This is a genomic window from Exiguobacterium sp. s78 (assembly GCF_018618985.1).
Lineage (GTDB): Bacteria > Bacillota > Bacilli > Exiguobacteriales > Exiguobacteriaceae > Exiguobacterium_A > Exiguobacterium_A abrahamii.
The window spans coordinates 1-50,776 of the sequence record NZ_JACSNB010000007.1; the positions used below are offsets into that span (position 1 = coordinate 1).

57 protein-coding genes are annotated in these 50,776 nt (G+C 42.1%); 24 read left to right on the forward strand and 33 right to left on the reverse strand.

Annotated features, from left to right (window positions below):
- Positions 1–535 precede the first annotated feature (535 nt).
- From KNQ18_RS16490 to KNQ18_RS16500, 3 genes are read right to left on the reverse strand one after another with little or no spacing between them, the layout of a single operon-like run.
- Positions 536–973 carry a hypothetical protein gene (locus tag KNQ18_RS16490; RefSeq protein WP_050678838.1) on the reverse strand — a complete coding sequence of 146 codons (438 nt, stop codon included), beginning with the start codon at positions 971–973 and terminating at the stop codon, positions 536–538.
- Between the two features lie 48 nt (positions 974–1,021).
- Positions 1,022–1,642: a hypothetical protein gene (locus KNQ18_RS16495; RefSeq protein WP_050678837.1), complete on the reverse strand. Its 621-nt coding sequence runs from the start codon at positions 1,640–1,642 to the stop codon at positions 1,022–1,024.
- 12 nt (positions 1,643–1,654) lie between these two features.
- Positions 1,655–2,149 carry a zinc metalloprotease gene (locus KNQ18_RS16500; RefSeq protein ID WP_050678836.1) on the reverse strand — a complete coding sequence of 165 codons (495 nt, stop codon included), beginning with the start codon at positions 2,147–2,149 and terminating at the stop codon, positions 1,655–1,657.
- Positions 2,150–2,254: 105 nt separating this feature from the next.
- On the opposite strand from KNQ18_RS16500, the gene KNQ18_RS16505 reads away from it, so the two are divergent.
- From KNQ18_RS16505 to KNQ18_RS16530, 6 genes are all read left to right on the forward strand, one after another.
- Entirely contained in the window at positions 2,255–2,686 is a 432-nt protein-coding gene (locus KNQ18_RS16505) for a hypothetical protein (protein WP_050678835.1), read from the forward strand.
- A 542-nt stretch (positions 2,687–3,228) separates the two neighbouring features.
- Positions 3,229–3,432, forward strand: a complete 204-nt coding sequence (locus KNQ18_RS16510; RefSeq protein WP_119924064.1) for a hypothetical protein — start codon at positions 3,229–3,231, stop codon at positions 3,430–3,432.
- A gap of 211 nt (positions 3,433–3,643) precedes the next feature.
- Positions 3,644–3,838: a hypothetical protein gene (locus KNQ18_RS16515; RefSeq protein ID WP_050678833.1), complete on the forward strand. Its 195-nt coding sequence runs from the start codon at positions 3,644–3,646 to the stop codon at positions 3,836–3,838.
- A gap of 137 nt (positions 3,839–3,975) precedes the next feature.
- Positions 3,976–4,821 carry a ComEC/Rec2 family competence protein gene (locus KNQ18_RS16520; RefSeq protein WP_215085620.1) on the forward strand — a complete coding sequence of 282 codons (846 nt, stop codon included), beginning with the start codon at positions 3,976–3,978 and terminating at the stop codon, positions 4,819–4,821.
- The gene (locus KNQ18_RS16525) at positions 4,818–5,042 is read left to right on the forward strand and encodes a DUF3006 domain-containing protein (RefSeq protein WP_215085622.1); all 225 of its coding nucleotides are present in this window, start codon (positions 4,818–4,820) and stop codon (positions 5,040–5,042) included. The genes KNQ18_RS16520 and KNQ18_RS16525 overlap by 4 nt, the downstream gene beginning before the upstream one ends.
- A 27-nt stretch (positions 5,043–5,069) precedes the next feature.
- Entirely contained in the window at positions 5,070–5,879 is an 810-nt protein-coding gene (locus tag KNQ18_RS16530; protein WP_215085624.1) for a hypothetical protein, read from the forward strand.
- 136 nt (positions 5,880–6,015) lie between these two features.
- On the opposite strand, the gene KNQ18_RS16535 is transcribed toward KNQ18_RS16530, so the two are convergent.
- Genes KNQ18_RS16535 through KNQ18_RS16555 form a run of 5 tightly spaced genes read right to left on the reverse strand, consistent with a single transcriptional unit; the run spans position 6,016 to position 9,631 of the window.
- A complete protein-coding gene (locus KNQ18_RS16535; RefSeq protein WP_215085626.1) occupies positions 6,016–7,479 on the reverse strand; it encodes an ArdC-like ssDNA-binding domain-containing protein in 1,464 nt (487 codons plus the stop codon).
- A 5-nt stretch (positions 7,480–7,484) separates the two neighbouring features.
- Positions 7,485–7,763 (reverse strand): hypothetical protein, encoded by a 279-nt coding sequence (locus KNQ18_RS16540; protein ID WP_215085628.1) that lies wholly within the window; start codon positions 7,761–7,763, stop codon positions 7,485–7,487.
- Positions 7,760–8,215: a hypothetical protein gene (locus KNQ18_RS16545; protein WP_215085629.1), complete on the reverse strand. Its 456-nt coding sequence runs from the start codon at positions 8,213–8,215 to the stop codon at positions 7,760–7,762. Before KNQ18_RS16545 ends, KNQ18_RS16540 begins: the two co-directional genes overlap by 4 nt.
- A gap of 11 nt (positions 8,216–8,226) precedes the next feature.
- Positions 8,227–9,387, reverse strand: coding sequence for a MobP2 family relaxase (mobP2, locus tag KNQ18_RS16550; protein WP_215085631.1), 1,161 nt, complete (start codon positions 9,385–9,387; stop codon positions 8,227–8,229).
- Positions 9,380–9,631: a hypothetical protein gene (locus KNQ18_RS16555; RefSeq protein WP_215085633.1), complete on the reverse strand. Its 252-nt coding sequence runs from the start codon at positions 9,629–9,631 to the stop codon at positions 9,380–9,382. The genes mobP2 and KNQ18_RS16555 overlap by 8 nt, the downstream gene beginning before the upstream one ends.
- 137 nt (positions 9,632–9,768) lie before the next feature.
- Here KNQ18_RS16555 and KNQ18_RS16560 point away from each other — a divergent pair, with 137 nt between their 5' ends.
- Positions 9,769–9,936 carry a hypothetical protein gene (locus tag KNQ18_RS16560; RefSeq protein WP_215085635.1) on the forward strand — a complete coding sequence of 56 codons (168 nt, stop codon included), beginning with the start codon at positions 9,769–9,771 and terminating at the stop codon, positions 9,934–9,936.
- Positions 9,937–10,358: 422 nt separating this feature from the next.
- On the opposite strand, the gene KNQ18_RS16565 is transcribed toward KNQ18_RS16560, so the two are convergent.
- The 14 genes from KNQ18_RS16565 to KNQ18_RS16630 form a co-directional block, all read right to left on the reverse strand.
- Positions 10,359–11,198, reverse strand: a complete 840-nt coding sequence (locus KNQ18_RS16565; RefSeq protein WP_215085637.1) for a hypothetical protein — start codon at positions 11,196–11,198, stop codon at positions 10,359–10,361.
- A complete protein-coding gene (locus KNQ18_RS16570; protein ID WP_215085639.1) occupies positions 11,199–11,756 on the reverse strand; it encodes a hypothetical protein in 558 nt (185 codons plus the stop codon).
- Between the two features lie 13 nt (positions 11,757–11,769).
- Positions 11,770–12,876: a lysozyme family protein gene (locus KNQ18_RS16575; protein WP_051656372.1), complete on the reverse strand. Its 1,107-nt coding sequence runs from the start codon at positions 12,874–12,876 to the stop codon at positions 11,770–11,772.
- Positions 12,876–14,819, reverse strand: coding sequence for a VirB4 family type IV secretion system protein (locus KNQ18_RS16580; RefSeq protein WP_215085641.1), 1,944 nt, complete (start codon positions 14,817–14,819; stop codon positions 12,876–12,878). The genes KNQ18_RS16575 and KNQ18_RS16580 overlap by 1 nt, the downstream gene beginning before the upstream one ends.
- 7 nt (positions 14,820–14,826) lie before the next feature.
- Positions 14,827–15,462 carry a hypothetical protein gene (locus tag KNQ18_RS16585; RefSeq protein ID WP_215085643.1) on the reverse strand — a complete coding sequence of 212 codons (636 nt, stop codon included), beginning with the start codon at positions 15,460–15,462 and terminating at the stop codon, positions 14,827–14,829.
- Positions 15,463–15,466: 4 nt separating this feature from the next.
- On the reverse strand, positions 15,467–15,778 hold the full coding sequence (locus tag KNQ18_RS16590; protein WP_029343412.1) for a DUF5592 family protein: 312 nt from the start codon (positions 15,776–15,778) through the stop codon (positions 15,467–15,469).
- 4 nt (positions 15,779–15,782) lie between these two features.
- Positions 15,783–17,717, reverse strand: a complete 1,935-nt coding sequence (locus KNQ18_RS16595) for a pLS20_p028 family conjugation system transmembrane protein (protein ID WP_119924057.1) — start codon at positions 17,715–17,717, stop codon at positions 15,783–15,785.
- Positions 17,718–17,732: 15 nt separating this feature from the next.
- Complete coding sequence (locus KNQ18_RS16600; protein WP_119924056.1) at positions 17,733–18,161, reverse strand: hypothetical protein; 429 nt, start codon at positions 18,159–18,161, stop codon at positions 17,733–17,735.
- 16 nt (positions 18,162–18,177) lie between these two features.
- Entirely contained in the window at positions 18,178–18,432 is a 255-nt protein-coding gene (locus KNQ18_RS16605) for a hypothetical protein (RefSeq protein ID WP_133208770.1), read from the reverse strand.
- Between the two features lie 12 nt (positions 18,433–18,444).
- Entirely contained in the window at positions 18,445–20,814 is a 2,370-nt protein-coding gene (locus tag KNQ18_RS16610) for a VirD4-like conjugal transfer protein, CD1115 family (RefSeq protein ID WP_215085645.1), read from the reverse strand.
- A 22-nt stretch (positions 20,815–20,836) separates the two neighbouring features.
- A complete protein-coding gene (locus tag KNQ18_RS16615; protein WP_215085647.1) occupies positions 20,837–21,928 on the reverse strand; it encodes a hypothetical protein in 1,092 nt (363 codons plus the stop codon).
- Between the two features lie 92 nt (positions 21,929–22,020).
- The gene (locus KNQ18_RS16620; RefSeq protein WP_050678812.1) at positions 22,021–22,245 is read right to left on the reverse strand and encodes a hypothetical protein; all 225 of its coding nucleotides are present in this window, start codon (positions 22,243–22,245) and stop codon (positions 22,021–22,023) included.
- Positions 22,246–22,259: 14 nt separating this feature from the next.
- A complete protein-coding gene (locus KNQ18_RS16625; RefSeq protein WP_215085649.1) occupies positions 22,260–22,448 on the reverse strand; it encodes a hypothetical protein in 189 nt (62 codons plus the stop codon).
- 351 nt (positions 22,449–22,799) lie between these two features.
- Positions 22,800–23,288, reverse strand: coding sequence for a helix-turn-helix domain-containing protein (locus tag KNQ18_RS16630; protein WP_215085651.1), 489 nt, complete (start codon positions 23,286–23,288; stop codon positions 22,800–22,802).
- Positions 23,289–23,678: 390 nt separating this feature from the next.
- Between KNQ18_RS16630 and KNQ18_RS16635 the strand changes: the two genes are divergently transcribed.
- Positions 23,679–24,005 carry a type II toxin-antitoxin system HicB family antitoxin gene (locus KNQ18_RS16635; RefSeq protein WP_215085653.1) on the forward strand — a complete coding sequence of 109 codons (327 nt, stop codon included), beginning with the start codon at positions 23,679–23,681 and terminating at the stop codon, positions 24,003–24,005.
- 263 nt (positions 24,006–24,268) lie between these two features.
- On the opposite strand, the gene KNQ18_RS16640 is transcribed toward KNQ18_RS16635, so the two are convergent.
- A complete protein-coding gene (locus KNQ18_RS16640) occupies positions 24,269–24,838 on the reverse strand; it encodes a hypothetical protein (RefSeq protein ID WP_215085655.1) in 570 nt (189 codons plus the stop codon).
- Positions 24,839–25,123: 285 nt separating this feature from the next.
- Here KNQ18_RS16640 and KNQ18_RS16645 point away from each other — a divergent pair, with 285 nt between their 5' ends.
- The 5 genes from KNQ18_RS16645 (at position 25,124) to KNQ18_RS16665 (ending at position 31,196) form a co-directional block, all read left to right on the forward strand.
- Complete coding sequence (locus tag KNQ18_RS16645) at positions 25,124–25,978, forward strand: ParA family protein (protein ID WP_119924048.1); 855 nt, start codon at positions 25,124–25,126, stop codon at positions 25,976–25,978.
- Between the two features lie 3 nt (positions 25,979–25,981).
- Complete coding sequence (locus tag KNQ18_RS16650; protein ID WP_035399453.1) at positions 25,982–26,353, forward strand: DUF5388 domain-containing protein; 372 nt, start codon at positions 25,982–25,984, stop codon at positions 26,351–26,353.
- Positions 26,354–27,060: 707 nt separating this feature from the next.
- Positions 27,061–28,416 (forward strand): primase C-terminal domain-containing protein, encoded by a 1,356-nt coding sequence (locus tag KNQ18_RS16655; protein WP_215085657.1) that lies wholly within the window; start codon positions 27,061–27,063, stop codon positions 28,414–28,416.
- Complete coding sequence (locus KNQ18_RS16660; protein WP_215085659.1) at positions 28,400–30,082, forward strand: AAA family ATPase; 1,683 nt, start codon at positions 28,400–28,402, stop codon at positions 30,080–30,082. Before KNQ18_RS16655 ends, KNQ18_RS16660 begins: the two co-directional genes overlap by 17 nt.
- Positions 30,066–31,196 (forward strand): hypothetical protein, encoded by a 1,131-nt coding sequence (locus tag KNQ18_RS16665; RefSeq protein WP_215085661.1) that lies wholly within the window; start codon positions 30,066–30,068, stop codon positions 31,194–31,196. The genes KNQ18_RS16660 and KNQ18_RS16665 overlap by 17 nt, the downstream gene beginning before the upstream one ends.
- 15 nt (positions 31,197–31,211) lie before the next feature.
- Here KNQ18_RS16665 and KNQ18_RS16670 read toward each other — a convergent pair whose 3' ends face one another.
- From KNQ18_RS16670 to KNQ18_RS16685, 4 genes are all read right to left on the reverse strand, one after another.
- Positions 31,212–31,766, reverse strand: a complete 555-nt coding sequence (locus KNQ18_RS16670; RefSeq protein WP_215085663.1) for a recombinase family protein — start codon at positions 31,764–31,766, stop codon at positions 31,212–31,214.
- Between the two features lie 215 nt (positions 31,767–31,981).
- Entirely contained in the window at positions 31,982–32,251 is a 270-nt protein-coding gene (locus tag KNQ18_RS16675) for a type II toxin-antitoxin system RelE family toxin (protein ID WP_215085665.1), read from the reverse strand.
- Complete coding sequence (relB, locus tag KNQ18_RS16680) at positions 32,248–32,472, reverse strand: type II toxin-antitoxin system RelB family antitoxin (RefSeq protein WP_026829710.1); 225 nt, start codon at positions 32,470–32,472, stop codon at positions 32,248–32,250. The genes KNQ18_RS16675 and relB overlap by 4 nt, the downstream gene beginning before the upstream one ends.
- Before the next feature lie 197 nt (positions 32,473–32,669).
- The gene (locus tag KNQ18_RS16685; protein ID WP_215085667.1) at positions 32,670–33,812 is read right to left on the reverse strand and encodes a copper resistance D family protein; all 1,143 of its coding nucleotides are present in this window, start codon (positions 33,810–33,812) and stop codon (positions 32,670–32,672) included.
- Between the two features lie 14 nt (positions 33,813–33,826).
- Here KNQ18_RS16685 and KNQ18_RS16690 point away from each other — a divergent pair, with 14 nt between their 5' ends.
- The gene (locus tag KNQ18_RS16690; protein ID WP_215085669.1) at positions 33,827–34,207 is read left to right on the forward strand and encodes a cation transporter; all 381 of its coding nucleotides are present in this window, start codon (positions 33,827–33,829) and stop codon (positions 34,205–34,207) included.
- A gap of 8 nt (positions 34,208–34,215) precedes the next feature.
- Positions 34,216–34,812 (forward strand): HAD-IC family P-type ATPase, encoded by a 597-nt coding sequence (locus KNQ18_RS16695; RefSeq protein WP_052019224.1) that lies wholly within the window; start codon positions 34,216–34,218, stop codon positions 34,810–34,812.
- A gap of 200 nt (positions 34,813–35,012) precedes the next feature.
- On the opposite strand, the gene KNQ18_RS16700 is transcribed toward KNQ18_RS16695, so the two are convergent.
- The 4 genes from KNQ18_RS16700 to KNQ18_RS16715 form a co-directional block, all read right to left on the reverse strand.
- Positions 35,013–37,142, reverse strand: a complete 2,130-nt coding sequence (locus KNQ18_RS16700; RefSeq protein WP_215085671.1) for a heavy metal translocating P-type ATPase — start codon at positions 37,140–37,142, stop codon at positions 35,013–35,015.
- Positions 37,135–37,503, reverse strand: coding sequence for an ArsR/SmtB family transcription factor (locus KNQ18_RS16705; RefSeq protein WP_053451892.1), 369 nt, complete (start codon positions 37,501–37,503; stop codon positions 37,135–37,137). The genes KNQ18_RS16700 and KNQ18_RS16705 overlap by 8 nt, the downstream gene beginning before the upstream one ends.
- A 200-nt stretch (positions 37,504–37,703) precedes the next feature.
- Positions 37,704–38,279 carry a recombinase family protein gene (locus KNQ18_RS16710; protein ID WP_053451893.1) on the reverse strand — a complete coding sequence of 192 codons (576 nt, stop codon included), beginning with the start codon at positions 38,277–38,279 and terminating at the stop codon, positions 37,704–37,706.
- Between the two features lie 183 nt (positions 38,280–38,462).
- A complete protein-coding gene (locus tag KNQ18_RS16715; RefSeq protein WP_029343438.1) occupies positions 38,463–39,182 on the reverse strand; it encodes a peptidoglycan DD-metalloendopeptidase family protein in 720 nt (239 codons plus the stop codon).
- A 230-nt stretch (positions 39,183–39,412) separates the two neighbouring features.
- Here KNQ18_RS16715 and KNQ18_RS16720 point away from each other — a divergent pair, with 230 nt between their 5' ends.
- Genes KNQ18_RS16720 through KNQ18_RS16735 form a run of 4 tightly spaced genes read left to right on the forward strand, consistent with a single transcriptional unit; the run spans position 39,413 to position 42,992 of the window.
- Positions 39,413–40,111 carry a cytochrome c biogenesis CcdA family protein gene (locus tag KNQ18_RS16720; RefSeq protein ID WP_034786404.1) on the forward strand — a complete coding sequence of 233 codons (699 nt, stop codon included), beginning with the start codon at positions 39,413–39,415 and terminating at the stop codon, positions 40,109–40,111.
- 37 nt (positions 40,112–40,148) lie between these two features.
- Positions 40,149–40,955 (forward strand): hypothetical protein, encoded by an 807-nt coding sequence (locus KNQ18_RS16725; RefSeq protein ID WP_050678844.1) that lies wholly within the window; start codon positions 40,149–40,151, stop codon positions 40,953–40,955.
- Positions 40,956–41,007: 52 nt separating this feature from the next.
- Complete coding sequence (locus KNQ18_RS16730; protein ID WP_050678843.1) at positions 41,008–42,324, forward strand: sensor histidine kinase; 1,317 nt, start codon at positions 41,008–41,010, stop codon at positions 42,322–42,324.
- Positions 42,321–42,992 (forward strand): response regulator transcription factor, encoded by a 672-nt coding sequence (locus KNQ18_RS16735; protein WP_029343435.1) that lies wholly within the window; start codon positions 42,321–42,323, stop codon positions 42,990–42,992. Before KNQ18_RS16730 ends, KNQ18_RS16735 begins: the two co-directional genes overlap by 4 nt.
- 60 nt (positions 42,993–43,052) lie before the next feature.
- Here KNQ18_RS16735 and KNQ18_RS16740 read toward each other — a convergent pair whose 3' ends face one another.
- Positions 43,053–43,625: a YdhK family protein gene (locus KNQ18_RS16740; protein ID WP_029343434.1), complete on the reverse strand. Its 573-nt coding sequence runs from the start codon at positions 43,623–43,625 to the stop codon at positions 43,053–43,055.
- 187 nt (positions 43,626–43,812) lie between these two features.
- Here KNQ18_RS16740 and KNQ18_RS16745 point away from each other — a divergent pair, with 187 nt between their 5' ends.
- From KNQ18_RS16745 to KNQ18_RS16755, 3 genes are all read left to right on the forward strand, one after another.
- Positions 43,813–45,327 carry a multicopper oxidase family protein gene (locus KNQ18_RS16745; protein WP_082202603.1) on the forward strand — a complete coding sequence of 505 codons (1,515 nt, stop codon included), beginning with the start codon at positions 43,813–43,815 and terminating at the stop codon, positions 45,325–45,327.
- 91 nt (positions 45,328–45,418) lie between these two features.
- Positions 45,419–45,745 carry a four-helix bundle copper-binding protein gene (locus tag KNQ18_RS16750; protein ID WP_071908772.1) on the forward strand — a complete coding sequence of 109 codons (327 nt, stop codon included), beginning with the start codon at positions 45,419–45,421 and terminating at the stop codon, positions 45,743–45,745.
- A 322-nt stretch (positions 45,746–46,067) separates the two neighbouring features.
- A complete protein-coding gene (locus KNQ18_RS16755; protein WP_050678842.1) occupies positions 46,068–46,748 on the forward strand; it encodes a response regulator transcription factor in 681 nt (226 codons plus the stop codon).
- 37 nt (positions 46,749–46,785) lie between these two features.
- Here KNQ18_RS16755 and KNQ18_RS16760 read toward each other — a convergent pair whose 3' ends face one another.
- Positions 46,786–47,289, reverse strand: coding sequence for a PCYCGC motif-containing (lipo)protein (locus KNQ18_RS16760; RefSeq protein WP_050678841.1), 504 nt, complete (start codon positions 47,287–47,289; stop codon positions 46,786–46,788).
- Positions 47,290–47,721: 432 nt separating this feature from the next.
- On the opposite strand from KNQ18_RS16760, the gene KNQ18_RS16765 reads away from it, so the two are divergent.
- Positions 47,722–49,728 (forward strand): heavy metal translocating P-type ATPase, encoded by a 2,007-nt coding sequence (locus tag KNQ18_RS16765; protein ID WP_050678840.1) that lies wholly within the window; start codon positions 47,722–47,724, stop codon positions 49,726–49,728.
- A gap of 422 nt (positions 49,729–50,150) precedes the next feature.
- On the forward strand, positions 50,151–50,603 hold the full coding sequence (locus tag KNQ18_RS16770) for a JAB domain-containing protein (RefSeq protein WP_215085673.1): 453 nt from the start codon (positions 50,151–50,153) through the stop codon (positions 50,601–50,603).
- The last annotated feature ends 173 nt before the right edge of the window (positions 50,604–50,776 follow it).

Genomic DNA, 50,776 nt, shown 5'->3' on the forward strand with positions numbered 1-50,776 from the left:
TTTTGAGAGAGCGCAAGCGAGTAAGGAATGGATTCGTCCCGAATCCAAGGGCAATGAGAGACCCGCAGTGGACGGATGATCCACTGCGGGTGAGAACGTACATCTGGTCTGTTCTATGTAGAAGGGTGTTATGGAGGATGCAGTAGTGAGACAGTAGTGGAGTGCATGAAGGTTCGAGGAGAGATAGCTGATTGAAGTGAATCGTTCCTCCTGTATATAGGTAGTGATGCTCTTTCTACTGGATGTACAACACAAGAAGAATTTTCGGGCTCATGCGTGAGGCTGTAGGCTGCACGCAGCAACATCCTCATCGCACCGCTGCCCTCCTGCCGGACCGATAACGAGAGCTGCGACTCGCCTGCGCGAGGCATCTCTACGTTCCTGTTCCTTGCGACGGAAGGCACGGAGCGTTCAAAGAATAAAAATAATTAATTTAAACAACTATAGATCTTATCACAAATACTTGGTTATTAATAAAAAAACCAACAGTCAAATGACTGTTGGTAGAAGAGGAAGTATGGGGAAAGGGAGGGGGTTAGTCTACTTTAACCAAAAAAGCGAATTGTCCGTCACCGTTGGACCACTTTGCTTTGATTTCATAGGCATACGTTCCTTTTTCTTTCGGGGCAGTAACGGCATCGCCAGTTAAAGTAACTTTTTCAGAATCTTGCTTATCTTTCCAACGAACGATCTCCATAGATTCTGGTTCGTCTTTAAAAGAAATATCGATTTTTTTATTTGAGGATACTACAGTTGGTTTGCTTTTTTTCGTCATATCGAGTCCGTCGACATACTTTTTATCAACACATTGGTTGCGCAATAGACCATCCCAACAAAATGATCCTTGGACCGTTGGAATATCTTTTCCTTGTGCTTCTACTTTGGGGTTTGGTGGTTCCCCGCGAAAAGGATCAAACACAAAAAATAGAACAACCAATACTACTAAAACACCAATCCATTTAAATTTACCCATAAAGCACCCTCCCTTGATAAGGATAATTTAAATAAAGTTTAAGTGTTCTTATTGAGCGGCTTCTTCCTCAACAAATCCTTCTTCTAATTCGAGTTCATCGTGTCTCTCCATGATAGGTGAGATCGTTTGATTCTCAAATGCAGTTTCATACGTATCAGCTACTGTTTGAATATCCGCGCCATCTTCAATAAGAACTTCTCCATAAGCAGGAACTGGGTTGTGCCAGTCCGTTTTCTCATCATGGATTGTTGCAAATAAATATGTTTTGCCAGGTACGAGCATTTCTTGATCTTCGTACGTTAATAATACTTTTTCGCCATTATCATCAAAAATTCCTGCATTTTGATTTACGACCTGATCTTCGCTTAATTCACCTTTAACATTTTTGACTATTTTTACTTGAAACTGTGTGCTTGGTAATGTTTCATCATGACTAATTTCCTTCTCTACTTTAGCAATGAAAACGTTCTCAGAATTTCCGACGACAGAAGTAGTTTTTGTAACGTCCATAGCAAAGTCACCTGTCATAGTAACTTTCTTTAAATCTGCTTTTTGAATAGAAGAGACTTGTTTTCCTGAAACACTTTCGTTTTGATCAACGAGGTAAAATGTTCCTAATCCTAGAATTCCAGCTAAACCAACGACAGCGGTAATTTTCTTTGCTTTCATTTTTTTTCCTCCTCAGTAATGACTGTAGTAGTCACTTTTAATGTGCGAATCTAAAGTTGTCATACTAAATAGCCCTTGTTTCATAATTCCTGAATCGTGGTGGTTAAAGCCTAAGGCATGTCCCATTTCATGTAAGGCAGTTTTTTTCTGTTCCCCTGATGTCATATCAGTGAAGTTATACGTATTGTATTCAATAACGTCAGCACCTGACATTGGCGTATATCGACCTAATAATGAGGTAGCTACATAAATATCTCTGAACGATAAATCTTCTACTACGTCTGCATTGTCACCGGCGATATTGATTGAACCCATGTTGTCCCAAACTGTAATGGAATGGTTTCTTGCTGTAGTGTAGGCAGTTTTTCCGCGAGCAGTACCCCAGCGAATTTCTTTCCCGTCCACTGCACCATCACCTGTCCAGTGTGTACCTGCACTAACAGGAATTGAAGACCCTAAAGTAATGAAAGCACTAGCTAAAAGCAATGTAGTGATTTTTTTATGCATGATATTTTCTCCTTTAATTTCATTTTATTACCTTTTTATGATATAGTATATTTATGTAAATTACAATTATTTATAGTTGTAATTTGGAAAAAGGGGGAATTTTTAATGGGTTTGAAGAAGTTTGCGTTATTAGCTTGTATGATCCCAGCTGTTTCTTTAGTCAGTGCGCCATCAGCATCAGCTAAAACTGTAGTTACATATGCAGCGGGGTCGTGGGATAAAGTTGGCTATACTGAATCGATTTATTTGCACAATCAGCAAATTGAAAGTACACAGACGATTTCTTCAGGTGGTGGTAACGTTCAAATTAGACCTTCTGGAATTAGTGGTACTAACACTTATGTTGTATGGCTTTACGAATTGGATGGCGATAAGATCAATAAGCAGTTGATTGGTAAAAAATATGGCTATGGAAATGATCCATTGACTTGGGATGTATCTAATTTTGTTGATGGAACAAATAAAAAAGCAGAAATCTTTGCGCATATCGGATATGCGAAAGTCGAACAAAGTGGTTATTTCACTTTTTATGATTGAACCGAATATCGCTAAGCTAAAGTAAAACGTCCCCTCAAAAGGACGTTTTTTTATTTAAAAAATGGATTTGTCTCAAATTCAATAGCAGTTAGAAACCTGAAGTAGTCGGATTCATTGCGGAAAAGAGTATTTATATCGTCTCTTCTAGAGAGAGTTTCTTTCGCAATGTATGGATGAATGAAGAAGTGATTAAATAGATGGAGTTCTATGGGTAGAGGATTGATCTAGGTCGATTGATTATGAAATAATCTCGTTTTATAGTAACGCAGATGATTAAAGAACATTCGGCTTCATCGCACCACTGGAACCGATAACGAGAGTTGCGCCTCGCTTGTGAGAGGCACCTCTATGTTCCTGTTCTTCGTGACTAAAGGCACAGACCGTTCTATAGAATTTTAAAAACAAAAATGAAGGGTTAGGATTTAGTGGAAGGAATGGCATACTAAAGGAAAGATTCTTATCCACGTGTTAGATCGTCATTAGCGCTTCGATAGTAAATGAAGTATCTCATGCGAGGATGTCTAAAAAAGGAGAAATTACATATGAACTATGATGGATTGACCAATGTATTAGGTGCAGCACTTACAAATGTCCCTCTACTCTACCTTGTACCGATTGCATTCGGACTTTTCTTATTGATCGATTTCTTGTTTACAAAAGAAAAGAAGAGCTTTTTGAGCCGAACAGGTAAAATGATTTTGGTTCCGTTCATTCTGATCGTAGGTGTACTTATTTATCTCTATTGATTCGATATGCGTAATAGGAATGATCATTTTTATGACAGAAACGATTTTAAAAAGGTCGTTTCTTTTTTTATGCGTGAAAAATCAATCGTGCATTGTTTCGTAACGACTCAGTTATCTTACATATCACTTCGCTTATCTTATCTAAGGTAGTTCGTACAGACGCTTAAATCATTCTATGCTGTGCTTAACAAATCGGTTAGGGGTGGAGTACATGAATATAGTAGAGATGTTTGAGGTCATGGAGCAAGCGAAGGGGAAACAGATACCAGATAAGGTAACATTGATCGATGCCCAGCTTCGATTCGTGCGAGAAGTAGAAGGATCGATTGAGCATGTGACATGGTTCATCGATGTCGATCGATTGACAGACTTCATGCAGACACACTTTAACAAGCAGACCCGTTAAGGTCTGTTTTTTTGTATGGACTTACATATAAACTAACCTATCAATAAAAATAGGTGGGTGGGAAATATAACCAACTTTCTCCTGGTATTCACTGTATACTGAAGATAACTTACAAATCAGGAATGGAGCGATGAAAGATGAAACGAAAATGGATGGGTGCCAGCTTAGCGCTCGCAAGTATTGGATTACTCGTCGGACCACTGCAAGGTGCAGAGGCAGCGACATCAAAAATCAAGGTTCACTATATCGATGTTGGTCAGGGCGATGCGATCTACATCAAGATGCCGAGTGGTGAGGACATCGTCATCGATGGCGGCAACAAGGGGAAGGGCGATGAACTCGTTGCCTATCTGAAGAAGCAGAAGGTCGGTGACATCGAAATGTTGATCTCGACGCATCCGGATGCCGATCATATCGGGGGGCTTGATGAAGTCCTCGACTCATTTAAGGTCAAGAGCGTCTATGCACCGAAGGTCAAGCACACGACGCAAGCCTACAAGGATTTCTTGTTGGCGGTTAAGCGCGAGAAGCTGACGATCAAGACGGCAAAGGCTGGCGTCTCGCTTCCGGTCAAAGGGGTGAAGGCGCAGTTCGTCGGACCGGTCAAAGACTATGCGAAGAGTGATCTGAACAACTGGAGCGCGGTCTTACACGTCGCCTACAAGAAGAACACGTTTCTGTTCACGGGAGACGCGGAATTGAAGTCGGAGCAAGACATGATCGCGAAGAAGAAGACGCTGCGTGCGGACGTCCTCAAGGTCGGGCATCATGGGGCGAAGACATCAACAAGCGCGACGTTCCTCAAGTACGTCAAACCGAAATACGCTGTTATCAGTGTTGGGAAGAATGCCTATGGACATCCGACGAAGGAAGTCGTGACAAACCTGAAGCGTGTGAAGGCGACGATGCTGCGGACCGATAAGAGTGGCACGATTGTCTTCGAAGGGAACGGGTCGTCCTACACGATCAAGAAGTCGAAATGACGAAGCGAAAGGGAATCATTGATCGGATTGAGGAGAAATGGGTCGTTGTCGAGTTCGTTGACGGGATGCGTGACATCTTGATTTCTCGTTTCCCGATGACCGTCGAGTCAGGCGATGTTATTTGGATGGATGAATACGGTCATATCGAGAAGGATAACCAAGAACGACAGCGACTGTCAGATGAAATCGATGAGTTGATGGAAGATCTATGGGAAGATTAAATAATATCAATAGAACGGGAGATTTTTATGCCAAAAGAATATTCAATAAAGGAATTAAAACGAGCATATCGCGATTTAACTGAAGTATCAAAAAGGTTGATTAATTCAAATTCCGCTAATGTACAATCCAATATTCATAGTTTTTTTAGCTTAATTGAAAGTAATTCTGTAATTTTTGATTTGGTTAGCCCTCTATTAAAAGCAGACTTAAACTGGCATGAAATAGAAGAGAGTCATCCAAGACTGATTCAGATTCCCAATGAAAAAATTTATCGCAATGCTTATTTTATTCAAGTTTTAGAAAAAGTAAAAAATAAGCAAAGGAGCATCGAATCAACTGCAATGTATTTTGGAACACGAGAAACGAATATTAATCGATTGATTTCTTATTTTATGACCACCTTAGCTGTATCGTCATTGAACGATATAATTAATTCATTAGGAGATATTATAGAAGATCTTGATGACAGAGAAGAAGTGAGTCAAGAACAAATTGCACTCATATATACTGAAATTCACGCCAATCCTGGAACTGCGATATCGATTGGTGGAGATATTACTCAAATTATTAATTATTACGATGTGAAAACTATACAAGAGATAAAGTCTAATATTGATAATGAACAAAGATTAACTGAAGTCATAAAAAACGAACTTAAGGACATCGCTGAACAGCTTAGCCAACTTAACGAACAAAAAGATGTAAATCAAGAAGAAAAGCTAAAACTTACTAAGCGTATAAAAGATATTAGTGGTCAAGTAGGGTTGGGGATTTTTACAAATCAAATTAGTGATCCTGAGTTTTTAAGAAGTGTCATTTCATTGTTTGTGAGTTGAGTAAATATAATTGATTACCGATTAAGAAAGTTTAATGAAAATAAAATCATTTTTTAGAGAAGGATAGATAAACTTATGTTTGGGTAAGTTATCTATCCTTTATTAAAAACTTAATTTAAATATTAAAAGTTGAGTTCTAACGACTACGCAAATCTTGTTCCGGTACATTGAAGTGACGCGTCACGATTTGCCGGACCTTTTCTAGATCACGATCTTCTGTCGAAATCATCTCGTCGTACCATGCCTTTTCGAGGACTTGTTCAGTCTCCTTACTGACTACTTCTGTGTTCAGGATGTGATGGTACGGTCCCATCGCATCATCGAGGACGCGGAAGTGTTGGCTGATCGGTTCTTCGCCCGGGATGACGAGTGTATAGGCGACGGTCTCATGTTCGTCGAAGTCCCGATCGTTGGCTTTTGCGAACGGCTCGAAAAAATCTGTCGCTCCATGAACCAGCATCATCGGTTCGTCAAAAGACGATAGATCTTGCTGCGTGTCCTGCTTAGCGATGTTCGTCAGGTAAGCACCGACGTCCTCCGATGAATGTTGCATGATTTGCTCCAATCGTTCGGTTAACGGTAATCCGTGCTCGGTGATCTGTGCTTTCTGTTCGATGTACTCAATCATTTTAATCGGTGATGCTTCGCGTTCCAAGATTTGCTCCTGCTCGAGCGCAGTATGGATCTCACGGATGAAATGACCGGATGTCTGATGGACTTCGTGCAACAGGTCTTCTTTCTCGCGCAAGTCTCTCCCTTGCGTCCAGTTGGCGAGATACGACAATGAAAACTCGTCCGTCGGAAAACCAAAGTGTGCCGCGACCGTGTAAGCGACCATCTCCGCTTGGAATTCCTTCTCATGTGGTTTTAACTCGATTCCGCGTTCTTCATTCCGTTCCATGTTGTGCAGATTGGCATGCGCGAGTTCATGAATCAGGATGGTCACGTTCTCAATATCCGAGTTCCGCGGATTGAGGGCGATCGCGTTCAGTTCCGGATAGAAGCATCCTTTCGCCGTACCAAGCTCGCTTAACGGCTGGTCGAGTATTTTTACGTCTTGTGTCTCGGCAATCCCGTTCAACGCGCGGCGAAACGATTCTGCTTCACGGATTGATCCGTTTCGATGATAGGAAGCAAACAGCTCAGAGACTTCGAGTCCTTTCTCTCGGGCATCGGTCTGCGTGTACTCGAAGACGTGACCGATTTTATAATACATCGCTTTCCGTGTCGGAAGAGAACCTTCCTTGGCGCGTTTTTGCTCCGTCTTCGTGGCGTCTTTCCACGCCACCCACTCCGTCTCTCGTTTGATGAACGTAACGGGGGAGGGAACGAAGATCTTAATCCCTTTCTCACCCTTTTGGACCTGGACACCTTGCTTCTCCCAGTAGGCATAGGAACCGACCGCACGGGCGCCTTGGAACTGCTCCTCGATGAGTAACATATTTCGCGTCGAGTAACGATGGAACCGGCTCATGAAGTCGAGGTGTTCCTTGATGCTCTCCTGACTGACGAAGTGGGAGGCGAGTTGCGTCTCCATCTTATCGGTCAACGCTTGGACTTCCTTCTGGTAATCCTCCCGTGTTTTCTTCTTGTATGCCATACCACTCACGCTCCTTCCGACGAAACGGACGAATCAGCAGCACCTTCAAAATCGTTCAACTCTTCTGATACCATCGGGTCGGTAGCCAGTCGATTGAGTAGTAACTGACGGCGATCACGTGATACCGGGAGTAATACCAAGGGTTCTTCCTGCAAGAGTTGCAGTAGCGCGTGTTCCTCCTGTGAAAGGGGAATGTCATAGCGCGTTTGATGAATCATGACGGTGACGTGGGTCGGATGCAATTCGAGGAGTGTTGCGAGTGTGAAGGCTTCGAGTCGTCTCATTTGTGAATCATCCTTTCTTCATCCGAATGTTTATGTTGCTTGCGCTGGTCGATTCGCTGTTTGACAGCCGTCTCTGCCGTCTCAAGAAACGCGGGACGGTATTCGGTCGTCGGGATGATGTCCTCGATGCTCTCCGTCTGCATCAGGGCTTGTAGCAATTCGATCAATACCTGTGTTTGAAGGTCTGTTTGTTGGACGCTCTTTCGTAACGGAGAGAGACTTTTTGAAATCTGTTCTTCCCAGAACGTCGTCAACTCTTGCTCGATCTGTTTCGAGACGGAACGGCTGACATAGTTCAAGTCCCATTGTTTTTTGATCATCTCCTGATAGTCGCGGATGATGTGATCGATTGCCGGACCAATCCCGGACAACCGTTCTCTCTCCCGGTATTCCTCTAAAAATTCAGCGGTCACAGCACTCATCTTGATCCGGACTTGTTTTGTTTCCTCCACTGCCCGTCACCTTACCTTTCGTGTTGGACTTCCTGTTCGAGTTGTTCAAACGCACGTTGGTTCTTGATATGGTCCCATTCATCATTCATGTGTCGTCCGATCCGATAGAGTGTCTCTTGCATGATCCGTTCACGTTGAAACGCTGATCGGATTTTTTGTTTCGGTGAGGATGTATCTCCCTTCGTAAGCTTCGGGGACGACTTATCTGATTCACGCATCTCGGACAGGATAGCGTTTCCCATTCGTGTATAGAGGTCCTGTTCTTTCGTCTTCCGATAAGTCGATGCTTGAGATGCCGATCCGTAACTTCGTTCGTAGAATGCGACCTCCGTATCAAGTCGTTGCTTGAACGTGGTGTGTTCTTTCTCGAAGTGTGTCGCAAGGTATGTGTCAGTGAATTGATTAAGCGAAGGACGCAGATTTTGCATGCCGTTCATGTTGTAATACCACTGCCGTTTATCGTCCGGTAGTCGTTTCTGAATCGCTTTATACTGGCGTACGAGTTCCGGATATAGCACGCGATTTGAAACGGATAGTGTTGCATGATTTCGTTTGTGCGCGAGGACTTCATCACGGATGAAGGTATTCAATTTCTCTTGCTCCCGTGTCCGGTCGGCAAGCGTACGAACGACTTGTGCCTTCATTTTCTCGATCGTTTTCGGTTTACGTTTGCCGCGTTCGCGGGGATGCATCGTCTCAACGGTCGCGACATGGACGTGGATGTTGTCCGTGTTGTAATGGATCGCAGCAGTCCATGTCGCATGTAGCATCTGTTCTTTTTCAATCATCAGCGCGGTCGCGTTCCGTGTTGCCTGCATCAACCGTTGTTCATCGATGTAACGATTTTCTTTGACACCGACTTCCTGTAACCACGCTTCATCGAACGAGATGACATCCTGCCAGAGGATGCTGCCGTTCTCTTGTGCCCGTCGGAAGATATCGCGTAACTGCTCGCGTTCAGTCGCATTCAATCGGTCTTGCGTCGCTGTAAAGAGACCACTTGATTTCAGTTCATCTTCCATATAGTCGTGATAGTTCTCGAATTGGTGCGACCGTGCTTTCGTCTCTGGTCGATCGATGTAACTGAGGTACGTCGTATAACGACGTGCACGTCGAGTTGTTTGAGGTAACTTGAACTTCGACTTGATGATGACACCAGGAATGTTACTCATCCTGCATCAACTCACGGAAGAGTGTAGTCAATCGTTCGAGTTCGGTTGCGCTCCGCTTCAGATGCAAAGTGTTCGCTTCGAGCTGTCGTTCGAGGCGTGCGACCTGTGTCGACTGGACGCCGTCCGCGCACCAGGTGGTCAGTAACCCTTTCAATAATTCTTGTCGGGAACATGACTGTTTCTCCGCTTGTTCGTCGAGTTGTTTAGCGAGGACAGGATCGATATCACGAATCAAGAGATCCATTCGTCTTCCTCCTTCCATTACGAAAGTGAGTCTCAATGGTCTAAAAAAATATAAAGTTTTCCGAACAATTGCTTCGTTCCTCCTGTCATTAGAAATGAGAAAGATGATATTACTTAGACAAAGAACGGAGGAAACATATGCAATTCATCATCGAACAGAGTTACGCACTTGGAGAAGCCGTGAGCGTCTCCTTGATCGTGGAACTTTTAAAAGTCCTGTATGCGAAGACACGCACACGTGAATCTGTCTCAGTTGATATGAGTGACGCTTCTAGTGCAAAGAAAGAATCAATCGGTATGAATTAATAAATTTTTCCATTTGTTGAAACCGCACGCTTCCGAATGCTGTATAAGGATGAGAGGAGGGGATGGAAGATGTCGGTTTGGGTGCTCGCGTTGTTCGGATTAGCTTTTAGTTTTGGTTCGTTTTATGTCATGTTGAAAGTATTTGAGTCGTTAAAAAGATAATCCTAGAACACATTCAACGAGCCGAGATGCTCGTTTTTTTATTGGACTCGATAGAAGAACGATCAAGTTCTCCAGCCAAAAATCAGAAGCAGTAAAAAGCAAAATAAATCTAAAATCGTGAAAAAGAGCATAAGGGGAAACTGCTATCACGGAGCGTGCTAGCCTAGGCGGAGCCTAGTGTTTCCCTGATATCATCAAAATCGCCAAAAGGTCACACCGCGTGCCACTAAAAACGACATTTTGGCACGGTGTTTGCCACCTTACCATTTCAGTTCACGTGCTTTAACAAGTAGCTGATTCTGTCTTTTTTCTTCTTGCGTGAGTTGTTTTTTCAATTCCGTTTGTCGTAACAGTGCGTCTTCTTTGTCCCGCTTCAGATTGAAGATTTCATCCTCACGTTCGACTTGTTCATCGAGTGTCAGGTCGGGTAAGGTGGCTTGTTTCGTCTCGATATCCTGTTCAATCTGTTGGATGAGAGAAGCTTGTTCCGCCTGTTCGCGCTTCATTCTCTTGATCCGTTTTTGACTTTGCAGGTGCTCGTCAGCGAGAAAAAGTTGTGCATAGTCATCTGCTTGTTGAATAGAAAGTGACATCTTTAGGACGCGTCGCTGATCCATATAGAGTGATTCGACGAGAGAATCTTCTCGCTTCGTAGCACGCAACTTATCGAGTGACTGTTCAGGCTTCATGACATACAAGCGTAGTGCTAGTTGGTCAAAGTCACGCGGTACATCTTCGATTTCGAAGACGTAGTGCTCGTCCTGCTGATAGACGACACGAACGCGTTGCTCATCCGTCGGGCGTTCCTTATAGGCGATTCTTGCCACAAGCTTTGACGCGTAATCATGAGGTTGATCGAACTGGAGACGGACGCGCATTTGTTTCCGCTGCACATCATGGGACCAATCGAGAAGCGTGACGGTCTGTCCATTTGCCAACCGTTGTTCTTCGCCGATGGGTGTCGCATTGATCGGTTGTTCCTCAGCAAAGAAGAGGGAAGAGAAACCGAAAAACAGAAAACCAATCAAGAAGAACAGACCTGTTCCGAGGTACAGTCGTGACCAGTCACGGGTCAGCGTCTTTCGTTTTCCTGGATGCATTTAGACACCTCCTGACGTTTGAAGGCTCTTCATCTGATCGACGACGTACCGTTTATTTTGATGCGTAAAGGTCAGTTCAACTAATTCTTCAGACGTCTCTTCATAACCATTGGCATCGATCGTCAACGTCCGTTGGAAGCGGACGAGACAATGCTCCGGATCGTCCCGATTTGGAAAGACTTCGATGTCCGAGACGGAGGCGGTGAACTTGTTATCGCTTCTGCTACTCGCAAACAGCGTCCGTTTAATGGACTCCGACATATACTGATCGGCTTGTCGTTTGCGTGTTGGATAGGTCCCATCCTCCCATGTGAAGGCGAACGTGATAAAGCGTTCCGCGCTCTTCGAAATGATTGAATTTTGTTCTTGCTCTTGTTCATTAGTTGAGATGGACGGATCTGACACCGTCGTTTTTGGTAACACACTTTTCTCGTCTTTCTCGACGATTCGATGCGATTCATCTGCTGCCATCGAACGATATTGATAGACATTGGCACTGATCGACAGCAACATACAGAACAACACGAGCCATAGGAGATGACGACTCGTCAATGCCATAGTTCATCCCTCCCTATAGCGAAAACAGTGGTGCCGGATCAATGTGACCGGACCAATCACTCGTCTTAAATTCGATGTGCAGATGATTCCCGGTCGAACGTCCGGTCGACCCACACATCCCGATCGCTTGTCCAGCTTCGATCTTTTGCCCCGTCTTAACCTGGCGTGCAGAAAGGTGGGCGTAAGCGGTGATCCAGTCGCCTTGTTTGATCTGAATCAGTTGCCCATACGGTCCGCGTAAACCGCTATAGGTGACGGTACCGGAGCGAACGGCGTGGACGGTATCCGTATCGTGGCAACTGAAATCGATGCCCGTATGGATATCCGTCTTTCCGAAAACGATCCGTGACCCGAAACCCGATGTCATCTGCAGTGGGATGTCGAGCGGAGCATGAAGTTTCCCTTTAATCGGTCCTGTCTTGCCTTCCGCTAGTACGGTCGGTGTCAGATAACGGAGGACAGCATCGACATATTCGATGTCACCGTAGCAGGCTTGATGCTCGATCGCGCTCGGACGATGACACTGATAGATGCCGCTCTTCTTGACGCGTTGGTACATCATCTGTGAAAAAGAAATCGCAAGTTGTTTCGTATAGCGTCCTCCATTTTCTTTGACGTAATCGATGAAGCCACCCCCGAAGTTGTAACTCTGGAGCGTCAGCTTGACGTCCTTGTTCGCTTGCCGGAAGACAGATGCGAAGTGCTTCACGCCGTAACGAATGCTCTCGTCAGGAGAGGTGATGCAACCAATCCGTCCGCACTTCGATTCACTCGCTTGCATTGGATCGTTCCCGCGTCCACCGCTTTCTTGCATCATCAACGCAAGGACGACGTTCGTCTGTCCCTCGAGTTGCTCCTTCTTCAATTCACGCGAAATCGCTTCCCGGTATTGTAGAACATCATCACTGACTTGTAGGCTTGCGTCCGAGTAAGCGATCGGTGTCTCCGTTGCTTGTTCGTTCTCGATCCCGGTCAACGTATCGAGAATCCCTGCGACGATGATGATCAGTAGGAGAATAAGAAGCGCGATTCCGAGAGCGATCAGACGATACTTTAAGGTCAGGAGCCGCCATTTCATCCGGACGGCGACGCGTGCCGACTGCCGGACCGTACTCCACATCAGGCACCACCTCCGAACAAGGTCAGCTCCTCAGGTGAGACATCGACATCGAAGATCAGCGTCTTCACACCGGAGATACTGAGGACGATCCGTCCCGTCTCGAGCGACGGGATCAACCGCGTCTCACTCTCCGTCAACTGTCCGTCGAAGACGGTCTGGATCGTCGGGATGCTCTCGGCATCCTGCTCGCCGATGAACTTATACTGCGTCAGCTGGAACAACGTCTTGACGTTCTCTGCGTTCTCCGACTTCGAACCGGTCGGGACGAAGTCCGTGATCAAGTGGGAGGCGAAGAAGATGCCACCGAAGTATTTCCGTGCTTCCCGCATGAACTGTTGTAGATAAAGGATCGCCGGTTGGGCGATGTCACGCGTATTGATTAGGTGATGTGCCTCATCGATGACAATCAGATATTTGAAAGCATCCTCAATCAATAGCTCACCCTGGTTGTAGCTACGGAGTTGTCCGGCACCGTTGAGGATCATCCCGTCCCACAGCATGTTCATCAGGTTGAAGACCTGTGCCTGAAAGATTTCGTCTTTCAGATTGGTCAGGTTGCGTAGCGGGAATGAGACAATCGCTTCCTCGTCAAATCGCTCGATCGAGGAATGTCCGTCGAAGATGTTGCCGTAGTTGTGAACGAGGTTCGTAATCGCGAGCTCGATGTTCTCAAGACGGCGGACACGGTTCGTACTGATCGTCTCGCGGATCGTCGTCCGCGAATCGTCCGCATACAATTCAGAGCGGACGAGCGCTAAGAAGTCAGAGAAGACCGGATAGGTGTTTGCTGGGTGCGTCGTGATCGGCGCGTCACCGTCCTCGTTCCACAGTCCCTTCTCAAGATAGAGCTGTCGGAGCAGGATCTCGAACTCGTTCGCTTCTTCTTGCGTCGCTGCTGGATTGATGTAGTGATAGAAGACCGCAATCTTCGATAAATGTTGCATGAACGAGAGCGCCTCATCCGCCGAACCGTCGGCGTGCGTCACTGTCTTATAGACATGGAGCGGATTGATCCGTCCCGCGGAACCGTCGAGCGCGATTTCCTTTCCGCCCAGTTGTCGGACGAGGTCAGAGAACTCACCTGTCACGTCCAAGATGCGGACGTGATTCCCTTTGATCGCTTGATCGAGGACCGTCTTCTTGAGCAACGTTGACTTCCCGGAGCCCATCTTGCCGATCATCAAGGCGTTGTAGAACTTCCGTTGTTTGTCCTTATGGAACAAGTCGAAGATGACACTCCCGTTCGTATCCGTCGTCCCGTAGTAGGTCCCAGTCGGATCCTGTAGCGCCGTGAAGTGGAATGGATAGCCGCCCGCGATCGAGAGCGACGGAATCTCTTTGCCGCGACGACGATTCGGTAGTTTTTGCTGTTGCTCGTAGCTGAGGAACAGGCTCTGCCATTCCCATTCCTGTTCGTTCAGGAAGACAGTTGCGCGGAAGTTCCGTGCCTCCAGTTCCTCCATCACGTCCTGGACTTGGCGTTCGAGTGTGTCGACTGTCTTCGCTTTAACGTAGAGACGGAGATGCAGATACTTCATCGTCTCACCTTGCGTGATCTGTTCGTAGAGTTCGTTCAATTCCTTATACGTCTCGCGCGCATCAATCCGGTCGACATTATCTTTCGCATTTTCGAAGCGCGTATTCTGCTCGGCCATCGATTTGTTGATGGTCCGGATCATCTCCCGTTTGTCCGCCGTCCCGATGTCGAGCGTCGTCAGGACGCCGGGGAGGTTGAGGATCGGTTCGAGCCAGAAATCGTAGACGGTCGATTGATACTTATAGACATGGAGGCAGGCAAGATAACCGTCGCCGGTCCGTACATAGTTCGGCTCGAAGCGGAGTCCGCCTTGCGGTTGAATCGCTTGGACGAATGTCGGATTGTAGCCGTCTTGTTGTTTGATTGTTTCCGGGTCTTGCTTTCGTAAAAAACGTGTACGCCACATGACACCATCACTCCTTTCCGTCCTGGGTCGGTTTTGTATTCGGGTTGTGTAGCTGGAACAACACATTGATTTTCTGCTCGAGCGTCAGTTCGACCATCGGGTTGCTGCGTCGAAGCAGTTTCGTCAATTGATACTTCCGTTCCCGCAACATTGCCTCATCCGGGGCATAAAAAAAGAGGAGATAATCGCGATTGGTGCGATGCTCCTCGAGGTAGATCAATTCTTGCTTCTTCTTTTGCAAAAACGGATGATAGGCGGCGTTTTGATTTTGCCGAAGCTGTCGTTCGATGCGCTGTTTCTGTTTCTCCAAATTAAGCGGTGTATTGAGCGGAATCACCTTCAACGGATGAATATATGCCTGCAACAGATAGGCGAGGGAGAAGATATCATGGTCCTTCTCCGTCTCGGACAACCCGTAGATATCCTTTGAAGTCAGCTGAATGATGTCGCAGAATGTCCCGTCCTGCATCTCGAACCCATCGAGCGCCGTGGCATCAATGATTGGTAGCAGAGAGGCGACAGAAGGCGGGATCCGGATGCGTTTTTCCTTCCGTGTTGGAGGTGTCGTCAATTGCATCTCATCGAGCCAAGTAATGTCTGTCGTCGGAATTGTTTTAGATCGTTTCTCTTCCGATAAACTCATGCCATCACGCTCCTTTCGATCCGTCCTTACCGTCTGTCAATGCGATATACGTGTCTTTCTTCTTCATCAGCGCGTAATAGAGCACGTGAATCATCCGTTTCTCTGGATTCGTCGTTGGGCGGATGACGAGGAAGAGTCCGAACGCGACCAGGAAGAATGTGAATGGAAGATGTAAGGCGTCCGGGATGAACGGCAGGGCAATCAACCGGACGATGATCAAAGCGACGAGAAACAGTAAATCATAGAGATAGAGCATCTTATTGATCTTCAGCTCGGTCGTGACTTCGTTCGGAATCCGGTACTGGCGCTGTTGCATGGTCTCACTCCTTTTTCGGGTCTAGACGCGGGACATCGGTCGAGTACATACGGGAAGATTCTGACGTCACGCGTGTCTGTGTTTGTTCGACATGCTTGAGTTCTTTTTGTGTCGTGGTCTCGAGTGTCTGATAGATTGACTTTCGTTGCCGCTGTGTTCCGGATGATGTCTCTTGCGACTCATTGATAGAAGGTGAAGAATTGCTCGCTCCTGAAGAGGAGATAGTAGGTGTTTCGTCTTCAGGTGTGTTAGAAGAATGTGCAAGTACATTAGGTTTCATGTCAGATGTTGATCCTGAGTGAACAGAAGTCGGACTAGGTGCACGAGATCCAATGGGTTGTTTCGACGATGAAGTAGGCTGTGATGCGACAGTTGTTTCAGAGATAGTGAACGCATTAGGTGATGTAGCTGGTTGTTCCTTCATCGATCCATCGGGCACCTTCGATTGTGCAACAGGTGTTTGCGATGATGGCGGAGTAGTCGCAAGTGATTGTGGTGAGACATCGTCCAAACGACGTGGCATGGACTCTTTTGATGTTGTTGCAGTCGGACTCTCCGAACTCGTGTCGTGCGTCGATAAATCAATTGATTCAATGCGTTGGTTCTCTTGTCCGGTTAATTGTGAAGTGCGCTCTGGTGCTTGCGAACGTATTGGCACACTATCGGACGAACGATCCGGACGCCCCGTCGGTGTGCCACCACCTGATGGAGGATTCGGTGGTAACTTTGTGCTAGCAGCTTCTGAGGCGGATGGAGTAGGGCGTGATGTCCTCTTTATCGTCTGTCCAGCGACACGAGCTCCGACTTTTGCCGTACCTTTCCCAACAGCATACGCACCAAGTGCGACACCCCACCCGCGTTTCAGACCCGCATCGATCCCGAAGAGGCGTTCGACCATGTTCGGTCCATCAATCAAGGCAGCAGAGAAAGCAATCAATGCGATCAAATAGGCAAGACCATCGAGTGTATCAGCAAGATAAGCCGTCCCAATCGTGTAGAGCTTGATCGAGACGAAAATCAAGATAATGACGAGGAATGTATTCAGGATGCTTTGAATGACCTTCTTCGTCTTTTGTCCGCTGTGTAAGTCAGCAGGGGCGACTAAAATCGCTAAAACATAATTAAAAGCCAACTCGAACGAAAGTCGAGCCAGCTTGTAGGCAATCGAGAAAAGAGTGAAGCCCATCACGCCAAGCGTGACAAGGATCGTCAGCCAGTTCGGATGATAGCGATAGTAGTACTGGTTGTTCCATTCAACACCGCTTTGATCAAGTTCGCCTAACACAGCCTTTTGTCCATCCCATATTACAAAACTCTCAGAAAGTTTAACTCCTGTGTCAGATAGTGAAAAATCATTTTGATTAAATACCTCATTGACTCTCAGGTTTTTTACTAACGATTCAGGAATGTTGTTCATTTTTTCTTTCTGATCAGCTACTTTGAATTCTTTTTTGTCGTAGAGTACTAAGTCATGAATGTTCTGAAGCAAAATTTTATTTGAAATCGTAGAGTCATTTTCGCTATACAGATCGCTGGACTTAGTTTGAGCAATCGCTTCATCAGAAAAATCATTCACTTTTATCATGGTCGGGGAAAGTAACCCAAGAATTAATAGTGTGATAAATAAATTGATCAAGAATCCTTCACGGTCAAATTTCTTTTGGAAAATGATCAGATAGCCTGTAAATAAAAAGCTACCAGCTAAAAGAACGTACAAAAAAGGTTGAATCGTCTGAACGAATTCAACCACTTCTGGATTATTAAAGAATGTCTTTGTTAACAGGATAGTGTTCGTTACTTCTTCCAATCCATCAATTATGACAGCAAGTCCCCGAACTAATATCCATCCAACAGTCCTTAGCGCATCATTTACAAGATTACTGAGATTAAAAACATCCTCAAGGTCTTTGAACTTTGAAATTAGCTCGGAATCTGTCATAAGATTCACTCCTTATTAACTGTTCTGATCAATAAATTTTTCGACTTCATCGTTCAGTTGAGTTCCAGTAAGAACATTAATATTTAATTCGTCTTGTACTTTACCATCCTTAATGAAGTACAGACGCTCTCCTTTTAATTCGGATGTGTATTCGAAAGTATCTCTATTAACTAATTCTTTTCCATCAGGTTGGAATGTATTGTACATCTTTACTGATGTGTTCTTTTCTTCAGAGATATTTTTAATCTTATTGACGTAACTCTCGAATTCTCCATCAGTTTCTTTTACGACTAATAAAATACCGTCTTTTTTACCATTCATCATCTTATCAACTTCAGAATCTTTTATCTGAGTTAATGTATTCTTCGACGTTTCTTCACTACAACCGACCAAAAGTAACGCAGAGGAAATCAATAGTCCGGAGAGTACTCGTTTCGCTTGCATGCCTCCACCCCTTTTCCTATGATGACACCTGTTCCGGATCCGTTAAATCACCATTACTGACGTGAACCCGGAAATCGAATGTGTCTATAAGCGTAACAGTTTTTCGGTCGCCTGAGTCTGGGTCTTCTTCCTCAAATACGACGAGGAATCCGTCCCGGGTCTGGATATTCAAGACTTCACCGCGGCGGAGACGCTTTTTATTCTCCTTGATGATGGTTGCGATGACGCGAAGTTCACGCTGGACGCGTTCCGTGCGTGTCAGTTCTGTCATTTGATGCCCTCCTTAGACGCCATGACGAAGTTTCTCGAGTCGTTTGCTGATGATCGTCTTCAAGAAATGGCGCTGGTTGTCGGTCACAGGAATTGTCTTATCTAGGATGCCTTGTTCGAACAGATCAATCGGTAACGTATCGTATTCTGTCGTCTCGAAGATCGAGCGCAGGATTTTCGGCTGCAGGACATCGCAAACGCGCCATTCTGTTTCATTTGTTCTCTCCTCATCTGTCTCATTAATCTTGGAGGCAACTGAGGCACCGAGATGAAAGGAGACACGAAGCGTATTCAGGTCGAGATGCGCATGTGCACAGGGAATGACGAGGTCGTTGATGGAACGGTCCGTGTTGAAGTCATCCGCCAAGTATTCATAGCGGTATTTCATCGCCGTCCGTCCGGTCAGGAACAGGGGATAAGACTGGATCCGATTCTGTTGTTTGTCTTGCCGCTTAATGACGCGGATAATCAACATCTCGCCTTCTTTCAGTCCCATCACTTCGGTTGCCGTCAGCAAGCGCCGACCATCGACATTCTCTGTCTTCGACTTCGAGAGAGAGAACGTCTGTCCGGAACGCGACTTCGTGACGATCGTCTGCTCCCCGAGCTTCTTCGAAATCAATTCTGCCGTCGACTCATCTGCTGTCAGTAGGTAGTGCGTGTTTCCACAGTTCCCGTCGATCGTCTTCCAATCCTCCCCGTAGAGGTTCTCGAGTTGTGCGTAGGACTGGATGACGAGGTTGAAGCGAATGTTCCGGCCGAGACAGACGGTGATGATGTTCGCCATCCCTTCAATCGCTGGCATGTTCCCAAATTCGTCGAGCAGGAAGATAACCTGGCGTTCACACCGTCCGCTCATCGCTTGCGAGGCGACGCGAGCGAGGGAGGTATAGACTTGTTTGACGTACAGTGAGGCGATGACATTTAGTGTTGGATCATAGTCCGGAACGATCAGGAACACGGCGACGGGGCGCGGATGCTGACGAATCTCCCGGATGTCGATTGGTGCATTCGTTGTCCAGTCGAAGACACCGTCCGCCTCGTCTCTCCAACCTGAGAGTGACACGGTGTACTGCCGTCCTTCACTTTCTACGGTGATATCAGTATCCACTTCGAGGTTTTCTTCGTGATGGAGTACAAAACTCCCGTCGTCGTCCGTCGTCAAGGCGAGTTGTTTCCCGCTTGGAAAGTGGAACGTCAACCGCGACAAGGGAAGGGCACGTCCACGAATCCAACGATTGAAACCAATCAGTTTCATATCCAGTGAGTTCTGTGCCGTTAAACGTGCCGTCGCATCAAGTGTAAAGATCCCGAGCTTGGCGTTAGTATTAGCGAGGATGCTCGCGCGCGTCTGCCCGCCGGAGAAATGAAGTGTCGCGTACTGCATACGTGCCGGATGATTCTCCGGAAACGATGCGAAGAAGGCGTCGAGTGCCGATTGTTCCTGTCCCATTCCATCGATGACTGTGCGTGAACCGAGATCGGATAACATCAAAGCGACATTATACATCGTGATCTTTTTCGGTTCATGTTTTGCTTGTTCGCATAATCCGAGAATCAGGGCGGTACAGAGGTCCGTCGAGGAGTTGCTCCAGAACGGATCCTTTGCCTTCGGGTCATGGTAAAGCATGTAGGCGACCGAACGGGCATACTGTTGGGCAAGGGAGTAGTTCTCGTCCAAATACGCGTCGATCGTCAGCTGCAACAGGTTATAGGACATCGATTGCGACGGGTTCATCAGGTTCAGGACCTCGACCTGATAGCCGCGTGCTTCGAGTGTCTCTTTGGAGGCGGCGAATAGTTCACCCTTCGGATCATTGATGATCAGGCTCGCTTGGCGTTCGGCACGACTGTAGAGATCGATCGTCGAGAAGACGAACGTCTCACCCTTCCCGGATCGGGTCGTCCCGATGACGAGATTGTTGACAGCACTGTCATCAATGTAGAGACGATCACGATAACGACCGATCGGGACACCACCAGATCCGCTATAGGTCTCTTTACGGTCCGGAACATCGCGATACTGCTGTTTCAGCTCTTGGAACGTCGTGAAGCGGGCACTTCCTTTTTGTGCTGCTTTGAGATCGCGGAAATTGAGCCAATACTTCAATAAGAGAAATCCTCCTAAGAGGAAGCAGACACCGAACAAAGCGAAAGCGAAGGAGGTCGACCAGGCAAGCGTCGTCCACCAATTCGGATCGTATTGTAGCGGGGATCCGGTCGTCAACTTCCCATCCTGAAAGAGATTTTGGACTGTCTGCTGCAGGAACTGAAACGCCACATTGAGTACTAAGAACAATACGATGGGTAAAGCGATCAAAAAGGCAAGACATCGCCATAGCCAAGCGGATGTAACGAGAGAACGAAGTGAGAAATTCATCATTATTTCAGTCACCACACTTTCACTAAAGAAGTGAAGACGCTTGTCGTTGCTTCGCTTCGAGCGACTCGTTCAGTTTTTCGAGTTCTTTCTTATCTTTCTTCTCTGATAACTGGCGCTTTTGATCCTCGAGTGCTTGAATCTCTTCGTCCAGTTGGATGAGTGTTGCTACTTGCTGTTTCAATTCTTCGTTGTGGACCGCCTTGACGCTCTCTTGTGCTTTCGTCACATCTTTTAATGCGATGTAAGCGCGTGTTTTGGCTTCCTGACGAGCTGTCGTCATCTCGACGCCCGGAAGCGAGACGGCGCGTTTATAGTCTTTCTGCAAGATAGCAAGATCGAATGTTCCTTCGTCCGTCGGATAAACGGCTTGGAAGGCTTGTAACGTCTCCTGACGCTTCGTCGCAAATTGTTTCGACTGCATGATGATCGTCTCGACATCGATTGGATCCTTCGTCACGGAGACCGCTTGGTCGTAGTCCTGTTCTTCGACATACTGCGTAATCAGGAATTGCTGTTGTTCATCGTTCAACGACTTTCGTTTTTCGAGTCGTTCGACGAGTGGACCCGTCTCTCCCGTCAACGCTGCTTCATACAACGGTTGCCAATCTGACGTTTCCGCTTGGACGCCGCTCGGTGGAGCCGGCTGCACGAGTTGGACAACGGACAACGCACCGAGGAGTAAGAGACTCACACCACTGACGCCATAGACGAGACGACGTTGCCCGCGACGTAAGCGGGAGACGTGTGTCGCATCCGGCTGTTGCTGAATCGCTGACGTCATCATCGTCTTGTAGGATTCCGGCGTCAAACGTTCCAAGTTCTCGAGCAACAGAATCTTTTTCGTCGCATCCTCCTTTCGGATTCGAATGCGTGGGATCCGGTCTTTCAGCTGCAAATAAAGATTCGGATAGGTCGGGTCACCGAACTGGAACGTCCCTTTGTAGACGAGTCGGTCAGCATCATCAAAAATCCGGAACTCGCTCGCAAACCGTTCGTTCGCTTGTTGGGCTTCTTGATGAACTTGCGTCGATAATAAAAGCGCCTCCTCATAAGGGAGACGCTCATAGTTCGGAAAGGCTTCTTTCGGTATATCCGTGAAACGGACAAAGAGCATATATTCTCCTCCTTTGAAGCAAGACATCGTAACGAAGGCAATAAAAAAAGCCATCCAATTTGGAATGACGGTCTGTTCAATCACTTGTTCAATTAGAATTTGATATTGTCGTTGACCATCTCAGCCAGCGTAAAGGCACCCATGACGATGATCAGACCGACGGCACCCCCGACGAGCCAACCGACCGCTTTCGAGCGTCCACGATCTCCCCCGAAAATGAAGTAGAAGCCACCAACTGCGAAGGCGATAGCTGCCGCGATGACAGCGAGTCCTTGAAAGAACTGGAGTAAGCTGAGTCCTGTCTCATTCAATCCCATCTGTTTTCCTCCTCTCAATCCCGTGACACGGATGCAGGCGATGTGAAGTTCAGTTTTGAATCGAGTGCTTCCAAGATCAGTTCCTGGTTCTCCTGGATGACGAGCTGATGTTGGGCGTCGAGCCAATCCTCATAGTCTTTTCCTTGGATCCGGAGCAACTTCTCGGCAAAGGTCTTATTCTGCTTTTGTTCACGTGTCGGCATAACATACACTCCTTCCTTGAGCTCGATGCGCAGCAGCACATCCTTAAGGACAGTCGGAGTCGAGCAAGACGGTGGGTTTAGAGCACGTTCCCCCCACGAACTCTAATGTCCGGTACCGGACATTTGTCTAGGGTTTTTCGCTGACCCTCAACGGATACGTGACCTGTGGGCGAGTTTTAGGCGACTCTCGCCGAACCATTTCTGCGTATATCCCGCTCAGCCGGTCACTCGTGAGGGACACGCCAATATATGCTTGGAAGGACTGTCCTTAGCGATATGCTGCTACGCTCATTAATTCTTCTTATCATTTCTTCATGTTATTTCATAAGTAAATACGTAATCATAGATGGTTTACTGATGAACGAGTTTACGGCGTGAAACATGGATTAATTCGTCATCTGGATGCTTCCGTTTTGCGATGACTTGATTCTCTCCGACGACTGTCCGAATACGGTAATAGATCTGCGATATTTCTTGTGTCTCCTTACTCTCTTGTTCGATGGCAATACGTCCATGTAGTTGATAGATCTTACCGTCAAACGTGCGAACGGAATCCGCAAGCGGAAGTTCAGCCAAATCGAAGCGTTCTTGCTTCAGGTTAGACCAATTCCGTTTCTTCTCCGTCCTTAAGTCGAATTCATCCCAAGGGATAGATCCTAGCGTCTGCTCACAGGCTGTCGCGAGTATTTCGACGTCGAGAATCGAAGGGATAGAACGACTTCTTTCATAGGCGCTGATGGTCGCCTGTGAGATTTCGCCGTACGTTCTCTCCGCCAACTCTACCTGACTCCAACCATGTTCCAGACGCTCGCGCCGTAGCCACTCTCCGAATCGGTACATATACATGCTCCTTTCCTTCGAGAACTTCATTATGACAATGTCTTCCTGGTGATAGTTAGAATATAGCAGATTATTCTGTCAATTCAATCGCTATTTCGATGTGTCAAACATGTTACGAGTGTCGAATTTTGACGATACAGGTGATAGCAATAGCTTCGTGCGTTTAGTATATCGACGGAGAGGGATTGTGTCTTCAAAATGTAAACTATTTCATTCGGCAGGTCTTGAAAGGATTTAGGTTTAAGATGAGCCATAAAATTGATTTTTTGCATGTCACGAAATCCATATGTTACATTTTATATATTAACATAATTAATTTTCGCCATAAGTCTGTTTGCGTGTTTCATGACTGACAGACACTCCAAACTTATCCATCGAGGAGGAACATCCATGCAAAAGTTTAAATATTATGCGGTCATCATTCCTGACTTGGAGGATGGAGGCTATTTAGTCCAATTTCCTGATTTAGAGAATGTGTATACCGACGGAGAGACACTACTAGAAGCCGTCAAACATGCTGAAGAAGCACTCGAGTGCATGTTGGAGGTGATGATCGACTACAATGACAAGTTCAACTCGCCTAGCCCTGTTTCAGAGATCACAATCAAGGAAGGCGAGAGTCTTATTGCTGTTGAGGTTAGTGTCACGCCGAAAGGGACAAAAGGGGATTTTAGAAAAGAATTAGTGGATGAAATTTATACTGAAGATGAAGCATGAGAGACTATAATCATTAAATCACCTGAAATCTCATAAGATCTGATAAGGCACTAGTCTACCATTTCCATTCACGGAAAGTGGTAGACTAGTGCCTTGTTTTACGACTAATCCAAATTTGCAGCATCGTTTGCGTTCATCTGAGGTAGCCTAATTATTATGGTTAAGAATACAAATTTTCGAAAGCAAAAACGTCAAAAAACAGTACCTTATAGACACTGAATTTTTAAATTTCAATGTTTATAAGGTATGTACACTCTTACATTTTAGTTAATGAAAAAATCTTCATTTATTATTGTAGTAGTCATATTAGTTTGTTTAACCAAAAATGTAGTAAGTTCTTCAGGATTTTTATTTTCAATAATCTTCTTAAATGTATTAACATTCACTTCGAAACCTTCAAAATAAGTACTTATATATTCACTGTTACCATGAATTTTTAAATATTCTTGATAATCTTTTGTTTTTAATTTCGCATCAATTTGTACAAGTAACGATTTCCAATTTTTTCTTCTTTTATTATGAAGAGGCTTTTTAGTTCTTAGCTCGTCAATTTCTTCTGCATCTATTTGCTGAATAAATTGATTGATTTCCATTTTGTATTTAACAAGTTCAGTCCTTTGAGATTTATCCAAGTTCTTTAATATTTTTTGATTGTACTCAATATAGCGCTGTTTTCTATAATGAAGCTTTCCTTCATCTAGATTCTTTTGTTTATGATCTTTTACTAATTTGTTTGCACCTACTGCTACGTTATAAGCCGTCCGCGTGTGTTTCAATGCTTTTGGACCATGTTTAATTGCAAAATCTGCTATAGGTTTTATTGGCAAAGCCATATTTATTCCTCCTGATTTAATTTGCTATATAACCAAAAAGTAATGAATTTATACAATAAAAAGATTGAATTTTTAAATAATATTCACTTTATTAATTTTAATATATAAACCTAGCATTAACAATAATATATTCGTCAATACCAGATTATTTGTAACCGATTTCTTTTTAAAGTTTTTAATAACCATAACATCACAAAAAAATATTTTTGTTTTAAATCTACATGTAGACGCAGGTGGGAAAGATTGATATTCTTTTAAGTATTAAGTGATAAAGGAGCAATGATCATGGCGACGAAACTAGATTTGTCTCAACGCAAAGCAATCACGGTTACGTTCGGAAACTTTAAAGGTGGTACCGGTAAAACGACCAATAGTACGATGTTAGCTTACGCGCTTGCCAAAAAGGGTTACCGCGTCCTACTGTGCGATCAGGATCCGCAAGCAAATGCCACGGCACTGTTTTTAAAGACCAAATCAATGCTTGAAGATGAAGTGTTTACGTTTGAACAGACGTTAATGGCTGCTATGCAAGAAGGCGACTTAAGCAAGATCGTTACTGAGATTAAAAGTAATCTTTATTTACTCCCTTCTTTCAGCGATTTCGCTCAATATCCTAAATTTCTTGAGAAAAAATTTGAGAATGAAGTCGATCGTATTACATATCTCTCGACATTGCTTGAGCCATTAAAAGATGATTTTGACTTCATCTTTATTGATGTGCCGCCAACGATCTCTATCTATACTGATGCTGCTCTCTACGCATCGAACTTTGTTGTGGTTGTCCTGCAAACGCAAGAACGTAGTCTACAGGGAGCGGAAGTCTTTACACAATACCTTCAGGACCTATTAAATGACTATGATACGGACTTTGATGTTCTAGGCATCTTACCTGTCCTTCTGAAAAACGGAGCTGCAGTTGATCTTGCCACTCTCGAGAGTGCTAAAGAGATCTTCGGAGAGAACAATTTGTTCGAAGGGGTCATTAAAAACATGGAACGCTTAAAGCGTTATGATGTCGAAGGAATTAAAGAAGATGATATGCACGATCGTCGTGTCATGAGCACATATGATTCAGTGGCTGATGAATTTTTATCACGACTTGAGTATGAATTAGCTTATGCAGAACAAGAGGTGGAATAAAGAATGGCGAATAATCAAAATCAACCTCAAAGAAAGCGTCTACTTGAGCGTAAATCAGTGGCTACACCACAGAAGACTTATTCTCCGGAAGACGCAGTAGTTGAGAGTAATCCAATTGAATCAAAAGAAGAGGCAACTCAATCCAAGCGTAAAAAGACAACACAACGAGCAGTGACAAATGGAAGTACAACCGTTCGTGTGTCCACAAACACTAAAAATCAATTGGCTGCGCTGGTTACGATGGGAATGGGAGAGTCAGTTGACGCAGTCATTTCGACGTTCATTGACGACTACGTCGAAGGTATGGCGAGTGATCAGAAAAAAGAATACCAAATTCTGAAAGACATCATGATGATGAAAACGCGCAAATCATAAAAGAGACTCTGCTGAGAGTCTCTTTTTTTAGGAAAAAATAACACTAAAAACTGATCAGTCCAAACACGTCTACATGTAGACGCATCTACAAATCTACAAATCTACATGTAGACGCATCTACAAATCTACAAATCTACATGTAGACGCATCTACAAATCTACAAATCTACAAATCTACATGTAGACGTTTCGTTTTTTGAATCCATTGGTACGTAAGGGGTTAGAGGATGTCTGATGACATCTACATGTAGACGCATCTACAAATCTACAAATCTACAAATCTACAAATCTACATGTAGACGCATCTACAAATCTACAAATCTACATGTAGACTAATCTACAAATCTACATGTAGATTCTAAACCTGATCTTATAAAAAAACCTGTTGTGAAGCCGTTTTTTTTATGAAATGATACAGATAGTTGTAAAGCAGAAAGCATCTCTTCACGCAAAAAAATCTGATAACAAAGGTTATCAGATCCTTGATGCAACTGACCCGCCAGTCAGGAGTGCATCGATTAAACATCGCGAGCAGCACAGAAAAAAGATTCAAAAAATAACTCTTTACGACGTGAAAAAATTCACGCTTCGTTGAGGGCTCTTTCTTATGCACTGAAGTTAACTTCAGTGTAGCATGACGCAATTTTAGAGACAATTCTTTTTCGACATAAAACCAAATCATAGATCAATCAGGAAGGAGGAAGACGAATGGAGTCTTTACGTCAGTTGTATCGTGATCAGTTAACGGAAGCACCAAAGCGCGCGTCTCAAAAAGAACAAAGCGGTCCAAGCAAGCATTTAGGCTGGGTCTTTGTTTGCAATGACTTCGCGCAGCCAAAAGCAGTTCGTACATATAGCTCATTGTTTCAAGCTCAAGCATCGACAACGTACTTCACACCGAATACCTTTTATCGTAACGATCAGCGTCATGCAGGAACGTTACGCTGGCTAAATGCGCTTGTCATTGATATTGACGTCAAGACTACCAAGAACGCTGGCATGATCTATCCAGATGTGATGGAGATGGTCACAACAGCAGGTCTTCCGACTCCTTCTTTGATTGTTCAAACGCCATCAGGTGGCTTCCACGTATACTGGTACCTGGCGGAGCCACGTCGTGCATTTCCAAAAGTCGTAGAACATTATAAACGGATTCAACAAGCGATTGCTGAAGAGCTGTCAGGTGATCTACAAGCTGTAGGTGCTGAACGGTGGTTCCGTTTACCGACGCCTCAAAACACTGTACATCGGTCTGCAGAGCGTGTTTCTTTTGATGCGCTTTGTGATTGGTATTCGGAGCGCAATGAAGAGCTATTACATCAACGAAAAGTCATGGTACGTAAGCAAGATATGATGCAACATCCTGCGATCCAGTCTCTCCTTCAGGGCGTTGAGCAAGGACGACGTGATAATACATGCTATACCTTGGCATTAGCTTTCAAAGCGACAGGATACTCAGAAGAAGATACACAAATCTATTTGTATGCTTGGAATGAACGGAATATACCGGCTATGCGTCAGCTTGATGTCAAGCGAAAGGTTAAGAGTGCCTTTAAAGAAGGCGCACCACTTGGTCCTTCTGCGTACTGGATTGAGACACTGTCTGGAATGGAGTTTAAATATCAACTTTGGGAAGGTGCAAAGCCGCGAGAAGAGCGTACATATAGTCATTTAGAAGAGTGGAAAGAAGACGTCCTATCTATTTTAAGAGAAAATGGAGGGGTTCTTTGCGGTGCACAGCGTGATATTGCCAAGATGATCTGTTCTTCAGTGGACGACTCAAAAACTTTATCTTATGCGACGTTTAAACGAGTAATTGAAATTTTGATTCAAGAACGATTGATTGAGAAGATAGTAGAAGGAAATGGTCGTTCGGCATGTACGACCATCAGAATGGTGAAAAGGAGCAACGTTTTACATATTAATACAAAAAAACCTTATTTTAATGGGCTCAACTCGTATACACTATTAGATAGGGTGGTTGGATGGTCTTTTCGTACAGTACTTGAAATAAGTAACCGGCCTGTTAATAGAGGAGGATGTTTTTATGAAGATAGCGGTTGAAAATTTTAGGAGTTTTGAACGTACTGGTTTTTTAGCGACTTCTGATTTAAATATTTTTATTGGAAAGAACAGCTCTGGTAAAAGTAGCTTATTACGTTTATTTCCTTTGATGAAGCAAACTCTTGCTAATGAAACCAGTCAACCATTTTTATGGTATAGCCCTGATTATGTTGATTTTGGTGAATATGAGGATGTTATAGGCTCCGATAAATCTAAGCCAATTACGTTTAAATATGAGTTTCGCTTATCAGCGCATAGCTTTTATAACTCTCAACATTTGTTCTCAAACTTAAATAATTTTACATATTCGAGAAAGCTTCAGATTGATGAATACTTAAATGAAGTTCTTTCTCTTACTGACTGGAACGTTAACTTTCAAATTTCTACTAAGAAAGAATATGTCTCTCAGATCAAATTTAAAGTAGAAAATGTAGACATTTTAATAAACTTAGACAAGGGAACGCTATTATCATTTTTTATTAATAATTCATTAATTTATGATAATGAGAGAGATGGGAATGATGAAATTATCATCTCTCCTTTAAAAAGAAATCTTGTTTCTGTCATTGATGCTGTAAGGGTAAGAAATCATAGTTTGTTTCATATGAATAGTGAGTTTGATCGTAATACAGTTGAATCTAGAATATTATTTAGTCATGTATTTATTTATCCAGAGATTTTAAAGTTATTATCTAGTCTATTTAGTAACTTAGGAGTGAAGTATCCAGAGGTTAATGACGATTTAGTAAAGATGATTTTTATAGGTGACTTTTTAGTATTAAAAAGAGAACATCTTATAAAAAGGTTTGAACAATTCTTAGATGAAACTTTTTTTATAAATTTGTATTCAGATCGCAAATATACGGAGTCTCATTATAAGAAGTTAGATGAAATAGTTGATTTATTTATCTCTTCTTATATTAATGAGTTTTTAGTAGCTGTTGATACTCAACTTCAAAATTATTTTTCAAAAGTGAAATATATAGCTCCTTTAAGAGCAACTGTCCAAAGATATTATCGAATGCAGGGTATAGCTCTTTCTGAAATGGATGCTTCTGGAGCTAATCTTCCTATGATACTTGCGAATATGAGTCCAAAATCATTTGAGAGTTTTCAAAAATGGACTATGATGCACTTTGGATTTTCAATTATTCGAAAAAGAAGTCATGGGCACATTTCAATTTTTATTAAATTTGAAAATCAAGAAGCAAGAAACATTATTGATCTAGGATTTGGATACTCTCAGCTATTACCTATCATAGTTGAATTATGGAATACATCTAAAGTTGACGATTTTAAAAAAATAAGTGATAGAAGTCCACTTACGATTGTTATCGAACAGCCAGAACTGCATCTTCATCCAGCCATGCAGTCTGATTTTATTGATGTATGTGTAAATATAGTTCAATTTAATAAGTCTAATAAAAATAAAAGAAAAGTTAATTTTATTATTGAAACGCATAGTGAAACATTAATAAATAGAGTAAGTGAATCTATAAAAAAAGAAAAATTAGAACATGAGTCTGTCACTGTCAACGTAGTAAATATTGATAGTGATTATAAATCATCGGTTAAATCTATTGGATTTGACGAAGACGGTGATTTATTAGAATGGCCAATCGGATTTTTCTCAGCGGAGCCTATTGAATATGATTATAAATATTGATAAAGGGTTAATTAAATATGTACTTAAAAATAAATTAGAAAATGATACAAATCTGATTAGATCTATTAATAACTTTCTGAAAATCAGTGATGAAAAACAGCATTTGGTTATTATTGATTCAGTTTTAATTGATTTTCTACTTCAAACTTTCAATACTAAACTTGATGCTAGTAGTTTAAATGAATTGAATAATCTTAAATTGAGAGAACCAGCAGCTAATAAAATATATTTGAGATCTTTTCCGCTTCACGTAAACGTCACAGCGAATGAGAGTATAAAAGAAAATGAAATTAAAGTAATTGATAACAGTTACTATAATACTGGAAAAATCTTCGAAGTGAACATTTACTCTTTATGTAAGTATAATTTTTTGGGTAATAATGTAACTATATTATCTGAGAACGATAAAGATGTTAAGTTTTATTCTCAAATCGGTATAAAATATTTAATTGAAAACTTTCAACATTTTATTGCAAATGATTTTATTGTCGACCCTGGGTATGGAGGGAATATAGAAAATTCGATTAGAACATCAATTCAAAACAGACAAAAAACGCTAGTTATTTGTGATACAGATAAAAAGTCGGTAAATCACCCTATTAAAAGTAAAAGTACATTGGATAAAGCTATAAGTGCCTATAACGAGTATAAACATGATAATTTTATTTATTTAATTTCTTTAGATGCACACGAAAAAGAAAATCTTATTCCGGTTAGTTGGTTAAAAGAAGTTAACAAGCATACAACTAATTGTGTAAACACCTCCGGACTAGAACAATGCTCTTTTAACGACCGATTACTTTATTTAGATTTTAAAAAAGGGCTAACTAAAAAAAAATATGATGAAGATATGTTGATTAAAGAATATTTTGATCCGGCAATAAGTAATTTAGAAATTGATTTAGATGAGTTGAGTGAAGAAGATTTCATTTTCTCAAAAATTGCTAACAATGATTGGGACAAATGGGCAATTAAAATTTTAAACAGTAAAAAACTATCTGATTTTCCAGGGTACTTAAGATCAAATATTGATAATATAGGTATTCATGTAGCATGTTGGTTAGTTGGTGGAAGACGAGATACTAGCCAAGCAAAACGTTATATTGTTTCATAAATGTACTAGCGATACTTAATTGGTATCGCTAGTTTTTAAATATTTGTAAAATGTAGAACGAGATATTTGTAAAGTATTAACAATATCTTCAACTGTCATTTTTGCATCATACATCATATATGCTCGATTAAGAATATCTTGATCAATTCTCTTACGTCCTCCCAAACGTCCTCTAGAACGAGCGGCCTTAAGACCAGCGTTGGTACGCTCTCGAATTAATTCGCGTTCCATTTCTGCTAAGCCAGCCATCATAGTAAAAAAGAGTCTTCCCGCTGCAGTCGAAGTATCGACTCCTAATGTAGTGATCTGCAAATTAATATTGCGTTCTTTCAAATCATCAATTAGTTCTAATAACTTCTTTGTTGTACGTCCAAGTCGATCTAATTTCCAAACAACTAACGTATCTCCCTCTCTCAAATACTCAAGACACTTTTCAAATTCCGTTCGCTTCTTTACGCTGGACACTTTTTCTTTAAAAATTTTTGAACAACCAACTTTTTGTAACTCGTCCAATTGCATTTCTAGATTTTGATCTAGTGTTGATACGCGAGCATATCCGATTTTTGTCATAAGACACCTCTTTTGTGTGTTTTCTCATCAATAATACCAAAAAACATACATTGATAAAAAGATAAGAAAAAAGACAATTTTGTATAATTAAAAAGGGCTTTCTATAGCCCTTTCAATTATTTGTGAATTAAACTTCAATAATGTATGAAAAACGGTCGTTTTAAAAACAAAAAAAGAAAACTCACATATTTCCTCAGATGTGAGTTCTACCTGTCTTATTTATAGATATCACGACGATGCCCGATCTCGAGAATCAAAATCACGACTTTTTCATCTTGAATGTCAGCAATCAGACGATAATCACCGATGCGATAACGCCATTCACCCGATCTGTTCGAGACGAGTCCCTTGCCATGAAGACGCGGATCATCCGTCCCGACCAGATTCTTCTTGATCCAGGACATGATGATCCGCGCTTGTTGGGGATCCATCTTTTTGAGAGACTTTTGAGCTCCGCGCTCAAACGCTACTGTATATGCCGTCATTCTAAATCAAGTTCTTTCATCATATCGTCGAAAGAAATCGCTTCTGATTTTTTACGGTGTGCTGCCATGGAATCATGATAGAGTTGTAAATCGATTTCATCTTCGATACGATCGAGGACGGCATCGCGAACGAGTGTAGAAATCGTGATGTTCTTTGCTTTCGCATATTCCTTGATGAGTCGTGTATCTTGATCATCTAGACGTACGGAAATGGTACTCATGATTATCAGCTCCTTTGTAATACATTGTAATACATATTCCGGTAGTAGTCTAGAAATGGCACCGATTTAAAATAGGATTGAACCTGTTATAACTAGTATGAAAATGATGAATAGGTATGAAAAAAGAAAGGCTGCTGTATCGCATGCCTTTCTTTTTGTATAGGACGTCGCACACGCTGAAGTATACGTCATGAGCATCATAAATACACGGAAATACTATACAACGCAGCGAAAAATAATGAGATCGAGACGCCTAATCCAAGATAGAGGGTCTTGATGGAGTCTTGGGTTGATCGGATGACGTACACCAACAATCCCACGAAAAGGAGGCTGATTGCCATCAAGAAGAGGGATATCATGGTCGGCTCGAACCGGATATCAGAATAGGTGAAACGCAAGCTAGGGAAAAGAAACCCTGACAGTGGACCAGCCCCGCTGGATTGAAGTGTATCCTTGATCGAGTGAGGGGGTTCCTGTTGACCGAGCCACGCAGTCGCTGTGAAGAGAAGCAGGATCAAGATGCCTTCCATGCGCATCCGCATCCGTCGGACTTCAAACGATCGTTCAGGAGACGCGTAACTCCACTTCCCGTTCAGGATACCGATGATCAGCACGGGTAGAATCAAGACGTGTTTCCAGAGTAAGGCTTGTCCATACGGTAAAATCCAGGAATCGGAATACTCCTCTACCTGCACGACGACAGACATCAGATAGATGCCGGAACCGACGATCAGTAAGAAACATAGCGTCACGAGTGGTTTGAACCATTCGAGGACGATGCCCCAGTTACGGTCTGATGGACTCCAAAAGCCGAGTATGAGCAATCCACCGGTCCAGACGAAGACGGCGAATGCGTGAACGGAATGTACGAGCATGCCTTCTGCCCCTTTGATGCTAGAGGCGTGCCCGGACCACGCGAACGTAACGACCATCGCCATAACAAGGAATACCCCTAGTTTTATACGGCCAGGACTGAGTGATGCACGATTGATGACGATGAGAAGGAGTACGCTCCAGAGAGCCATCAGAATCCAAGCGTTCCCTGCCTCGAATGTAAGTAACACGGATTGCAGTGTTATCCAAAAACCGATCTCTTCATATAAATACAGTACGATTCGTAAGACGGACAGGGAAAAGGATAACAGCATCAGCACGATGAGCATGCGAACCCAGCGGATTGAAAGCGATACGTCAGGTCGGTAAGAACGAGGGATGAGCTGGACGGAAAAGAAACCGATCAACAGCGCAAGACAACCGTAGAGGAGCGTATCGCCGATCAGATAGAGCGCGGTCATCGCTTCCGCCCCTTCCCGATAAATCAGATCAGCTCGTCCAAACATTCACCGTTTCCGGGATGGACTGTAGTAGCTGTGCTAAGACGATCGAACAACACTTTCAAAAGATGCAAAATGTCCAGACCGTCACAGTTTCGTTTGCCCGTGGGGAGATGGAAATCGACCATCAGCTGGATGCTCGACAAGTCCAAAGCGAGCTGAACAAGATCGGTTTCGATGGATACGTCAAGGGAAAGAAAACGTCCGAGGCACCGGTCCGGTCGTTCGAGGGGATCTACTTGATCCTGTCCGGGATTTTGATTGGTCTGGGATTGCTCATCCAAACGAGCGGAGTAGCGTATCTTCCGAATGTTTTGTACGGTATCGCCTTGATCCTCAGTGGGGGGAGAGTTTTCCGGAGTGCCTATATTATGCCGTCCGTGCCCGCTCACTCGACATGAAAGTATTGATGAGCGTAGCAGCCATCGGTGCCGCATGTATCGGGGAGTGGCTCGAGGGAGCGACCGTCGTCTTCCTCTTTGCCATCGGCAATTTGCTTCAGAATCGCTCCCTTGCGCGGACGCGCAATTCCATTCAGAAACTGATCGAACTGTCTCCGAAGGAAGCCTTCGTGCTGACGGACGGGGACGTTAGACGTAAACCGGTGGAAGCGGTGCGAGTCGGAGAAATCCTCCGGATTCGACCAGGTGATCAGGTTGCACTGGACGGCACGATCCTGAACGGGACGACGACCATCAATCAAGCACCGATCACGGGCGAATCGATTCCTGTCGATAAGAAGGAAGGCGATCACGTATTTGCCGGAACGCTCAACATGGATCGTTCGTTCGACATGATCGTCGAGAAGACGTATCAAGAGACGACGCTTGCGCACATCATTGAACTGGTCGAGGAAGCGCAGGATAATAAAGCACCGAGTGAAGCGTTCATCGATCGTTTCGCGAAAGTGTATACACCGTTCGTCTTCCTAGGTGCATTGTTGCTGATGATCGTCCCACCTTTACTCCAACTTGGTAGTTGGGGAGAGTGGTTCTATAAGGGGTAGCGTCAGGAAAATGCGGATTTACAATGCTAAGGAAATTCCCATACTAAAAAGCCAAATTTCTCAACATCAATTGAGAAATTTGGCTTTTTCCGTTGCTCAGTTAAAGCGTCCTTTAGTTGTATATTTCCTGTTAATATCCCTTTTGAAGCATAACATTGTTTTCAATGATCGCACCCGATAGTTGACGCCCATTTTAGAACCTATTCTTTGATTTTCAATAAGCGTAAACTGTTTAATGTTACAAGTAAAGTTGCTCCCATATCAGCAAATATAGCTATCCAAAGTGTTAACCAACCGGGCATGACCAAAAGTAATGCCACTAATTTAATCGCCAAAGAGAAGGTAATGTTTTGCTTGATGATTGCTAAAGCCTTACGGCTTAATTTTATTGTATATGGCAATTTACTCAAATCATCAGACATTAAGGCGATGTCAGCCGTTTCTAAAGCTGTATCAGTTCCAGCACCACCCATTGCTACACCAACGGTAGATGCCGCAAGGGCTGGAGCATCATTCACGCCATCTCCGACCATCCCCACACTTTGATGTTTTTCTCGAAGTTCTTTAATAAAATTAAGCTTATCTTCTGGAAGTAAGTCAGCTTTAATATCCGAAACACCAACTTGTTTTCCGATGGCTGTTGCCGTTCTTTGGTTATCGCCTGTTAGCATCACTGTTTCGATTCCCATATTGTTCAACTTGCCGATAACTTCTTTAGACGATTCCCTCATTTCATCGGCTACGGCAATAAACGAAAGAATTTCTTTTTCTGTTCCTAACACCATCACCGTTTTACCTTGAGTTTGCATATCGGCAATTTTTTCTTTCCTATCGCTTGAAATGCTTCCGTGTAATTCCTCAAAAAGATTTGGACTTCCCACATAATACATTTCATTATTTATTTTGGCTTTAACGCCTTTACCTGTAATGGATTGAAAATCCTCTACTGTTACTTCGTTGAATTTTAATCCATTTTCTTCTGCTTTTCGCATAATCGCTGAAGCAAGAGGGTGCTGTGATCCTTTTTCAATGGCTGCTGTTATGGTCATTAATTCATTTTCATTTCTACCATATGTCACAATGTCTGTTACAGCAGGAATCCCTTTGGTTAATGTTCCTGTTTTATCAAAGGCTATCGCTTTTAAGTGTCCTGCTTCTTCTAAATGGATACCACCTTTAATTAAAACACCATTTTTCGCTGCATTTCCTATTGCTGTAACCACAGCAACTGGAGTTGAGACTACTAAGGCACAAGGACAACCAACCACTAATACAGCTAAGCCTTGATAAATCCATTGGCTCCAGTCTCCGCCAAATAATGGTGGAACTACCGCAATTAAAAGAGCTAGTATGACAATAGCTGGTGTATAGTATTTTGCAAATTTATCGACAAACGCTTGAGAAGGGGCCCGTTCTGCTTGGGCTTCTTCTACCAAGTGAATGATTTTTGAAAGAGTAGTATCTTCAACTCGTTTTGTTACTTTAACCTCAAGTAACCCTTCTTCATTCAAGGTTCCTGCAAATACTTCATCATTTGTGGTTTTCGTTACTGGAACACTTTCACCTGTAATCGCAGCCTGATTTAATGTCGATGTACCTTTAACCACTATTCCATCCATTGCTAACTTTTGACCGGGCTTAACAATCATGATGTCTCCAACTTGAATATCATCAACATGAATCATCATTTCTTCATTGCCTCGTCGAATTAACGCTTCTTTTGGGGCAATATCCATTAAAGATTCAATAGATTGACGTGCTTTATCCATTGAATAACGCTCTAATGCTTCACTAATCGCAAATAGGATAACAACGGTTGCCCCTTCACCCCATTCACCAATGATTGCAGCTCCTATAATTGCAATAGTCATAAGCGTATTCATATCGAAATTTAATCTGCTTAGATTTTTGAGACCTTTAATGAATAACGAATATCCACCGATTAAAATGGACGCTGCATAACCAATTGTCGGTAGAACATGCTCTTCACCATACTGCTCTCCTAAGAACCAGCTAACTACAAGTAAAAGAGCTGATATATATACCTTAATGTTTTCTTTCTGCTTCCAAAAAGGTTCTCGTTCTACCCTTTGTTCTTTTTCATCTCGAATTTTTAAATTTTCAAATGCTCCTGCTTTTTCTAATTCTTCAATGGTTGTCGTCCCTTTAACATAAACTTTAGATGCTCCGAAATTTACTTTCGCATCCTGAACACCGGAAAGTTCTTTAACATTATTTTCAAAAATGGCTGCACAGTTAGTACAAGTAAATCCTTGAACACGATAGGCTTTCATTTCTTCTTCAGACAGTTTTGCTTTCCCACTAGACATTGATCTTCACCTCTTTCTTATGTGCCAATGCAATTATCATAATTTGTCTGATATGCTCATCATCTAATGAATAAAATGCAAGTTTTCCCTCTTTTCGAAACTTAACAATCCCTTGCTTATGGAGCGTTCGCAGGTGATGAGAGGCATTTGCAACCGTAACACCTATAATATTTGCTATATCACACACACACAATTCGTCATCTTGACATAAAGCATAGGTAATTTTTGCTCTATTTTCATCTGCAATAGCTTTTAACATTTGGGCAACACTAGAAATATCTACTGTCTGTAAATTACCTTGTATTCGATTGACCTTTTCTTCGTCATAACAATAAATTTCACAAGTATCTTTCTTAATCACATTCTCACCCCAATATCATTCAAGTGTTTATTTGAATAGAGTATAACCATTTTTGATAATTCATTCAAGTGTTTATTTGAATGAGTAAAAAAATTCATAAAAAAAGAATTGGAGTACCCAATTCTAATAACAAAATAACCAAACTGCATAAGACTTTAAGTACATAACATTATCTGGCCAATTAATGGAATAGGACTGAACTATTTGTTCTCTTCCGATAGCTTTCTATATAATGAAGCCCTAGACACATTTGTAATTTCACAAATTTGATTTACAGTCATATTTCCTTCTTTATATAGCTTTACTGCATAATTCATTCCCGCATGATTTTTATGATATTTCTTTATCCGACCTTTAAACTTTCCTTCTTTCTTAGCCAGCTCAATCCCTTCACGTTGACGCATACGGATAAGATCTCTCTCTAACTGGTTAACACCAGCCATTACTGTAATTAAGAATTGGCTGTATGGATTATCCTCTGATAAATCTAGCCATGTATCCTTGAGTGATTTTAAGCTGGCTTTTTTCCTTCGTATGTAATCGATCAATTCAAATAAATCTTGTGTACTACGAGTAATTCGAGTTAAATCTGTAACATAAATGGTGTCACCATCTTGTAAGTCCTCTAACATTTTTTGAAGTTGCTCACGTTCCTTCGTTGCCCCAGAAACTTTTTCTTCGTATATAATATCCATTCCGAATTCGCTTAGCTGCTGAAATTGTCTTGAAGGGTTTTGACTAGTTGAACTGACACGTACATAACTAATTTTCCGCAAAATATCACCTCACTTTTGAGACAAGTCTTATGAGACGCTAGATCACAGCAATCCACTTCAAAATAAATGACTTGATGAAGTCGCTTCAGATCATAGAAAAACCCTCATTTCGACGTCGAAATGAGGGTTTTTCTATGATCTGAAAAGATGCTGTCTTAGGACATCCTCTCTTCTTTTTTTAGGTTACAAATAGTTCAATGGGTTGACACTATTCGCTGCAGAATAACTGCTGTATTTATAACTGTTTTTATGAATCTCAAAGTGTAAATGATTTCCGAACGAGTTTCCTGTATTCCCAACTGTTCCAATCTTCATACCTTTAGAGACTGTCTGACCACTTTTTACCGAAAGACTATTCATATGAGCATAAACGGTTACGTATTTTTGATTCTTTAGACTATGTGAAATCATAACGTGTTTACCATATGCACCGCTGTTTTTAGAGGTAGTGACTTTTCCACTCGCAGAAGCATAGACAGGTGTGCCTTTTGTTGCAGCTAGATCAACGCCATTATGGAATGTATAACCGTAAGCGCCATTAGATTTTCCGTATCCTTGGGTCAGCCTCCCTTTAGTAGGAGAAGCAAAAAGAGACTCATTATACGTCATTTTTTTTGCAACGTGGCTCTTATATTTTTTTAGGTAAGAACTATAGATATACCGTGTGTTCCCTTTGTAAAGTACTTTTGTCCAAGCTCCTTTTTTTCCTAAATAAGAAAAAGTCTGACCAGTGTTAGTCACGCCGACTATATTGTAATTGAGAGAAGGACCAGTCCGAACACGGAGATTGTCTGTCTTTACTTTTACTTTATATGCACTACTTGCTTCAACTTTTGGGCTATGCATTGAAAAAGTTGTTGTGAGTAAGACGCTAGAAGCGATAAGTATTACCTTGTTTTTCATTAGTTGTACTCCTTTAAAGATAAAGATACGGTGACAAACGATTTGTTAAAAGGAGTATAGCATCACTATATTACAAAAAAGTGTATCAAATTCATTTCAAAAATTGATACGAGATTTAATCAAAAAATGCATAGATTTTTCACAAACAGATTTTATGATTAAAATTAAACACATTTCTTTTTTATACATCTTAAAAAAAGATTTATTTTTTAGAGTTCGGGAGGAATTTGATGGAGTTATCTTTTTTGTTAGCTTTTGGGGCAGGGTTTTTATCTTTTATCTCGCCATGTTGCCTAGCTTTGTATCCTGTTTTTCTATCTTACATTACAGGAATTTCAGTTACAGAGTTAAAAGAAAATAAAAAGTGGAACTGGAATGGTGTTCCCCATACATTCGTTTTCTTACTTGGATTTTCGAGCGTATTTTTAGTGATGGGTTTTTCAACGTCATATTTGGCTGATTTTTTTATAGTGTATAAAGATGTTCTACGGATGAGCGGTGCACTTATTTTATTCATATTCGGTGTTATTTTAACTGGTCTGTGGACCCCAATATTTTTACTTAAAGAGCGAAGAATGAACTTAGGAAAAAGAAAGCGTGGTTATATCGGAACGTTTATTGTCGGAGTCGGATCGGCTGCTGGATGGACTCCTTGTACAGGACCAATCCTCGCTGGAGTTATTGCTTTGATCGCCACGAATCCTAGTAATGGATTTTTATATATGCTCTTTTATGTACTAGGTTTTTCTATTCCATTTTTCTTGATGTCGTTTTTGGTCGGGAAATCCAGATACTTAATGAATTATTCTTCAAAGGTTATGAAAATAGGTGGCTGGTTTATGATTTTATTAGGTATCATATTGTATTTCGATGGTCTGACGAAACTAACTACAATATTGATTGATTTTACAGGGTTTAGAGGGTTCTGACGCTCTATTTTCTATTTCGAAAGGAGATGCATCGTAAATGTCTCGTGAAAATGTCCTGATAATGGGAGTAGAGGAAAACTGGAAAGTGATGGAGAACATAAAACAACTTAAACCTGTAAGTATAGATATTCATATTTCTTCAAAAGAAGGATGGGTTCGAAAGCTATTTCCTGATTTTAAATATTTTGATTCATTTTCAAAAAAAGAATCAGAAGAAGGGTATATTAGTAATCTGATTGAATATTGTACTTCTCAAGAAATAGGCTGGATTATCCCTTTAAGCGAACAAGAAGCATCTACGTTATCAAAACATAAGTTGAAAATGAGAAAAAATAACGTAGCGTTTATAACATCCTTTGACTGGGATAAAACAGTACTTCATGATTCATTTTCGGTTCAAGGTAATACTTTCACTTATTCTTTTGACCAGATAAAGAATGCGCCTGAAGGTGTAAAGGTGGGGAAAATTGATGCATATGTCGATTATCGATCTAGTGAAGTGATTTGCTGTTTTATGAGAGAAGAGTATGAACGGTACCAAGATACTGTTCTTTCATACGAGGTGTTTGCCAACTCGATTTTAGAGGAGTGCGTAGCAATAATTGCTCAAAGGCTTAATATAAAGGGTTCTTTTTCTTTCGATTATCAACGTGATTCGGAGGGAATGTATACGATTACAAAAATAGAATGTTTCATGACGCATTCTACTCGTGAGGCTATTTTTAGTGATTATGATTTCGCTAATTATTTGTGGAGCAATATTCAAGGAATTGTCCTTTTAAAAGAATCAAATGATAAAAGCTCTTTTGTGTATCGCCTAAATGAAGAATACTTTCTTTTCTAAATCTCAACAGTTTGTTTTTATATGTAATCATCTTAAATGAGAAAGGTACTTTATGAATAAACTTTCATTTAAAATAACGTTATTTTATTTTTTCGGGATTCTCATGATTTTCATTCTCTCATCTGCTATTGTATACAACATTCTTGAGCATCAACAAGTAGAAAGTGAACTGGAGAGCCTTCAAGAGAGAGGCAATAGTCATCGAGATGTTCTTTCCACTAACTTCGACAAGCAAACAGTTGAACACGTTGTTTTAATGGAGGAAAAGGCGATGACTGATGTGATTATCTTAGACAAAAATAATCAAGTCGTCGATTCATCTAACGACGCTGAACAATTTTTGAACCCGGATTGGATTCAAAAAAAGGATGGAATCGTAGAAGGTAATTGGAGAGAGGGCAAATTTTTAGTGACGGTGAGTAATATTGAAGATGGCGGTCAAATAATCATGTTAGAGCCGACGAAGTATATACAGCATTTGATGGGGGAATTGAAACAACAAGTAGTGTTCTCTCTATTCTTGTTAGTACTTTTTCTATTAGTAAGTGTTTATTTTTTGAGTTATATCATTATAAAGCCACTTTTATCAATGAAAGAGGCAACGGTAAAGTTAAGTAAAGGCGAGGTGCTGAAAATCAGAGAAGCTGAGAGAAGCGACGAAGTAGGAGATTTAGCACGAGCGATCACTAAGTTATCTGTTGATTTACGTCACATTCAAAATACAAGAAAGCAATTTCTGACTTCAATCACACATGAATTGCGTACGCCGATTACCTACATCAAAGGATATGCAGGACTCCTCAAAAAAGACGAATCGAGATTTGGAGATATTATCTATGAGGAATCCGAAAGACTTCAAGAACTGATTGAGGATTTGTTTGAACTTGCTAGATTGGAAGAGCCACATTTTCAAATAGATCCTCAGATCACAGAGATGAATGATTTCTTAAAAAAAATCAGTGAAAGAATAATTTTTAAATTTGAGGAGAAACAAGTGAAATTAATTCTTCAAATTAATAAAACTCCCATCTACAAAGAGATAGACCAAGCTAGATTTGATCAGGTTCTCTTAAATTTACTGGATAACGCGCTAAAATATACACATGCGAACAAACGCGTATTTTTAAAACTTGATGAAAACTTTATTGAAGTTACGGATGAAGGTGGTGGTGTGGATGAGCAATCACTCCCGTATCTTTTTGATCGTTTTTATCGAGTAGATTCTTCACGAAATCGTGAAACAGGAGGTACTGGGCTCGGTTTGGCTATCACGAAAGAAATAGTTGAAGCGCACAAAGGGACCATCGTAGCTATTAATGTAGAAAACGGGCTGAAAGTTGTCATTGACTTGAGGGGGATTCCAGGATGAGAACCATTGCTTTGGTAGATGATGAGAATCGAATGTTAGAACTGATTGAACTCTATCTGCAAGACAGTTATACCTGTATTAAGCTGAACAGCGGAAGAGAGATATTGAACTTGATTGATGTAGATGAGCCTGACTTAATCATATTGGATGTGATGATGCCTTTAATGGATGGTTTTGAGACCTGTCAAAGGATAAGGGAAGTTTCGAATGTACCAATCATTTTATTGACAGCACTCGACGGAAAAGAAGAAATCGTAAAAGGATTACAACTGGGAGCAGATGATTACATTGTGAAACCGTTCGACGAGGCGGAATTGAAGGCAAGAATTCAATCGATTTTCAGACGAACTACAGTTTCTTCAGGATCAAAAATCGAATCGTCGGGTCTAATCTTAAATGAAGACGCCCATGAGCTGTATTATGATAATCATTTAGTCAAAGTCACGCCAAAGGAATTTTCATTACTTGCTAAGTTATTAAAAAATCCAGAACGTGTCTATTCAAGAGAGGAACTGCTCTCAAGTTTATGGTTAGCAAATGAGTGGACAGATGAACGAACGGTCGACTCTCATGTAAGAAACTTAAGAGAAAAACTTAGGAAACTCGAGTTTCCTATTGAAGAACACTTTCGCACAGTATGGGGAATTGGTTACAAGTGGGTTCCTTAAATAAGGAGAAATAAGACAAGAGAGGAACGGTTAAAAAACCGTTCCTCTCTTGTTTATCGTTTATTCTGCAGATAGTTCGTCTTCAGTCACCCATTTATGATTTTTCACTTCTTCACCTGTAGTCGATTCGAAATCAATCATATACACTGTTGTTTGCTTAGCTGAGTCGATAGTGGCCGTAGCATCCTTCATTCCTTTCATATGATCCGCGTCTACTTTTACTTCATCGCCTACTTCATAAGGAGATGACTTGGCATCTACAATCTCTTCTTGAATAATCCATTTATGATTCGTGACGCGTTTCCCGCCATTTGTAGGGTCATAAGAAATGCTATAAGCAGTAGTATCATAAGCTCCTACAATTTTAGCCTCGGCCCCTTTCATGCCTTCCATATGTGCTTCTTTGATCATCGCCATGTCGCCAACTTTAAATTTAGGGTTTTTAGCCTCTTGGAGCCCTTTCGGAACCTCTTTCGATCCAGACATGTCCATCGTCGAATGATCCATACCGTCCATATTTTTATCCATGCTTCCTGTTGATTTAGAATCATCACCATTGCTTCCGCACGCAGCGAGTGCTAAAGAAAGCGAAGCAGCCATAGTTGTCATAAAAATCTTTTTCTTTAATTTCATAAAAATTACCTCCAATTGTTTTTTTATGCTTTCCATAGACTCTATCACATAAATTTGCAGAAACATTGCAGAGAGTAGAAAAGTAACACATTGAAAAAAACTATAAAATTCATGGGTGGAAAGACATATTTTTTTCACAATCATTCTTTAAGTTAAAGATAATAATTAATTGAAGGGAATGATCCATGTGAAGAAAAGATGGTTAATCGCAACTATCGGTATCTTTACTCTCATGATTATAGTGGGCGGTTCGTATTTACTTTTTATCCGAGGTACTATGCCAAATAACAAACAGCACATGAAATCTATGATGAATGGAGGGAACACTACTACAAATCAGACTATGATGGAAGGTATGGGACATGGCGCGAGTGTCGATTTAAAATCAACTGAAGAAAAAGAGCGACGATTGAACATCCCTAAGATGCTAAAATCCGATCGTGAAACCAAGAATTCCATTCAATACACGATTGTCGCTAAACAAGGGGAGACACAGTTCTTCCGAGATAGTAAAAAAACTGAAACTCTAGGATATAACGGAAATTATTTAGGTCCTGTAGTGGAATTGAAAAAAGGAAAAATGGTAACAATCCGTACGGTGAATCGCTTATCAGAAGCGACTACATTCCATTGGCACGGTCTTGTTGTACCATCATCCGTAGATGGCGGACCACATCAAGTCGTGAAAGCTGGTGAAACGAAGGTAGTAAAGTTCAAAGTGAAGCAAGATGAATCGACATTGTGGTTTCATCCACATCCAATGGGGAAAACTGCTGAACAAGTATACAAGGGGTTAGCAGGATTGTTGTACGTAAAAGATGAAAAAACTAAAGAGACGATGCTACCTCAAAAATATGGTGAAAATGATATTCCATTAATTCTTCAAGATCGAAAAGTTAAAAACAGGAATGTCCTTGGATATGCTGATGTAGAAAAAACAGATGGGGCTTTAGGCGATACCCTCCTCGTAAACGGTACGATTAATCCATATTTCAACGTAAAATATTCGCAACTTAGAGTCAGATTGATAAATGGCTCCAATGCACGTAACTACGTAGTGAAGCTATCTGACGGTTCATCCTTTAAAAAAATTGCTGATGATGGTGGTTACATCTCAAAACCGAAAAACGTAAAGAAAATTGAATTAAGTCCAGGCGAACGTATAGAGGTATTGGTAGACTTTTCAAAAAGAAAAATTGGTGAGACTGTTTCATTTGAGACGAATGGAGTAAGGGTCGTTAACTTCAAGCTGAAGGATAAACAAGGGACGAACCTAAGTGCATTGGCGCCGAAAAGTGGATATGAAAAGCCGCTAAAGACCTTGTCTACAGTGAATCAAAAGTTAACTCTTTTCGGGATGGGCAAAAATGTTGAAATCAATGGGAAAAAGTTTGATGAGAAGAGAATCGATATTAAAGCGAAACAAGGAGAAACCGAAATTTGGGAGGTCTATAATAAAAAAGACATGATGGGTGGAATGACTCATCCCTTCCACATTCATGGAGTCCAATTCAAAGTATTAGAGCGAAACGGACAGAAACTGGATAATCAAGAAGCAGGTCTAAAAGACACTATCGCTATAAAACCAGATGAACGAGTTAAGATTCAGATGACTTTCAAGGAAAAAGGGGTATTCATGTACCATTGCCATATCCTTGAACATGAAGAGAACGGAATGATGGGTCAGTTGAAAGTGGACTAAAAAATAGGTGAATGTTTTCATCTTTTTTTCACAAACTAAGGAAATAGGCTTTGTGTAAGTCAAAAAAGACGGAAAATGGAGGTATTTTAGAATGAATACTGGACAACAAGAAATCTTAGGTGCCCTACACAACTGTATAGTGACTTGTAATGAATGCTTTGATGCGTGTTTGAGTGAACATCATGTTTCTTCGATGGCAGAGTGTATACGTCTAGACAGAGATTGTTCTGAAATTTGTAGTCTTTTAGTACAAGCTATTTCTCGAAACAGCAGCAATATTGATGTTCTTGCAAGAAGCTGTGTTGAAATTTGTGAAAGATGTGCCGACGAATGTTCGAAACATGATCATGATCATTGTAAAAAGTGCGCTGAGGCCTGTAATGAATGTGCAAAAGTTTGTCGTAAATTAATTGCTTAAAGCGAAGTGTTAAAAATGAAGGAGCATCTATGTCGCCATGCCGAAAAAGGTATGAGCTAAAAAGCTGATGCTCTTTCATTATTTATAAGCACTAAGATACTTAGTTATGAAAAAGTTCATAACCCTTATAGACCAGTAGTATGGTGAGAGAAAATAAGGATACATAGAGGATAACGATCAAACTCTTCATAAACACTTTCATGAAAATCAACTCCATTCTATAGGTTGAATTGATTATATAGAAAGTTCGTGAAATTTATGAGGAAATAGACTAACAATCATTTATTATTAAAAAATTTTAATGTAAGAGGTGGTGACTAGGATGGATAAAATATTAATTGTTGATGATGAAATAAGAATGAGGCAATTATTAAGACTCTATCTAGAACCAATAGGATATGAATGTAGTATGGCGAATGATGGGATCGAAGCTTTAGAGAAAGTGAAAAAAGAAACCTTCGATTTGATTTTATTGGATGTAATGATGCCAATGTACGATGGATTCGAAGTATGTAAGAAAATAACGGATTCTCACCCGGAAGTCCCTATCATCATGATAACGGCTCTAAATGATGCTGAATCCATCGTCAAAGGACTAGATGCTGGAGCTACAGATTATGTCACAAAGCCGTTTAACGGGGACGTACTTTTAGCAAGAGTTCGGTCTGTCATGAGAAGGAAAGCAAAAGAACCCGTTATCTACCACGGACTTACGTTCGATGAGAGCAACAATTTAATTTTACTAGATGGCAAGTCGATTGACTTTACACCAAAAGCACATGCATTACTGCGACTATTCCTTCAACATCCTGGAAGGCTGTTCAACAGACTAGAGCTTTATGAATTCGTTTGGTCTTATACGTCAGAATCGGATCCGAGGACAGTTGATTCTCATATTAAGATGATTAGAGAAAAGTTAAGAGAGTTAGATTACCCGATCGATAGGCATCTGAAAACAATTTGGGGGAGAGGATATCGTTGGAGTGAGAATGAAACGAAATGACACTCTTACTATAGGAGCAAAAGTGTCATCATAAAAATCATAAGGGAGTCGGTGTCGGCTTCGAGTATCCATCTTTATATGAAGAATCGATTGCAGAACGAATATCTTTAACCGATTCTCCGTCCCGTTGCTTCAAAATAGACTTTACAGCAATCTCGAGACAGGTGCTGCATGTCGTTCCGTGACTTGTCCATTTCACCGATCCATTCGTCGCGTTTTCTTCTATAAAGCAATCATAATTATTTTTATGATTGACTGTTTCACCGCAACCGCAATAGCAAGGTATTTTCTCTAGTAGTTTACGATTTTTCCCTACAGCTTGATAAACATTTCGTACATCTTCAGGTTGAGTTTTTAAAAACGTGGGAAGTATCAACGATGATGATGTTTCTTCAATCTTGTCACCGCCCATATGTTTCGCATGATCTACCTCCTTTGAATGATTGGGAGTAGAAGACTTCATCGGGGATTGAGCACAGCCGACCGCAATCAGGGATAGGCTAATAAGACTTACGCTTTTTAAGAGTATGTTAAGTTTCACGATTGGATTCTCCTTAGAGATAATTTTGTAGGTGCATAAAACAAAGCTTTTTAATTGCGTTTTTTGTATTAGCTCATTTGTCTGTTCACGATAGTACCTATTCGTTCATTTGACCATAGTCTTCATCAGTTCAGTTAATTCATGAATTGTCATCAATCATTTGATGTCTACCTCGAACTTGTCCTTTAATTCTTTTTAAAGTTTCAGTACTTGTGATTTTGGCGCTAAATAGTCCTATTCAAACAAATGGTCTCATTTTTTAAAATATATCCTATACTTGTATGATAATTTTTATTTTTTAGTGTGTCAAAATACATTTTATATTTATATATATAAGTTTAACTGGAAGTAAAAACGAGATGTAGCTCTATATAGTCATGATCTCTCTATATACACCATACAGGTATATAGTACGTAAAAGGAGGTTTTCTTATGAATCACCATATCCATCACGAACATACTCATCATGAAGACCAACAAATGAGTGCTTCACATCATGAACATGAAGGAATGATCGGAGACTTCAAGAAAAGATTTCTCGTATCGTTAATGTTGACCATTCCAATCCTGCTACTTTCCAAAATGATTCAAGAATGGTCGGGTATCAACATTAGCTTTCCATATGACGACGTTGTTTTGCTTTTGCTATCCACAATTGTCTACTTCTACGGTGGATGGCCCTTCCTAAAAGGTAGTATTAATGAAATACGCCAAAAAAATCCTGGAATGATGATGTTGATTGCATTAGCGATTAGTGTAGCCTATTTCTATAGTGTCGCTATCATATTCGGTTTCGGACAAGGACATGATTTCTTTTGGGAGTTAGCGACCTTGATCGACATCATGTTATTAGGGCATTGGATTGAAATGAAATCAATCATGGGTGCCTCAAATGCGTTGCAGGAATTAGTAAAGTTACTTCCGAGTGTGGCGCATCGAGTGAAGGATGGGAAGGTTGAAGAGGTGCCGGTCAATGAATTAGAGGCAGGAGATCTCATTCGGATCAAGCCGGGAGAACAGGTACCGGTAGACGGAAAAATCGTCGAAGGAACAACAACGATTGACGAATCAATGCTTACCGGTGAATCACTTCCGGTAGATAAACAGGAGAATGACACCGTGATTGCTGGCTCTATCAATCAAGAAGGTGGTCTGACAGTCGAGACGACAGGTACTGGTGAAGGCACCTACCTTTCAAAAGTCATCGGCTTAGTAAGTGAAGCGCAATCTTCCAAATCACGGACTCAAAACTTAGCTGATCGAGCAGCAAAAATTCTTTTTTATCTCGCGGTGGGAGCAGGTGTTCTGACTTTCGTGATTTGGATTGTACTTGGATATTCGGTTAGTACAGCAATCGAGCGCATGGTAACGGTTATGGTTATCTCTTGTCCACACGCTCTTGGTTTAGCAGCCCCTCTTGTCGTATCCGTTTCTACAGCACTTTCCGCTAAAAGAGGTCTTTTGATTCGAAATCGAACACAATTCGAAGAGGCACGAAAACTAGATGCGGTTATCTTTGATAAGACTGGTACTTTAACGCAAGGTAATTTTGGAGTAACGGATGTGATGGCAAGTACAGGTATAAGTGAGGAAGAAGTATTACGACTCGCAGGAGCCATCGAACAGTCGTCGCAACATCCACTTGCTCGCGGGATCTTGACTGAAGTTCAAAGACGAAAGCTTGATTTACCATCGGTCGCAGGATTTGGATCGATGACAGGCATAGGATTGGAAGGAACAGTCGAAGGAAAGCAAGTCCGCGTCGTTAGTCCGCGATACGTACGGGACAAACAACTCGAAATCGACGAAGTGACATTCGAAGATTTGTCTGAAGAAGGGAAAACGGTCGTCTTTGTCTTAAAGGACACAGAATTAATCGGTATGATCGCCCTTGCCGACCTCGTTCGCGAGGAAGCTAAGAAGACTGTACAGGAATTAAAGGAGAAAGGGATTCAATCCATCATGCTGACTGGGGATAATCAAAAAGTCGCTTCGTGGGTCGCTTCCCAACTTGAGATCGATCAAGTGTACGCAGAAGTATTACCGGATGATAAGTCACGTCAAGTGAGACAGGTGCAAGCAGAAGGAAAAAAAGTAGGGATGGTAGGGGATGGAATTAACGATGCACCAGCTCTCGCACAAGCGGATGTAGGGATTGCGATTGGTAGTGGAACAGATGTAGCTGTAGAAACGGCTGATATTGTCCTTGTCAAAAGTAATCCAAAGGACGTCTTATCTGTCATCGAACTATCGCAAAAAACATATAATAAAATGATTCAGAATCTATGGTGGGCAGCTGGTTACAATATCATTACGATTCCTTTAGCTGCAGGTATTTTAGCACCATACGGCATTATTCTTTCACCAGCGATTGGAGCAGTTTTGATGAGTTTGAGTACGGTCATCGTAGCTATCAATGCGAAAACATTAAGAATTTAATAGAAGTTTGGTATATTTTTTCTTTTTTGTGTATGAACACACCCTATCTCACTTCATGAGTTAGGGTGTGTTCTTTTTTTCAATCAGATAGGATCCCATAGATAAAAGCATGGAACAGAGCGGCCCCGCTCTGTCTGATGGAAAGAGACCGCAAGCCGTCCTGTTTCCGTACTCTAGCTCGCTCCTCGTCGGCGCAAGGGTCATCAAAAAAAGCCGCTGCCGTTCCTTGTCTTCCTCCGCGTTTTGGCTCAAAGCAAAGCTTTTCGCTCGCGGGCTCCGGAAGCCTTCGTCCCGGTGCGCTGTCCGCTTTTTTTGATCTTTCCCTGCGGTCACCCTTGCGCCGTCTCGCGACGCTCGCTGCGTTCCCGTCAACAGGACGGCACCGTGTCGGACTGCATCCCACTCGCGAAAGGAGCTTTTCCATGAAACTGACTACACTCGTTGAAATCACTCGTATCCGCCAAGAGGTCCGAGACCCAGACGTTGCGCTCGAGACGACGCACATCACGTCCCCCGAGGACGCGTTCTGTGTCGCCAAACGTTTCATCCAGGACGATGACCGTGAGGTATTCCTCGTCATCCTGCTCAATACGAAGAACCGGGTCATTGCCGTCCACCGGGCACACGTCGGGAGCATCAACTCGAGCGTCGTCCACCCTAGAGAAATTTTCAAGTCCGCCATCCTCAACAATGCGACGTCGCTCATCGTCAGCCATCAGCATCCGAGCGGTGACCCGCATCCATCGAGGGAAGATATCGAGGTGACCGAACGGCTCGTCGAGGTCGGACGCATCGTCGGTATTCAGCTTCTTGACCACATCATCGTCGGTGCCGGAGACGAATACGTCAGCTTGAAAGCACAAGGTGTGCTGTAAAGAGACGATAGAGCGTAGACGGACGGGATACCTCCGTCCTGTCCGCGCGCGCAAGAGCATGGACGAAAAACGACGTCGTTTTTCTTTTGAGAGAGCGCAAGCGAGTAAGGAATGGATTCGTCCCGAATCCAAGGGCAATGAGAGACCCGCAGTGGACGGATGATCCACTGCGG

What these genes read in the sequence shown, in the direction of transcription:
- KNQ18_RS16490 (WP_050678838.1), bottom strand. Translation starts at nt 973, where the DNA reads ATGGGTAAATTTAAATGGATTGGTGTTTTAGTAGTATTGGTTGTTCTA.
- KNQ18_RS16495 (WP_050678837.1), bottom strand. Translation starts at nt 1,642, where the DNA reads ATGAAAGCAAAGAAAATTACCGCTGTCGTTGGTTTAGCTGGAATTCTA.
- KNQ18_RS16500 (WP_050678836.1), bottom strand. Translation starts at nt 2,149, where the DNA reads ATGCATAAAAAAATCACTACATTGCTTTTAGCTAGTGCTTTCATTACT.
- KNQ18_RS16505 (WP_050678835.1), top strand. Translation starts at nt 2,255, where the DNA reads ATGGGTTTGAAGAAGTTTGCGTTATTAGCTTGTATGATCCCAGCTGTT.
- KNQ18_RS16510 (WP_119924064.1), top strand. Translation starts at nt 3,229, where the DNA reads ATGAACTATGATGGATTGACCAATGTATTAGGTGCAGCACTTACAAAT.
- KNQ18_RS16515 (WP_050678833.1), top strand. Translation starts at nt 3,644, where the DNA reads ATGAATATAGTAGAGATGTTTGAGGTCATGGAGCAAGCGAAGGGGAAA.
- KNQ18_RS16520 (WP_215085620.1), top strand. Translation starts at nt 3,976, where the DNA reads ATGAAACGAAAATGGATGGGTGCCAGCTTAGCGCTCGCAAGTATTGGA.
- KNQ18_RS16525 (WP_215085622.1), top strand. Translation starts at nt 4,818, where the DNA reads ATGACGAAGCGAAAGGGAATCATTGATCGGATTGAGGAGAAATGGGTC.
- KNQ18_RS16530 (WP_215085624.1), top strand. Translation starts at nt 5,070, where the DNA reads ATGCCAAAAGAATATTCAATAAAGGAATTAAAACGAGCATATCGCGAT.
- KNQ18_RS16535 (WP_215085626.1), bottom strand. Translation starts at nt 7,479, where the DNA reads ATGGCATACAAGAAGAAAACACGGGAGGATTACCAGAAGGAAGTCCAA.
- KNQ18_RS16540 (WP_215085628.1), bottom strand. Translation starts at nt 7,763, where the DNA reads ATGAGACGACTCGAAGCCTTCACACTCGCAACACTCCTCGAATTGCAT.
- mobP2 (WP_215085631.1), bottom strand. Translation starts at nt 9,387, where the DNA reads ATGAGTAACATTCCTGGTGTCATCATCAAGTCGAAGTTCAAGTTACCT.
- KNQ18_RS16555 (WP_215085633.1), bottom strand. Translation starts at nt 9,631, where the DNA reads ATGGATCTCTTGATTCGTGATATCGATCCTGTCCTCGCTAAACAACTC.
- KNQ18_RS16560 (WP_215085635.1), top strand. Translation starts at nt 9,769, where the DNA reads ATGCAATTCATCATCGAACAGAGTTACGCACTTGGAGAAGCCGTGAGC.
- KNQ18_RS16565 (WP_215085637.1), bottom strand. Translation starts at nt 11,198, where the DNA reads ATGCATCCAGGAAAACGAAAGACGCTGACCCGTGACTGGTCACGACTG.
- KNQ18_RS16570 (WP_215085639.1), bottom strand. Translation starts at nt 11,756, where the DNA reads ATGGCATTGACGAGTCGTCATCTCCTATGGCTCGTGTTGTTCTGTATG.
- KNQ18_RS16575 (WP_051656372.1), bottom strand. Translation starts at nt 12,876, where the DNA reads ATGTGGAGTACGGTCCGGCAGTCGGCACGCGTCGCCGTCCGGATGAAA.
- KNQ18_RS16580 (WP_215085641.1), bottom strand. Translation starts at nt 14,819, where the DNA reads ATGTGGCGTACACGTTTTTTACGAAAGCAAGACCCGGAAACAATCAAA.
- KNQ18_RS16585 (WP_215085643.1), bottom strand. Translation starts at nt 15,462, where the DNA reads ATGAGTTTATCGGAAGAGAAACGATCTAAAACAATTCCGACGACAGAC.
- KNQ18_RS16590 (WP_029343412.1), bottom strand. Translation starts at nt 15,778, where the DNA reads ATGCAACAGCGCCAGTACCGGATTCCGAACGAAGTCACGACCGAGCTG.
- KNQ18_RS16595 (WP_119924057.1), bottom strand. Translation starts at nt 17,717, where the DNA reads ATGACAGATTCCGAGCTAATTTCAAAGTTCAAAGACCTTGAGGATGTT.
- KNQ18_RS16600 (WP_119924056.1), bottom strand. Translation starts at nt 18,161, where the DNA reads ATGCAAGCGAAACGAGTACTCTCCGGACTATTGATTTCCTCTGCGTTA.
- KNQ18_RS16605 (WP_133208770.1), bottom strand. Translation starts at nt 18,432, where the DNA reads ATGACAGAACTGACACGCACGGAACGCGTCCAGCGTGAACTTCGCGTC.
- KNQ18_RS16610 (WP_215085645.1), bottom strand. Translation starts at nt 20,814, where the DNA reads ATGATGAATTTCTCACTTCGTTCTCTCGTTACATCCGCTTGGCTATGG.
- KNQ18_RS16615 (WP_215085647.1), bottom strand. Translation starts at nt 21,928, where the DNA reads ATGCTCTTTGTCCGTTTCACGGATATACCGAAAGAAGCCTTTCCGAAC.
- KNQ18_RS16620 (WP_050678812.1), bottom strand. Translation starts at nt 22,245, where the DNA reads ATGGGATTGAATGAGACAGGACTCAGCTTACTCCAGTTCTTTCAAGGA.
- KNQ18_RS16625 (WP_215085649.1), bottom strand. Translation starts at nt 22,448, where the DNA reads ATGCCGACACGTGAACAAAAGCAGAATAAGACCTTTGCCGAGAAGTTG.
- KNQ18_RS16630 (WP_215085651.1), bottom strand. Translation starts at nt 23,288, where the DNA reads ATGTACCGATTCGGAGAGTGGCTACGGCGCGAGCGTCTGGAACATGGT.
- KNQ18_RS16635 (WP_215085653.1), top strand. Translation starts at nt 23,679, where the DNA reads ATGCAAAAGTTTAAATATTATGCGGTCATCATTCCTGACTTGGAGGAT.
- KNQ18_RS16640 (WP_215085655.1), bottom strand. Translation starts at nt 24,838, where the DNA reads ATGGCTTTGCCAATAAAACCTATAGCAGATTTTGCAATTAAACATGGT.
- KNQ18_RS16645 (WP_119924048.1), top strand. Translation starts at nt 25,124, where the DNA reads ATGGCGACGAAACTAGATTTGTCTCAACGCAAAGCAATCACGGTTACG.
- KNQ18_RS16650 (WP_035399453.1), top strand. Translation starts at nt 25,982, where the DNA reads ATGGCGAATAATCAAAATCAACCTCAAAGAAAGCGTCTACTTGAGCGT.
- KNQ18_RS16655 (WP_215085657.1), top strand. Translation starts at nt 27,061, where the DNA reads ATGGAGTCTTTACGTCAGTTGTATCGTGATCAGTTAACGGAAGCACCA.
- KNQ18_RS16660 (WP_215085659.1), top strand. Translation starts at nt 28,400, where the DNA reads ATGAAGATAGCGGTTGAAAATTTTAGGAGTTTTGAACGTACTGGTTTT.
- KNQ18_RS16665 (WP_215085661.1), top strand. Translation starts at nt 30,066, where the DNA reads ATGATTATAAATATTGATAAAGGGTTAATTAAATATGTACTTAAAAAT.
- KNQ18_RS16670 (WP_215085663.1), bottom strand. Translation starts at nt 31,766, where the DNA reads ATGACAAAAATCGGATATGCTCGCGTATCAACACTAGATCAAAATCTA.
- KNQ18_RS16675 (WP_215085665.1), bottom strand. Translation starts at nt 32,251, where the DNA reads ATGACGGCATATACAGTAGCGTTTGAGCGCGGAGCTCAAAAGTCTCTC.
- relB (WP_026829710.1), bottom strand. Translation starts at nt 32,472, where the DNA reads ATGAGTACCATTTCCGTACGTCTAGATGATCAAGATACACGACTCATC.
- KNQ18_RS16685 (WP_215085667.1), bottom strand. Translation starts at nt 33,812, where the DNA reads ATGTTTGGACGAGCTGATCTGATTTATCGGGAAGGGGCGGAAGCGATG.
- KNQ18_RS16690 (WP_215085669.1), top strand. Translation starts at nt 33,827, where the DNA reads ATGGACTGTAGTAGCTGTGCTAAGACGATCGAACAACACTTTCAAAAG.
- KNQ18_RS16695 (WP_052019224.1), top strand. Translation starts at nt 34,216, where the DNA reads ATGAGCGTAGCAGCCATCGGTGCCGCATGTATCGGGGAGTGGCTCGAG.
- KNQ18_RS16700 (WP_215085671.1), bottom strand. Translation starts at nt 37,142, where the DNA reads ATGTCTAGTGGGAAAGCAAAACTGTCTGAAGAAGAAATGAAAGCCTAT.
- KNQ18_RS16715 (WP_029343438.1), bottom strand. Translation starts at nt 39,182, where the DNA reads ATGAAAAACAAGGTAATACTTATCGCTTCTAGCGTCTTACTCACAACA.
- KNQ18_RS16720 (WP_034786404.1), top strand. Translation starts at nt 39,413, where the DNA reads ATGGAGTTATCTTTTTTGTTAGCTTTTGGGGCAGGGTTTTTATCTTTT.
- KNQ18_RS16725 (WP_050678844.1), top strand. Translation starts at nt 40,149, where the DNA reads ATGTCTCGTGAAAATGTCCTGATAATGGGAGTAGAGGAAAACTGGAAA.
- KNQ18_RS16730 (WP_050678843.1), top strand. Translation starts at nt 41,008, where the DNA reads ATGAATAAACTTTCATTTAAAATAACGTTATTTTATTTTTTCGGGATT.
- KNQ18_RS16735 (WP_029343435.1), top strand. Translation starts at nt 42,321, where the DNA reads ATGAGAACCATTGCTTTGGTAGATGATGAGAATCGAATGTTAGAACTG.
- KNQ18_RS16740 (WP_029343434.1), bottom strand. Translation starts at nt 43,625, where the DNA reads ATGAAATTAAAGAAAAAGATTTTTATGACAACTATGGCTGCTTCGCTT.
- KNQ18_RS16750 (WP_071908772.1), top strand. Translation starts at nt 45,419, where the DNA reads ATGAATACTGGACAACAAGAAATCTTAGGTGCCCTACACAACTGTATA.
- KNQ18_RS16755 (WP_050678842.1), top strand. Translation starts at nt 46,068, where the DNA reads ATGGATAAAATATTAATTGTTGATGATGAAATAAGAATGAGGCAATTA.
- KNQ18_RS16765 (WP_050678840.1), top strand. Translation starts at nt 47,722, where the DNA reads ATGAATCACCATATCCATCACGAACATACTCATCATGAAGACCAACAA.
- KNQ18_RS16770 (WP_215085673.1), top strand. Translation starts at nt 50,151, where the DNA reads ATGAAACTGACTACACTCGTTGAAATCACTCGTATCCGCCAAGAGGTC.